At 65.1% G+C, this 56804-nt stretch carries 49 protein-coding genes and 1 pseudogene (2 of these 50 cut by a window edge); 22 read left to right on the plus strand and 28 right to left on the minus strand.

Features of this window, described 5'->3' with window-relative positions:
• Together KVP70_RS00225 and KVP70_RS00230 are read left to right on the plus strand one after the other, a co-directional pair.
• Positions 1-802 carry the 3' portion of an FAD:protein FMN transferase gene (locus tag KVP70_RS00225; protein WP_217940020.1) on the plus strand. It extends 23 nt beyond the left edge of the window, so only the last 802 of its 825 coding nucleotides appear in the window; the start codon falls outside the window, past its left edge; its stop codon occupies positions 800-802.
• 3 nt (positions 803-805) lie between these two features.
• Complete coding sequence (locus KVP70_RS00230) at positions 806-1270, plus strand: DUF4405 domain-containing protein (protein ID WP_217940021.1); 465 nt, start codon at positions 806-808, stop codon at positions 1268-1270.
• A gap of 8 nt (positions 1271-1278) precedes the next feature.
• Here KVP70_RS00230 and KVP70_RS00235 read toward each other — a convergent pair whose 3' ends face one another.
• From KVP70_RS00235 to KVP70_RS00245, 3 genes are all read right to left on the minus strand, one after another.
• Positions 1279-1683 carry a bacteriohemerythrin gene (locus KVP70_RS00235; RefSeq protein ID WP_217940022.1) on the minus strand — a complete coding sequence of 135 codons (405 nt, stop codon included), beginning with the start codon at positions 1681-1683 and terminating at the stop codon, positions 1279-1281.
• An 87-nt stretch (positions 1684-1770) separates the two neighbouring features.
• A complete protein-coding gene (locus KVP70_RS00240; RefSeq protein ID WP_229224491.1) occupies positions 1771-3990 on the minus strand; it encodes an EAL domain-containing protein in 2220 nt (739 codons plus the stop codon).
• Positions 3991-4171: 181 nt separating this feature from the next.
• Positions 4172-5095: a LysR family transcriptional regulator gene (locus KVP70_RS00245; RefSeq protein ID WP_217940023.1), complete on the minus strand. Its 924-nt coding sequence runs from the start codon at positions 5093-5095 to the stop codon at positions 4172-4174.
• A 158-nt stretch (positions 5096-5253) separates the two neighbouring features.
• On the opposite strand from KVP70_RS00245, the gene KVP70_RS00250 reads away from it, so the two are divergent.
• Together KVP70_RS00250 and KVP70_RS00255 are read left to right on the plus strand one after the other, a co-directional pair.
• Complete coding sequence (locus KVP70_RS00250; RefSeq protein WP_217940024.1) at positions 5254-5880, plus strand: YbhB/YbcL family Raf kinase inhibitor-like protein; 627 nt, start codon at positions 5254-5256, stop codon at positions 5878-5880.
• Complete coding sequence (locus tag KVP70_RS00255; RefSeq protein WP_217940025.1) at positions 5880-6710, plus strand: helix-turn-helix transcriptional regulator; 831 nt, start codon at positions 5880-5882, stop codon at positions 6708-6710. Before KVP70_RS00250 ends, KVP70_RS00255 begins: the two co-directional genes overlap by 1 nt.
• Positions 6711-6713: 3 nt before the next feature.
• Here KVP70_RS00255 and KVP70_RS00260 read toward each other — a convergent pair whose 3' ends face one another.
• The 9 genes from KVP70_RS00260 to KVP70_RS00300 all read right to left on the minus strand — a co-directional run bounded on the left by KVP70_RS00260 (position 6714) and on the right by KVP70_RS00300 (position 14060).
• Positions 6714-7100 (minus strand): VOC family protein, encoded by a 387-nt coding sequence (locus KVP70_RS00260; protein WP_217940026.1) that lies wholly within the window; start codon positions 7098-7100, stop codon positions 6714-6716.
• A 66-nt stretch (positions 7101-7166) separates the two neighbouring features.
• On the minus strand, positions 7167-7946 hold the full coding sequence (gene pcaD, locus KVP70_RS00265; protein ID WP_217940027.1) for a 3-oxoadipate enol-lactonase: 780 nt from the start codon (positions 7944-7946) through the stop codon (positions 7167-7169).
• Between the two features lie 14 nt (positions 7947-7960).
• Entirely contained in the window at positions 7961-8743 is a 783-nt protein-coding gene (benD, locus tag KVP70_RS00270) for a benzoate diol dehydrogenase BenD (RefSeq protein WP_217940028.1), read from the minus strand.
• Positions 8740-9777 (minus strand): benzoate 1,2-dioxygenase electron transfer component BenC, encoded by a 1038-nt coding sequence (gene benC, locus KVP70_RS00275; RefSeq protein ID WP_217940029.1) that lies wholly within the window; start codon positions 9775-9777, stop codon positions 8740-8742. The genes benD and benC overlap by 4 nt, the downstream gene beginning before the upstream one ends.
• Before the next feature lie 22 nt (positions 9778-9799).
• Complete coding sequence (gene benB / locus KVP70_RS00280; RefSeq protein ID WP_217940030.1) at positions 9800-10291, minus strand: benzoate 1,2-dioxygenase small subunit; 492 nt, start codon at positions 10289-10291, stop codon at positions 9800-9802.
• A complete protein-coding gene (benA, locus tag KVP70_RS00285; RefSeq protein WP_217940031.1) occupies positions 10288-11667 on the minus strand; it encodes a benzoate 1,2-dioxygenase large subunit in 1380 nt (459 codons plus the stop codon). Before benA ends, benB begins: the two co-directional genes overlap by 4 nt.
• A gap of 14 nt (positions 11668-11681) precedes the next feature.
• Complete coding sequence (gene catA, locus KVP70_RS00290) at positions 11682-12602, minus strand: catechol 1,2-dioxygenase (protein ID WP_217940032.1); 921 nt, start codon at positions 12600-12602, stop codon at positions 11682-11684.
• A 40-nt stretch (positions 12603-12642) separates the two neighbouring features.
• A complete protein-coding gene (gene catC, locus KVP70_RS00295; protein ID WP_217940033.1) occupies positions 12643-12933 on the minus strand; it encodes a muconolactone Delta-isomerase in 291 nt (96 codons plus the stop codon).
• Between the two features lie 17 nt (positions 12934-12950).
• The gene (locus KVP70_RS00300; RefSeq protein WP_217940034.1) at positions 12951-14060 is read right to left on the minus strand and encodes a muconate/chloromuconate family cycloisomerase; all 1110 of its coding nucleotides are present in this window, start codon (positions 14058-14060) and stop codon (positions 12951-12953) included.
• A gap of 100 nt (positions 14061-14160) precedes the next feature.
• Between KVP70_RS00300 and KVP70_RS00305 the strand changes: the two genes are divergently transcribed.
• Positions 14161-15075, plus strand: a complete 915-nt coding sequence (locus KVP70_RS00305) for a LysR family transcriptional regulator (RefSeq protein WP_217940035.1) — start codon at positions 14161-14163, stop codon at positions 15073-15075.
• Positions 15076-15077: 2 nt separating this feature from the next.
• On the opposite strand, the gene KVP70_RS00310 is transcribed toward KVP70_RS00305, so the two are convergent.
• From KVP70_RS00310 to KVP70_RS00320, 3 genes are all read right to left on the minus strand, one after another.
• Positions 15078-16427, minus strand: coding sequence for an MFS transporter (locus KVP70_RS00310; RefSeq protein WP_217940036.1), 1350 nt, complete (start codon positions 16425-16427; stop codon positions 15078-15080).
• Positions 16428-16477: 50 nt separating this feature from the next.
• Positions 16478-17644, minus strand: a complete 1167-nt coding sequence (locus KVP70_RS00315; RefSeq protein ID WP_229224492.1) for a benzoate/H(+) symporter BenE family transporter — start codon at positions 17642-17644, stop codon at positions 16478-16480.
• Between the two features lie 178 nt (positions 17645-17822).
• Complete coding sequence (locus KVP70_RS00320; RefSeq protein WP_217940038.1) at positions 17823-19283, minus strand: efflux transporter outer membrane subunit; 1461 nt, start codon at positions 19281-19283, stop codon at positions 17823-17825.
• 92 nt (positions 19284-19375) lie between these two features.
• Here KVP70_RS00320 and KVP70_RS00325 point away from each other — a divergent pair, with 92 nt between their 5' ends.
• The 8 genes from KVP70_RS00325 to KVP70_RS00360 all read left to right on the plus strand — a co-directional run bounded on the left by KVP70_RS00325 (position 19376) and on the right by KVP70_RS00360 (position 28034).
• A complete protein-coding gene (locus KVP70_RS00325) occupies positions 19376-19993 on the plus strand; it encodes a TetR/AcrR family transcriptional regulator (protein WP_217940039.1) in 618 nt (205 codons plus the stop codon).
• 84 nt (positions 19994-20077) lie between these two features.
• A complete protein-coding gene (locus KVP70_RS00330; RefSeq protein WP_217940040.1) occupies positions 20078-21187 on the plus strand; it encodes an efflux RND transporter periplasmic adaptor subunit in 1110 nt (369 codons plus the stop codon).
• Positions 21184-24285 (plus strand): efflux RND transporter permease subunit, encoded by a 3102-nt coding sequence (locus KVP70_RS00335; RefSeq protein WP_217940041.1) that lies wholly within the window; start codon positions 21184-21186, stop codon positions 24283-24285. Before KVP70_RS00330 ends, KVP70_RS00335 begins: the two co-directional genes overlap by 4 nt.
• 42 nt (positions 24286-24327) lie before the next feature.
• A complete protein-coding gene (locus tag KVP70_RS00340) occupies positions 24328-25134 on the plus strand; it encodes an oxidoreductase (protein WP_217940042.1) in 807 nt (268 codons plus the stop codon).
• An 84-nt stretch (positions 25135-25218) separates the two neighbouring features.
• On the plus strand, positions 25219-25956 hold the full coding sequence (locus KVP70_RS00345; protein ID WP_217940043.1) for a 4'-phosphopantetheinyl transferase family protein: 738 nt from the start codon (positions 25219-25221) through the stop codon (positions 25954-25956).
• A gap of 130 nt (positions 25957-26086) precedes the next feature.
• On the plus strand, positions 26087-26668 hold the full coding sequence (locus KVP70_RS00350) for an acyl-homoserine-lactone synthase (RefSeq protein WP_217940044.1): 582 nt from the start codon (positions 26087-26089) through the stop codon (positions 26666-26668).
• Positions 26669-26704: 36 nt separating this feature from the next.
• Entirely contained in the window at positions 26705-27031 is a 327-nt protein-coding gene (locus tag KVP70_RS34830) for a hypothetical protein (RefSeq protein ID WP_217940045.1), read from the plus strand.
• A 244-nt stretch (positions 27032-27275) separates the two neighbouring features.
• Positions 27276-28034 (plus strand): autoinducer binding domain-containing protein, encoded by a 759-nt coding sequence (locus tag KVP70_RS00360; RefSeq protein WP_217940046.1) that lies wholly within the window; start codon positions 27276-27278, stop codon positions 28032-28034.
• Between the two features lie 8 nt (positions 28035-28042).
• Here the strand turns inward: KVP70_RS00360 and KVP70_RS00365 are convergent, their stop codons facing one another.
• The 11 genes and pseudogenes from KVP70_RS00365 to KVP70_RS00410 form a co-directional block, all read right to left on the minus strand.
• Positions 28043-29020 carry a pseudouridine-5'-phosphate glycosidase gene (locus KVP70_RS00365; RefSeq protein ID WP_217940047.1) on the minus strand — a complete coding sequence of 326 codons (978 nt, stop codon included), beginning with the start codon at positions 29018-29020 and terminating at the stop codon, positions 28043-28045.
• Positions 29021-29050: 30 nt separating this feature from the next.
• Positions 29051-29275, minus strand: coding sequence for a tautomerase family protein (locus KVP70_RS00370; RefSeq protein WP_217940048.1), 225 nt, complete (start codon positions 29273-29275; stop codon positions 29051-29053).
• Positions 29276-29286: 11 nt separating this feature from the next.
• A complete protein-coding gene (locus KVP70_RS35615) occupies positions 29287-31752 on the minus strand; it encodes a thioesterase domain-containing protein (protein ID WP_439897407.1) in 2466 nt (821 codons plus the stop codon).
• A 141-nt stretch (positions 31753-31893) separates the two neighbouring features.
• Positions 31894-33198, minus strand: a pseudogene (locus tag KVP70_RS35620) (non-ribosomal peptide synthetase); the annotation flags it as partial.
• 413 nt (positions 33199-33611) lie between these two features.
• Entirely contained in the window at positions 33612-35057 is a 1446-nt protein-coding gene (locus KVP70_RS00380; RefSeq protein WP_217940050.1) for an efflux transporter outer membrane subunit, read from the minus strand.
• Positions 35054-38236, minus strand: a complete 3183-nt coding sequence (locus KVP70_RS00385; RefSeq protein ID WP_217940051.1) for an efflux RND transporter permease subunit — start codon at positions 38234-38236, stop codon at positions 35054-35056. The genes KVP70_RS00380 and KVP70_RS00385 overlap by 4 nt, the downstream gene beginning before the upstream one ends.
• Positions 38236-39453, minus strand: coding sequence for an efflux RND transporter periplasmic adaptor subunit (locus KVP70_RS00390; protein ID WP_217940052.1), 1218 nt, complete (start codon positions 39451-39453; stop codon positions 38236-38238). Before KVP70_RS00390 ends, KVP70_RS00385 begins: the two co-directional genes overlap by 1 nt.
• 115 nt (positions 39454-39568) lie before the next feature.
• Entirely contained in the window at positions 39569-40633 is a 1065-nt protein-coding gene (locus KVP70_RS00395; RefSeq protein WP_307730245.1) for an alkene reductase, read from the minus strand.
• Between the two features lie 87 nt (positions 40634-40720).
• Positions 40721-41629 carry an EamA family transporter gene (locus tag KVP70_RS00400; RefSeq protein ID WP_229224493.1) on the minus strand — a complete coding sequence of 303 codons (909 nt, stop codon included), beginning with the start codon at positions 41627-41629 and terminating at the stop codon, positions 40721-40723.
• Between the two features lie 9 nt (positions 41630-41638).
• Positions 41639-42289 (minus strand): uracil phosphoribosyltransferase, encoded by a 651-nt coding sequence (gene upp, locus KVP70_RS00405; RefSeq protein ID WP_229224494.1) that lies wholly within the window; start codon positions 42287-42289, stop codon positions 41639-41641.
• A gap of 24 nt (positions 42290-42313) precedes the next feature.
• A complete protein-coding gene (locus KVP70_RS00410) occupies positions 42314-42994 on the minus strand; it encodes a phosphoribosylanthranilate isomerase (protein ID WP_217940053.1) in 681 nt (226 codons plus the stop codon).
• 122 nt (positions 42995-43116) lie between these two features.
• On the opposite strand from KVP70_RS00410, the gene KVP70_RS00415 reads away from it, so the two are divergent.
• The 9 genes from KVP70_RS00415 (at position 43117) to KVP70_RS00455 (ending at position 54517) form a co-directional block, all read left to right on the plus strand.
• Positions 43117-43449, plus strand: a complete 333-nt coding sequence (locus tag KVP70_RS00415; protein ID WP_217940054.1) for a hypothetical protein — start codon at positions 43117-43119, stop codon at positions 43447-43449.
• Positions 43427-44155: a transporter substrate-binding domain-containing protein gene (locus tag KVP70_RS00420; RefSeq protein WP_217940055.1), complete on the plus strand. Its 729-nt coding sequence runs from the start codon at positions 43427-43429 to the stop codon at positions 44153-44155. Before KVP70_RS00415 ends, KVP70_RS00420 begins: the two co-directional genes overlap by 23 nt.
• A 68-nt stretch (positions 44156-44223) precedes the next feature.
• Positions 44224-45369 (plus strand): flagellin N-terminal helical domain-containing protein, encoded by a 1146-nt coding sequence (locus KVP70_RS00425; protein WP_217940056.1) that lies wholly within the window; start codon positions 44224-44226, stop codon positions 45367-45369.
• 140 nt (positions 45370-45509) lie between these two features.
• Positions 45510-45935 carry a YybH family protein gene (locus tag KVP70_RS00430; protein ID WP_217940057.1) on the plus strand — a complete coding sequence of 142 codons (426 nt, stop codon included), beginning with the start codon at positions 45510-45512 and terminating at the stop codon, positions 45933-45935.
• A gap of 134 nt (positions 45936-46069) precedes the next feature.
• Complete coding sequence (locus tag KVP70_RS00435; protein ID WP_217940058.1) at positions 46070-46480, plus strand: hypothetical protein; 411 nt, start codon at positions 46070-46072, stop codon at positions 46478-46480.
• A 162-nt stretch (positions 46481-46642) separates the two neighbouring features.
• Positions 46643-47914: a TolC family protein gene (locus tag KVP70_RS00440; RefSeq protein WP_217940059.1), complete on the plus strand. Its 1272-nt coding sequence runs from the start codon at positions 46643-46645 to the stop codon at positions 47912-47914.
• A complete protein-coding gene (locus tag KVP70_RS00445) occupies positions 47911-49197 on the plus strand; it encodes an efflux RND transporter periplasmic adaptor subunit (protein WP_217940060.1) in 1287 nt (428 codons plus the stop codon). Before KVP70_RS00440 ends, KVP70_RS00445 begins: the two co-directional genes overlap by 4 nt.
• A gap of 11 nt (positions 49198-49208) precedes the next feature.
• Positions 49209-52334 (plus strand): efflux RND transporter permease subunit, encoded by a 3126-nt coding sequence (locus KVP70_RS00450; RefSeq protein ID WP_217940061.1) that lies wholly within the window; start codon positions 49209-49211, stop codon positions 52332-52334.
• A gap of 62 nt (positions 52335-52396) precedes the next feature.
• Positions 52397-54517, plus strand: coding sequence for a copper-transporting P-type ATPase (locus KVP70_RS00455; RefSeq protein WP_229224495.1), 2121 nt, complete (start codon positions 52397-52399; stop codon positions 54515-54517).
• 16 nt (positions 54518-54533) lie between these two features.
• On the opposite strand, the gene KVP70_RS00460 is transcribed toward KVP70_RS00455, so the two are convergent.
• On the minus strand, positions 54534-56138 hold the full coding sequence (locus KVP70_RS00460; RefSeq protein WP_217940063.1) for a bifunctional aminoglycoside phosphotransferase/ATP-binding protein: 1605 nt from the start codon (positions 56136-56138) through the stop codon (positions 54534-54536).
• Positions 56139-56212: 74 nt separating this feature from the next.
• On the minus strand, positions 56213-56804 hold the 3' end of the coding sequence (locus KVP70_RS00465; protein ID WP_217940064.1) for an AMP-dependent synthetase/ligase. 1277 nt of this gene lie beyond the right edge of the window; only the last 592 of its 1869 coding nucleotides appear in the window; its start codon lies off the right edge, out of view — the gene reads right to left on this strand; its stop codon occupies positions 56213-56215.

Genomic DNA, 56804 nt, shown 5'->3' on the forward strand with positions numbered 1-56804 from the left:
GTTGGGCACCCTGGTCGAAATCACTGCCGACAGCGTTCAGCCGGCGCGGTCACCGGCGATCACGCAGGCGTTCGCCGAGGTCGCGCTGGTGCACCGGCTGATGAGTTTTCATGACGCCGCCAGCGATGTCTCGCGCCTCAACCGCGCCGCGCCGGGCGAGCTGCTGGAGGTACATCCGCACACCTGGCAGGTGCTGCGATTGGCGGCGCAGATGGCCGAACTGTCGCAAGGCTTGTTCAACATCGCCTGCGCTCCGCGCCTGGTGGACTGGCTCTGCCTGCCGCGCCCGGACAACGCCGAGAGCCCGGCGTACCAGCCGGCGCTGGCCGTCTACCGCTGCGAACCGGAGCCGCAGGTACGCAAGCTGGCGCATGGCTGGGTGGATGTGGGCGGCATCGCCAAAGGCTACGCGGTCGATCTGGCGGTGGCGGCCTTGCAGCGCGCCGGCGCCGGCAGCGGCTGCGTCAACGCCGGGGGCGACCTGCGCGGCTTCGGTCCGTTGGATTGGCCGGTCGCCGTGCGCGACCCGCTGGTGCCGGGGCGCGCTGGTGCGCGACTGTCGCTGCGCGATGAAGCGCTGGCCACATCGGCCGCCTATTTTTCGGCGCGCCGGCACGGCGGCCGCGAAATCAGCGCGCTGGTCGACGGCCGCAACGGCGAGCCGCTGCTGGCGTCCATCAGCGTGTCGGTGCGGGCGCCGCGCTGCGCCGTGGCCGATGCGCTGACCAAGGTGGTGCTGGCCAGCGGCGATGCGCAACACCCTGCGCTGGCCGCATCGCAAGCCTCAGCGTTTATAATCTGAGCGATGCATACTCACCGATCCCGTCCCCACGTCAACCTGCGCGTCGAGCGCTGGCACCGCCGCTGCATCTACGCCAGCTTCGCCGCTCTGCTGCTGAGCGGCGCCGCCTGGCTGCTGGCGCGCTATTTCTTCCGTCCCGTCGGCCAGTTCGGCGAAACCATCAACCCGCTCGAACCGTGGTCGATGAAGCTGCACGGCGCGGCCGCGATGGTGATGCTGTTCTTCCTCGGCAGCCTGATGAACGCGCATATCCGCCGCGCGCTCAAGGCCGCGCGCAATCTGCGCACCGGCTGGAGCATGATCGCCGCCATGCTGGCGCTGACCGCCAGCGGTTTCGGCCTGTACTACCTGGCCGGCGAAAGCGACCGGCCCGTATGGTCGTCGGTGCATTGGGTGGTCGGCCTGGCCGCCGCCGTGCTGTTCGTGCTGCACGTGCTGCTCGGCCGCCGGGCCGTGCGTCACCCGTAGACGCGGCGCTAGCCGACCTTGGCCGCCTCGGCCAGATCGAGTCCGCTCATTTGCAGCGCGATGGCCAGCGCCGTGTCGGCCGTGGCCAGGTGGGCGTGGAACCACGGCAGCACCAGCCCTACCGCCGCCCGTCCGCTTTTCGTCGCACCGTTTTCCTGTTGATGCAAGCTGGCCAGCACGCGGGCGTGCTGCTCGCGATGGCTGCGCAGGGCCGGGTAATCGATCGCCTCCATCAGCGCTTCCTCGTGGCGGAAATCATCCTCCAGGCATTCGATCAGTTGCGCCAGTCCGGCGCTGAAGTCCTCGTCCTTGCAATGTGTCAGCTGTTTGATCTGTTCCGCCAGCGCCTCGTGCGCCTCGTCGAACAGCGGTATGCCCAGCGCCATGTCCGGGGTCCAACCGGTATTATCCATAAAGTCCTCGTGGTCGATCGGGCAGGCGCACCATGCGCCGCCAGCAAGGACTATGGGCGCACGGTGCGACTAAATCCATGATCCAGATCAAATAATACCGAGCGGGGGATGGCGGGCGGCCACCCACCGCTGCAACTGCCTGGCGGGCACGGGTTGGCTGTACAAAAAGCCCTGGTAGCGGTGACAGCCGAGCTGCTCCAGCAACCGGCGCTGCTCAAGGTTCTCCACGCCTTCCGCGATCACATCCAGGCCCAGGCTGCGCGACATGGCGATGATGGTCGTCACGATGGCCTGATCGTTGCTATTGGCGGCCAGTTCATCGACAAAGGAGCGGTCGATCTTCAGCTGGCTCAGCGGTAGACGCCGCAGGTATTGCAGCGAAGAGTAGCCGGTGCCGAAATCGTCCAGCGAGAAGCAAACGCCAATCTTGCGCAGCTGCTCCATGGTGCCGATGATCTCCTCGATGTTTTCCAGCAGCAGGCCCTCGGTCAGCTCCAGCTTCAGGCGCGCGGGGTCGATGCCGTGACAGCAAATCAACTCATGCACCTGCTCGAAGAAGTCCCGCTGATGGATTTGCGCCGCGCTCACATTCACCGCCATCACCAGTTGCGCCATGTGCGGCAGGTCTTGCCATTGCCGCAGCTGGGCGCAGGCCGTTTCCATCACCCACTGGCCGATCGGCAGGATCAGGCTGGTCTCTTCCGCCAACGGAATGAAGCGCGCCGGCGACATGAAACTGCCGTCCGCCTGCTGCCAACGGATCAGCGCCTCCGCGCCGACCGCCCGTCCCTGCTGGTCGACCTGGGGCTGATAGTACAGTTCGAAGCGCTGTTCTACGATCGCATGCCGCAAGGCTTCCTCCAGCCGGGCCCGGATACTGATCTTGTCCTGCATTTTCTGGTCGAAGAAGCGCATGCCGTTGCGGCCCGCCTGCTTGGCCTGGTACATGGCGATGTCGGCCTGCATCAGCAATTCCTCCGGATGGGCCGGCCAGCCGTCATGGAACAGCGTCGCCCCCATGCTGGGCGTGCTGTGGCACAAGTGGCTGCCCAGCATGTACGGGCGATTCAGCTCGGCCAGGATCTTGTCGCCAAGGTGTTCAGCCTGGGCCGCCGCAGCCGGCTCCGTGCAGCCCAGGCCTTCCAATAACACGACGAATTCATCGCCGCCCAGACGGGCCACAGTGTCGCCTAGCCGCAGCGATGCCTGCAAGCGGTCGGCCACCTGTTGCAGCAGCAGGTCGCCGACGCTGTGGCCCAGCGTATCGTTGAGCGTTTTGAAATTGTCGAGGTCGATGAACATCAGCGCACCGTAGCGCTCGTGCAGCTTGCTGGCGTCGAGCACCTGGCGCAAGCGCTCCAGCAACATGCGCCGGTTGGGCAGACGGGTCAGCGGGTCATAGAACGCCAGGTTGCGGATCTCGTCGCTGGCCGCCTTGCTCAGTGTGACGTCGGTCAGCGCCGCGACGTAGTTGCAGATGCGGCCACTGTCGTCGCGCACCGAGGTGATGCTCAGGTGTTCCGGATAGACTTCGCCGTTCTTGCGGCGGTTCCAGATTTCGCCGGACCAGTTGCCATGTTCGCCGATTTCGGCCCACATCGCCCGGTAGAATTCGGCGTCATGGCGGCCGGAGCTGAGCATGCGCGGCGTGCGCCCCACCGCCTCGTCCATCGCATAGCCGGTGATGCGGGTGAAGGCCTGGTTGACCTTGAGGATGATTCCACGGCTGTCGGTGACCATCATGCCCTCGTTCGATTCAAAGGCGGTGGCGGCGATGCGCAGATTGGCTTCGGACAGATGGCGCTCGGTGATGTCTTCCTGCGCCACGGCCGCCCCGTGCCAGCCGAAGCTCATCGGCGACACCGTCATGCGAAACCAGCGTCGCGCCGCAGGCGTATGGCAAGGGTATTCCATCTGAAATAGATTGTTTTCCCCGGCCAACACCGCCTTGATGCCGGCCTCGGCCTCGGCTGCGCCTTCTGCTCCCTGTGCCGCCGCGTCATGGCACAGCTGAAGGTAATTGCAGCCGACCTCGGCGTACAGCATGGATTGCCCCGGCTGGTGGCGCGTTGCGGCGGCCTCGCGCCACGCGGGGTTGACCGTCAGGATGGCGCCGTCCGGCCCCAGCACCGCAAGCTGTTCACGCATGGCGTCGAGCACGGCGCAGGCGAAGTTGTGGCACAGCCCACCAATCACAGGCGGCAATGGCGACGCGGCGCCTGGCTGGACATCGGCTGCGGGACCGGAAAAATCGCACTCAGCGCTGCCGGCGCACGGCGCGAACTGAAGTGGCTGGTGATTGGTCATGGCCATGCCTCGCAGAGAGCTGTTTTCTACAAGGATACTGATTCAAATCAATAAAAAATTTGATTGAAATCAAGTTTTTGCCAGTGCGCAGCTTTTTGTTTCAGAGGATGCGTCCCTGCGCTGCGCCGGCCACGGCCAGCAGGCCTGCCAGTAAAAGTTGCCTCAATCTCATGGATGTACTCTACTCCTTGGGAAAATGGAGTTCCGCTTCCATCTGCGCAAAGCGCGCGGACAGAAAGTCCAGCAAGGCGCGCAGGCGCGGCGTCAGGTAGCGGTTGCGATGGTAGAGCGCATGCAGCGGCGCGTCGGGACAGCGCCAGTCCGGCAGCAGGATCGCCAGGCGTCCTGCCTGCACATCGGCCGCGATGTCCCACAGCGATTTCATGGTGATGCCTTGGCCGCGCAAAGCCCATGCGCGCGCGACCGCGCCATCGTTGGTTTCGCGCGCGGTGTCCGCCGGGACGACATAGGTCTGCTCGTCGGTCCCGCGGCGGAAACGCCATTCATAGATCGCTCCCGGCACCGTGCCGTGGACGATGCAGCGGAACTTTGCCAGCTCGCGCGGTTCCGCCGGCGTGCCGTGGCGGGCCACAAAATCGGGTGAAGCGCACAGCACGCGCTGGTTGCCGGCCAGCTTGCGGGCAACCAGGGAACTGTCCGGCGGCACGCCAAAGCGTATCACCAGGTCGATGTCGTCCTGCAGCATATTCGACAGTCCGTCGGACAACATCAAGGCGATGCTGACGTCCGGATACTCCGCATTGAATTCGTCCAGCCAGGTGCTGAGCAAATTTCGCCCCAGATCCGAGGGGGCCGAAATCCGCAACTTGCCCCGCACGATGTTGCCCCCTGACTGCAATGCCGCATGGGCATCGTCCAGCGATTGCAAGGCCAGGCGGCAATGTTCCAGGTACAAGCGGCCCTCCTCGGTCAGGCGCAGCTGGCGAGTGGTCCGTTCGAACAGGCGGGTCTTCAACCCTTCCTCAAGCTTAGCCAGGCGCGCGCTGGCCGCCGCAGGCGTCAGCGCCAGCTTGCGTCCGGCCGCAGACAGGCTCCCCAGACCGGCTGCTTCGACGAAGAGCCGGATATCTCCCAAATTGTCCATGCACTTACTTTTTTCTAGATTGCGACCTGTGCCAATTAGCACCAAAGCCGTCACATTGATCGGAATAGCGTAATATTTGACCGGATTGGTTACTCATGCATACGCGTTGACCTCTATAATTTCGTCACAGCCTTCCACTTTTATAGAAGATCCCCGCCATGAAACTGACCAGCACCAGCTTTGCCAACAACCAGCCCATTCCCGGCGAATTCGCCTTCGCGGTGATCGCCCCGGACACCCACATCAGCCTCTCCACCAATCGTAACCCGCAGCTGGCCTGGGACGACGTACCGGCCGGCACGCAGTCGTTCGCGCTAGTCTGCCATGATCCGGATGTGCCCAGCCGGGGCGACGACGTGAACCAGGAAGGCCGTGAAGTACCGGCCAGCCTGCCCCGCGTCGACTTCTTCCACTGGCTGCTGGTCGACATCCCGGCCGCCACGCGCGCCATCGCCGCCGGCAGCCACAGCGACGCCGTCACGCCGCGCGGCAAGGCCGGCCCCGAAGCGGCAGGCGGCATGAAGCATGGCATCAACGACTACAGCAACTGGTTCGCCGGCGATGCCCAGATGAGCGGCAACTACTACGGCTACGACGGCCCCTGCCCACCGTGGAACGACGCGCTGCTGCACCACTACGTCTTCACGCTGTACGCGCTCGACGTGGCTGCACTGCCGGCGGACCTGGCGCTGGACGGCCAGGCCATCCGCAACGCGATCGCCGGCCATGTGCTGGCCGAAGCCACCCTGACCGGCACCTACACGCTCAATCCCAAGCTGCGCTGATGATGGAGCACGGCCAGTGGACCCTGCCCTCCGGCATGCCGATCGCCCGGCGCGGCCTGTGCATGCTGGCGCAGCCGTGCCTGCGGCAGCCGCAGCGCGCCAGCCGCTTCCGCTTTCTGGAGGCGACCGTCCTGCTGGTCAAATCCGGTAGCCTCAGTCTCGACACCGGCGACACGCAGGCGTTGCTGGAAGCACCGTCCGGGTTGATGGCGGTGGCCCAAAACGTCTGCGCGGACCTGGTCAAGCTGCCGGGTGGCGAGGACCCAAGGTTTCGTTCGCTATTGCTGACCATCGCGCCGGAAGTGCTGCGCGAATTCTACAAGCGCTATGACCTGTCGGAGCTGCCCCACGCACCGATAAGCGCATGGCGCGAAACGGCCTTCGACGACGATCTGCGGGAAACCCTGGACCACTGCATCCGTGGCCTGGACGCCGCAGGCGTCAGTGAGCGGGTGCTGATGCATCGGCTGGTCGGACTGCTGCTGGCCCTGGCGGACCGCGGCATCGTGTTTGCCCGCCCCGCCAGCCAGAACATCGGCGATCTGCTCACCAGCCTGCTGAGCGATGCGCCCGGCCAGCCATGGACCGCAGCCAAGGCCGGCCGCGAGTTGGCGATGAGCGAGGCCACACTCAGGCGGCGCCTGGCGGCCCAGCATCTGCGCTTTGAGACCGTGCTGCTGGAGGTGCGCATGCACCATGCCATGGGCCTGCTACAGACCACAGGCTGGAGCATTCCGCTGGTCGCCGAAGCCTGCGGCTATCAGGCGCATGCACGCTTCTCGCTGCGCTTCCGCGAACGCTTTGGCTGCTCGCCCTCACACGTGCGCTGACGGTCATTTGCCCGGCGGCGGCTCCCACAATTCGACCTTGTTGCCATCGGGGTCGATGACCCAGCCGAACTTGCCGTACTCCGATTCATCGACCTTGTCTTCAACGCGGCAGCCCTCGGCACGCAAGGCGGCCAGCAGGCCATGCAGGTCGGCCACCCGATAGTTGATCATGAAACTGGCGGTGCTGGGAGCGAAGTAGTCGGTGTCGGCCTTGAACGGATTCCAGGCCGTGGTGCCCGTACCACTTGGGTTATCCGGGCCGGACCAACGGAACGCGACGCCACCCCACGCCGAGACTTCCAGGCCGAGATGGACCCGGTACCACTCGGCCAGCGCCTTGGGGTCGGGAGATTTAAAGAACACACCGCCTATGCCTGTGACACGCTTCATGCAGGACTCCTACGATAAATTAATCGGTCTTCGTCGTGTCATTTTAACGTATCTTACCGGCGCAATTCAGCGGTGCAGGAACTCCTTTAACGCCAGGTTGAAGCCCGCTTCGGCCTCGATGTTCGAAATGTGAGACGCCTCCAGCGTCACCATGGTGGCGCGCGGGATTTGCTCCAGTATGGCGGCGGCATCGGCAACTGTGGTCACTGGATCATGGGCACCGGCCACCAGCAGCGTCGGCGCCGCAATGGACTGCAAATGGCCGCGCAGGTCGGCGTCAGCCAGCGCATCGCAGCAACTCGCATAGCCTTCCGCGCTGCCGCCGCGCAGGAAGGCCACCAACGACGCCACCTGCTGCGGTTCGCGCTGGATATAGCCCGGCGTGAACCAGCGTCCGGCCGCGCCGTCGGCGACTGCATCGAGTCCCGCTGCCCTGACCTGCGCGGCGCGATCCTGCCAGCCCTGAGGCGTGCCGATGCGCGGAGCGGAATTAGCGATCACCAGCTTGTTCAACCGCTGCGGAGCGTGTATGCCCAGCCACTGCGCAATCGCGCCACCCATCGACAGGCCGCAGAAGTGGGTGCGCTCGACATCCAGCGCATCCAGCAGCGCCAGCACGTCCTGCCCCAGTTGCGCCAGACTGGCCGATCCCGGCACGGTGGAGGAACCGCCATGGCCCCGCGTGTCGTAGCGGATGATGCGGAAATCGCGGCGCAGGAATTCGGCCTGGGCGTCCCACATGTGCAGGTTGGTGCCTAGCGAATTGGAAAACATCAGGCAGGGCCGGCCCGCCTCGCCGTCGACCTGGAATGAGACCTCGTTGCCGTGCAGGCGTATGACTGACATGAATCTCTCCTCGCTTAGCCCTGATCGCCGCCACCAACCGGCAGCACCGTGCCGGTGATGTAAGACGATTCGCTCGACGCCAGGAACAGAATGGCGTTGACCTGTTCGTCGATGCTGCCGTAGCGGTGCATCAGGCTACTGGCGACGGTTTGGTCGACGATGCCCTGGTACCACTGCTGCTCCTGCGCGTTGAGCGGCTGGGCGTTGCGCGGTATGCGGCGCGGCGGCGCCTCGGTGCCGCCCGTGGCGACCGCGTTGACCCGGATGCCGTCCTGCGCATGCTCCATCGCCAGGCTGGCGGTCATCGCGTTGACGCCGCCCTTGGCCGCCGAATATGGAATCCGGTAGATGCCGCGCGTGGCGACCGACGACACATTGACAATCACACCCTGCTTGCGCGCCACCATCTGCGGCAGCACCGCGCGGCAGCACCACATGGTCGGGAACAGCGAGCGGCGGATTTCGGCCTCCACCTGTTCCGGCGTGTACTCCTGGTAGGGCTGGACCCAGATCGTGCCGCCGACGTTATTGACCAGCACATCGACCCGGCCATACGCCGCCACCGCGATCTCGTTCAGTTGCGCGGCGCCGGCCCAGGTTTCCAGGTCGCTGCGCGCGATCACCGCCATGGCCCCCAGCGCCTGCACTTCCGCCGCGACCTCCTCCACCAATGCGGCGCGGTCCGCCAGCACCAGCTGTGCGCCTTCGCGCGCCAACGCCAACGCCACGCCCCGCCCTATGCCCTGTGCCGCGCCGGTGACGATCACCGCCTGGCCTTCAAATCGGCGCGCGCTCATGCCGCCGCCTGTGCGGTGGCGTCGGTGCTGGCCGAGAACTTCTCAAAGTAGAAATTGGCCGGCGCGATCGCGCAGTCGGCCAGCCAGCGCCGCACCGCATCGACCATCGGCACCGGTCCGCAAAGATAGATATCGACATCGCCGCCGTTGAGCCAATCCGGCTCCACATGCTGCGTCACGTAGCCTTTGCGCGGATGCGCGCTGTCGGCCGAGACCACGCAGGTGCGGAAGCTGAACTCGGGATGCGCCGCGGCGATGCCCTGCAACTGCTCGATGGCGACCAGGTCGACATCATTGGTCACGCCGAACACCAGCCGCACCGGCTGGCGGAATCCGGCTGCCGCCATCACCTGCAGCATCGACAGGAACGGTGCGATGCCGGTGCCGCCCGCCAGCAGCAGCAAGGGCCGCCCCACGTCGCGCAGATAGAAGCTGCCGTAAGGACCGGAGAACGAAATCGCCTGTCCCACTTTGGCGTCTTGCGCCAGGAAGGTGCTCATGCGGCCATGCGGCACGTTGCGCACCACAAAGTCGTAGCGCGAGGCGCCCGGAGCGGAACTGAAGGAATAGGACCGGGTCAAGCCGGTGCCCGGAATCTCGACGTTGACGTACTGGCCGGACAGGAAGCCGACATCCGTATCCGGCGCCAGCTCGATCGAGAAGCCCAGCGTGGTGGCGGACAACTGCCGCACCTGCGCCAGGCTACCGTCGTAGCGCGCCACGCCGGTCTTGCAGGCCGCCGATGTGGCGGGGATGCGCACCACGCAGTCCGAGGTCGGCTTCATCTGGCAGGCCAGCACCTGACGCTGGGCCGCCTCCTCCGGCGTCAGCGCATCCTCGATATAGCTCGATGCCGGCATGTCGTAGCTGCCCGATTCGCACAGGCCGCGGCAGGTGCCGCAAGCGCCGTCGCGGCAATCGAGCGGAATGTTGACTTTCTGCCGGTAGGCCGCATCGGCCAGCTTTTCGTTCTCGTTGCATGAAATGAAGCGGGTGACCCCGTCCTCGAACTGCAGTGCGATGTGGTAGCTCATCGTCGCTCTCCTGGTTGCGGTGCTACAGGTGGTAAATATCGATCACCTGATGGATGTAGTCGTTCTTCAGCACGATGTACTTGTTGGTGATCAGCGGACGCGCGCCAGAGAAGTCGATCTCGTAGCGCATCATCCCGAAGTGGCTGAAATCGGTCTTGTAGCGGTGGCTCAGCGTGTGCCAGTTGAAGCGCACCGTCACCCGCGCGCCGTCCTGCCGCTCGATCTCCACGTTGGAGATATTGTGGCTGGTGCGCGTGTCCGGCATGGTGGCGCTGGAGCGCTCGGTCTTGATGCGGAACACGCGGTCTTCCAGTCCCTGGCGGGTTGGATAGAAGATCAGCGAAATTTCGCGCTGCGGATCGCCGATCAGCTGGTCGTCGTCGTCCCACGACGGCATCCAGTACTGGACCTCCGGGTGGTAGCAGTCCAGCCACTCGTCCCACTGCTGATCGTCGAGCAAACGGCTTTCGCGGTAGATGAAGGCGCAGATTTGGTCCAGGGTGGGTGCGCTCATTTCGCACCGCCTTCCTGCTTGACGGCGCGCTGCATCACGTCCAGCCAGTAGCGGTGCTGGATCGTGTACAGGCCTTCGTCCTCGGTTTTGACGCCGCTCATCACCGGCGACAGGCCGATTTCACGCGCCGCCGCATCGGGGCCGTTGATCCAGTGGCTGGCGCCACGGCACATGTCGTTCCATTCCAGCGCGCTGCCCGTGTAGCCTTGCTGGCAGGCGCGGAATTCTTCCAGGTCGTCCGGCGTGGCCATGCCGCTGACGTTGAAGAAGTCCTCGTACTGGCGGATGCGGCGCGCGCGCGCGTCATCCGGCTCGCCCTTGGGCGCGATGCAGTAGATCGTCACCTCGGTCTTGTCGACCGAGATAGGCCGCAGCAGGCGGATCTGCGATCCGAATTGATCCATCAGGTACACGTTCGGATACAGGCACAGATTGCGCGAACGGCCTATCATCCAGTCCGCCGTGGCGCCGCCGAACTGCTGCGCGTACTCCTCGCGGCGCGGGAAGTTGGGCCGGTCCTGCGGATTGGCCCACTGAGTCCACAGCAGCACATGGCCATGCTCGAAGGCGTAGAAACCGCCGCCCTGCTTGCCCCACTTGCCGGCGTCCATGGCACGGATCTTGTCTTCGCGGGCTTCGCCCTGCTCCTTGCGGCGGCTGGTGGTGGCAGCGTAGTTCCAGTGCACCGCCGAGACGTGATAGCCGTCGGCGCCGTTTTCGGCCTGCAGCTTCCAGTTGCCGTCGAAGGTGTAGGTCGACGCGCCGCGCAGCACTTCCAGCCCGTCCGGCGACTGGTTGACGATCATGTCGATGATCTTGCCGGCTTCGCCCAGGAACTCCGCCAGCGGCAACACGTCCGGATTCAGGCTGCCGAACAAGAAGCCCTTGTAGCTTTCAAAGCGCGCCACCTTTTTCAGGTCGTGCGAGCCTTCCTTGTTGAAGCAATCCGGATAGCCAGCGTCCTCGGGGTCCTTCACCTTCAACAGCTTGCCGCTGTTGTTGAAGGTCCAGCCGTGGAACGGGCATGTGTAGGTCGCCTTGTTGCCGCGCTTGTGGCGGCACAGCTGCGCGCCGCGATGGGTGCAGGCGTTGATGAAGGCGTTCAGCTCCCCTCCACGGTTGCGGGCGATGAACACCGGCTGGCGGCCGATGTGGGCGCTGTAGTAGTCGTTGTTGTTTGGCACCTGGCTTTCGTGCGCCAGGTAGATCCAGTTGCCTTCGAAGATGTGCTTCATCTCCAGTTCAAACAGGGCCGGATCGGTGAAGGCGCTGCGGTGCAGGCGATAGTCGCCGCGCTCGTGGTCCTCCACCAGGAAGCCATCCAGGCTGGCCGGCCGGGCGCTGTTCGCCGAGGCGACGGGAATGATCGGGATCATGGTGCCTCTCCTAATCAGGCCGCGGCGCGTGTGCGTTCCACCACGGCTTCCGGCGCCACCGGCGTTTCGGCGTGCAGCTGGAAGTCGAAGTCGATTTCGGCATACGGCGACTGCAGGCCCTTGGCGGCGATCTGCTGCGGCGACGTCACGCGGCGCACCGGCGGCACCAGTCCCTCGCGGCTGGCGAAGGCGAAATCGTCCCACAGGTATTCGTCGCCATCGATGTTGATCTGGGTGGTGAGCTTGCGCTGGCCGGCGGCGCTGACGAAGAAGTGGATGTGGGCCGGACGGTGTCCATGGCGGCCCAGCTGGTCCAGCAGGCGCTGGGTGGTGCCGTCCGGCGGGCAGGAATAGCCGACCGGCAGGATGCTGCGCAGCTGGTAGCGGCCTTCGCCGTCGGCGATGATGGTGCGACGCAGGTTGAAGTGCGACTGCGACTTGTCAAAGAAGGAGTAATTGCCCAGCAGGTTGCAGTGCCAGACCTCGACCTTGGCGCCCGGCAGCGGCAGGCCGTCCTGGCCGCGCACGGTGCCCTGCATGAACAGCACTTCGGCCTTGTCGCTTTCGGTGCCGTCGTCGAGGCGCGCATAGCCCTGGCTTTCCGGCGCGCCGGCCACGTACAGTGGGCCTTCGATGGTGCGCGGGGTGCCGCCGGTCAGGCCGGCCTTCGCCTCCGCCTCGTCGGCGCGGATGTCGAGGAAGCGCTCCAGGCCCAGGCCAGGCGCCAGCAGGCCCAGCTCATTGCGGGCGCCCGCCTCGCTCATGTATTCCAGGCCTTTCCAGAATTCGCTCGGCTGGATGTCCAGGTCCGCGATCGCCTTGCACAGATCGCCGACCAGGCGCACCACCACTTGCTGCACCCGCGCGTTGACCGGGCCTTCGGCCTTGTCGATGATCCAGCCTTTTACCAGGGTGTCGATTTCATTGTGTGTCATGTCAGTCTCCTTCGTTTTGGTTTAGTGGGATAAATTAAGTTCAGGCGTCACCGTCGCGCACCGACGACGGGTGGCGGCACAAGGGCATCACCTGGATCTGCATGTACGGGAACAGCGGCAAGGATGTCAGCAGCGCGTGCAGCTCTTCGACGTCGCCGACGTCGAACACGCTGACGTTGGCGTACTGGCCGGCGACGCGCCACAGGTGGCGCCACTTGCCGCTGCGCTGCAGGCTGTGCGCCAGTTCGCGCTCGGTTTTCTTCAATTCGTCGGCCTGCGCGGCCGGCATGTGCGGCGGCAGCTGCACATCCATACGTACGTGGAACAGCATGAGGATCTCCTTTGAAATTAACGGCGGCGCAGTTCGCGCAGCTTGTCCATGTCGGGTTCGACGCCCAGGCCCGGACCATCCGGCACCTGCAGCATGAAGTCGCGGTACACCAGCGGCTCGCGCAGCACTTCGCGCGTCAGCAGCAAGGGGCCGAACAGTTCGGTGCCGAATTCCAGTTCGCCGAAGGTCGAGAACAGCTGGGCCGACGCCGCGGTGCCGATGCCGCCTTCGAGCATCGTGCCGCCATACAGGCTGATGCCGGACAACTGGGCCACCGCCGCCACCTGCGCCGCCGGCAGCAGGCCGCCGGACTGCGCGATCTTCACCGCGAACACGTCGGCGCCGCCGGCCTGCGCGATGGCCAGCGCGTCCTGCGGGCCTTGCAGCGCTTCATCGGCCATCAAGGCCACCGCGAAGCGATGCGCCAACCGCGCCATGCCGCCTTGACTTGTGGCGCGGGTCGGCTGCTCGATCAGGTCGATGCCGCCCGCTTCCAGCGCCGCGATGCCGCGCATCGCTTCCAGCTCGCTCCAGGCCTGGTTGACGTCGACCCGCACGCTGACCGAGTCACCGAGCGCCTTCTTGATCGCCAGTACGTGCGCCACGTCCTCGGCCACCGGCCGCGCACCGATCTTCAGCTTGAAGATGCGGTGGCGGCGCAGTTCCAGCATCTGCTCCGCTTCCGCGATGTCGCGCGCGGTGTCGCCGCTGGCCAGGGTCCAGGCCACCGGCAGCGCATCGCGCACCCGGCCGCCCAGCAGTTCGCTCAACGGCACGCCCAGCCGGCGCGCCTGCGCATCCAGCAAGGCGGTCTCGATGGCGCACTTGGCGAAGCGGTTGCCCTGGATGACCTTGCGCACCTTGGCCATCGCCTTCGCCACCTGGCGCGCTTCCATGCCGACCAGCAGCGGCGCGATGTGGGTGTCGATATTGACCTTGACGCTCTCCGGGCTCTCCTCCCCGTAATTCAGGCCGCCGATGGTGGTGGCCTCGCCCCAGCCTTCCACGCCGTCGGCGCACAGCACCCGCACCAACACCAGTGTTTGCGATTGCATGGTGGCCACCGACAGCTTGTGCGGCCGGATGGTCGGGACGTCTGCAAGGATGACTTCTATGTTCGTGATCATATTTATTTCGTATAATGAGTTCGATAGATACACAATATTCCACGTGGATCGTCAGGTCCAACACCGAGTTAGTATGTTTTTCATACCCGAAAGGTATGCAATGGAATTACGCCACCTGCGCTACTTCGTCGCCGTCGCCGACGAGAAGAACTACACCCGCGCCGCCGAGCGCCTGCACATCGCCCAGCCACCCTTGAGCCGCCAGATCCAGCAGCTGGAAGAGGAACTGGGCGTGGAGTTGATCGAGAAAGGCACGCGGCCGGTCAAGCTGACCGAGGCCGGCGCCTTCTTCCACGCGCACGCGCAGGAGTTGCTGGCCAAGGCCGCCGAACTGAAAACCATGACCCAGCGCGTGGGCAAGATCGACCGCACGCTGTCGATGGGCTTTGTGGCGTCGACCTTGTACGGCCTGCTGCCGCGCATCGTGCGGCGCTACCGCATGCAATATCCCAAGGTCGAGGTGACGTTCCATGAGTTGACCACCATGCAGCAGATCCAGGCGCTAAAGGACGGCGTGATCGACGTCGGCTTCGGCCGCGTCAAGAGCGAAGACCCCAACATCCGCCGCATCGTGCTGCGCGAGGAACGCCTGATCGTGGCACTGCCGGCCGGCCACCCGCGCGCGGCGTCGACCGATCCGATCCAGCTGGTCGACCTGCAGACGGAGTGCCTGCTGGTCTACCCCAAGACGCCGCGCCCCAGCTTCGCCGACCAGGTGTTGTCGGTGCTGTCGGAGCGCGCCATCGCGCCGCAGAAGATCGTCGAAGTGAGGGAGCTGCAGATCGCCATCGGCCTGGTGGCGGCCGGCCAGGGCGTGGCCATCGTGCCGGACAGCGTGCAAGGCATGCGGCGCGACGACGTGGTGTTCCGCGCCATCGCCGACCGCCATGCGGTGTCGCCGGTGATGTTCAGCGTGCGCAAACTGGATCGCTCCGAGGAACTGCAGCAGATGCTGGCCGTGATCTATGAAGTCTACGACGCGGCCGGCATCGACTACATCCGCGAAACGCTCTAACCTTACGCGGTCGCCGTGGCGCCGGCTGCCGGCTTGGCGGCGGCAGCGGAGGCCGAGCGACCATGGCGGATCAACGACACCGCAATCACCGCGATGACGGCCGGGATGGCGATCGCCACGAAGTTCTGCTGCAGCGGCAACGCCATGCCGACCAGCGTGCCGATCACGATGGGCGCGAGGATGGCGCCGCTGCGGCCCACGCCCGATGCCCAGCCGATGCCGGTCGAGCGCACGGCGGCGGGATAGAACTGGCCGGCGTAGGCGTAGGTGACGATCTGGGTGCCGATGGTCGAAGCGCCCGCGAGGCCGACCAGCAGGTACAGCACTTCGGTCGGCACTTTATAGCCCAGCAGCGTGATCGACACAGCGGCCAGCGAGTACATGCCGATCAGGACGTGCTTGATATGGAAGCGGTCCGCCAGCCAGCCGCCGCCGATCGCGCCGATCACCGCGCCGAAGTTCAGCACCAGCACGAAGGTCAGCGCGGAGCCAAGGCTGTAGCCGGCGCCGGCCATCAGCTTGGCCAGCCAGGAGCTGAGCGCATACACCATGAACAGGCACATGAAGAATGCGATCCAGAACATCGCCGTGCTGAAGCCGCGCCCATCCTGGAACAGCTTGCGGATCGGCGCACCCTCTGCGCGGTCATGGGCTGGCACGGTGTAGTGGTCGTCCGCGTGGGCGCGGTAGCCGGGCTCCATGCGCACCAGGATGGACTTCAGCTCGGCCAGGCGGCCCTGGCGTATCAGGAACGGCATCGATTCCGGCAAGGACTTCAGGATGAACGGAATCAGCACCACCGGCGCCCCGGCCGCCAGGAACACGGACGACCAGCCATACGCCTCGATCATGCCCTTGCCCAGCAAGGCGGCCAGCATGCCGCCCACCGCATAGCCGCTGAACATCAGCGTCACCATGGTGGAGCGGATTTTGCGGGGCGAGTACTCGGTCATCTGGGCGACGACGTTCGGCATCACGCCGCCGATCCCCAGGCCGGCCAGGAAGCGCATCGCGCTGAAGGCATACGGATCATGCGTCAGCCCGGCCGCCGCGGTGAACACGCTGAACAGCGCCAGGCAGATGCCGATGGCGCGCGGACGGCCGATGCGGTCGGCCACCGTGCCGAGGAAGATCGCGCCGAACATCATGCCGAACAGCGCGGAGCTGACCATGAAGCCGGCGTTCTGCGCCGTCACGCCCATGCTCTTCATGATCGATGGCAGCGCGATGCCGGCGACGGCCAGGTCGTAGCCATCGCAGATGATGATGACCGCGCACCACGCCAGGACGCCGGCGTGGAAGCGGTTGAAGCGGGCCTGGTCCGCCAATTTATGGATGTCGATTTGCTGCATGGTGTTGATCCCCTTGTTGTAGTTGTGTTGGTGCTGCGGTGTGATGAAATTTATGCTGCAGTGGCCGGGCGCAGCACGCGATGCGCCACCATGCCGATCAAGATGCCCCAGAATGCCGAGCCCAGACCGAGGAAGGTCATGCCGGAGGCCGTGGCGAGGAAGGTCAGCACGGCCGCTTCGCGCTCCGGCGCGGTGACGATCTGCGTCAGGTTGACGGTGATGGGACCGAGCAGCGCCAGCCCGGCCAGCGCGACGATCAATTCCCTGGGCAAGGCGGCGAACAGCATGACCACCGAGCCGCCGCACAAGCCGGCCAGCAAATAGAAGGCGCCGTTGGCGATGCCGGCGACATAGCGCCTGGCTGGATCTTCGTGCGCGTCGCGGCCGGTGCACATGGCGGCGGTAATGGCGGCGATCGCGATGGTGATGCCGCCGGTGAAAGCTGTCACCAGCGAAGCCAGGCTGTTGACCACCACGATGCGGCGCACCGGCACGTCATAGCCGGCGCTCTTGAGGATGGCCATGCCGGGCAGGTATTGTCCGCTCAGCGTGGTCAACACCAGCGGCAGCGCGAGGCTGAAGGTGCTGGCCCAGCTCCAGGCGGGCGTGATGAATTGCGGCCGCACCATCTGCAGGTGCACGCCGTCGAAGTGCGTCTGACCGGTCAGCATCGCGATGGCGATGCCCGCCACCAGCAACAGCACCACGCTGTAGCGCGGCCAGCAGCGCTTGCACAGCAGGTAGGCGATCAGCATGCCGCCCACCAGCAACGGCAGCGCGCCCATGCCCTTGAAGGCATTCAGCCCAAACGGCAGCAGGATGCCCGCCATCATGCCGCTGGCGACACCCTTGGGGACGTGCGACATCAGCCGTTCGAAGCCACCGGACAGGCCGATCGCCAGCAACAGCAAGGCGGCTGTCAGGTAGGCGCCCACCGCCTCATGGATGGACAGCGCGGGAAATAGCGGTATCAGCAAGGCCGTGCCGGGGGCCGACCAGGCGGTGATGACGGGTGCTTTCAGGCTCCAGCTGAGGAAAATGCCGGCCACCGCCGCGCCCAGCGAGATGCCCCATACCCAGGAGGCGAACATCTCGTTGGACATCTGCCCGGCCTGCGCCGCCTGGTAAAAGATCGCCAGCGGCCCGGCCAGCGACACCAGCACCGCCAGGAAGCCGGCGGCAATCGCGGAGACCGAACTGTCGGCCCAGCGTGACATGGCGGCCGGGCGCCTGCCCCGTGGTGAAGAGGAAAAAGGATGCATCGAGTCTCCCGGCATCGTTGTCTTTGTTGTATGACCGTGTACTGCAGGGTCAGAGTAGACAAGTTCCGGGAGGTGGTCCAACACCGATTGGGTATGTCTTTGATACCCGCCGAGTATGCGCGGAAGCGGCGGCTTAACGCAACGCCACCGCGTCGGCTTCCTGAAGCTGCCAGCCACCGCCGAGCGCCTTGAAGGCCGCCACCGCCGCACGCGCGGATTCGGTTTGGGCTTGCGCCCGCATGTCGGAGGCGCGCAGCAAGCTGTCGTCGGCCTGCAGGACTTCGATCAGGCTGACAACGCCTTTCTGGTAAGCGGCGAACGATGCCTTCCTTGCCAGGCCCAGGGAATCAACGCCCTGCCCCAGTATCGCGGCCTGCGCCTCGCGCTTGACCAGGTCCGACAACGCGTTCTCCACGTCGGCGGTGGCCCGCAGCGCCGCCAGACGGTAAGCGGACAGCGCCTCGGCCTCCTGCCCCTTGGCCTGATCAATTTGCGCATTGATGCGGCCGAAGTCAAACAGACGCCAGCGCAGCCCCAGCACGCCGGAGCCTTGGCTGGCGCCGCCGGTGAACAGATTGCCGCCAGAGTCCGACGTCGCGCTGCCGATCATCCCACCAAAGGACAGCTTCGGGTAAAACTCGGCGATGGCCATGCCGATGCGCGCGTTCGACGCGGCGAGACGGCGTTCGGCCACGATCAGGTCTGGCCGGCGGCGCAGCAAATCTCCAGGCGAACCGGCGGCTGCGATCTGCGGGGCGGCCGGGATCGCGCGCGCCATCGCCAGCTCATCCCGATACGCTCCCGGCGCGGCGCCCAGCATCACGTCGAGCGCATTCATGGCCGTTTCCAATCCAGCCTCCAGCACCGGCACCGCCGCCCTCACCTGCGCCAGCGCGCCTTCGACCTGTCGTACCTGAAGTTCCGGGACCAGCCCCTTGCCATACAACAAATTGAGCGTCGCCAGCAGCTCTTGCTGTGTCCTGACCTGGTTGCGCGCGACGTCGATGCGGGTTTGCAGCCCGCGTATGCTGATGTAGATGTCGGCGGTCTGCGCTGCCACCGCCAGGCGCGTCGCCGCCACTCCGGCAGCCGACGCCTGGTACTCGGCAAGCATCGCCTCGCGCCCGCGACGCAAGCCGCCGAACAGGTCCAGCTCCCAACCGACGCCGAGATTGGCTTCATAGGCGTTTCCGTAGCGATCAAAATTTTGCTGGATGCTCAGCATTTTCCCCTGCGGCGTTTCCACCGACTGGTAGGCGCGCGCAGCCTGGGCGCTGACAGTGCCCGATGGCAGCAGCGCCGCATTGGCTGCTCCCAGCCCGGCGCGTGCCTGCGTGACCCGGGCGGACGCCTGTGCGAGATCTAGGTTCTGTTCCAGTGCCAGCGTGACGAAGCGGCTAAGTTGCGGGTCGCCAAAGCCGCCCCACCACGTGGTCAAATCGGCGGCGACGCCGGCGTGTCTTTGCTCGACGGCGGCCAGTCCAAGGTAGCGATCCGGCAAGCGCACGTCTGGCCGGACGTAGTCAGGTCCGATGGCACAACCGGTGGCAATACAAGCGACGGCGAACGAAATGAGGGTACGTTTGAGTAGCATGGGATTTTTCGCATGGTGGATAAGTTGAAGTGACTATATCACGATTTAGTCACTTGTTGTGCAACTCCGCGACTCGCGTTAAGCTGTCGGACATGAATAAACCCACCATCAATCCAGGCCCCGTCCGAGGCCCCGCCGATCACGAAGTACGCGATCAAATCGTTTCCGCCGCTACCGAACACTTCCGTCTGTACGGCTATGAAAAGACCACCGTCTCCGACCTCGCCAAAGCCATCGGTTTTTCCAAGGCTTATATCTACAAGTTTTTCGAGTCCAAACAGGCGATCGGAGAACTCATCTGCGCAAACTGCCTGCGCCAAATCGAGACCGACATCAGGGCGGCCGTTGACAGCGCGGACCATGCGCCAGAGAAGCTGCGCCGCATGTTCAAGGCGATCGTTGAGTCCAGCATGCAATTATTCTCTGAAGACCGGCGGCTGTACGACATCGCGGCGTCCGCCGCCACCGGGCAGTGGCAAGCCGTGCGGGACTACGAATTGCGTATCCAACAATTGCTGCAGGAGGTGTTGCGCCTGGGTCGCGAAGCCGACGATTTCGAGCGCAAGACACCATTGGACGAAACCGCGAATGCCATTTACCTGGTCATGCGCCCTTACCTCAACCCGCTGCTGCTGCAATACAGCCTAGGCGCCACCGACGACGCGCCGGCTCAACTGTCGAGCCTGGTGCTGCGAAGCTTATCAAGATGATCATGCGAAGTTGAAAGTGACTATTGACATAATTAGTCACTAGTCCCAGAATGAACTTCTGTTTTGTTCATTTACGGGATCTCCATGCTTCGCCGCCGCCTCGTTTTCTCCGCCGTCATATCCGTTTTGCCGCTGATGCTGGTCGCCTGCGGCGAAAAAAAACAATCCGACCCGCGTACCGATGCCCCGCTGGTACGCGCCGCCATCATCAAGGATGCGGCGCTTGCCACACGGGCATTCACCGGCACCGTCGCCGCCAGGGTGCAAAGCGACCTGGGCTTTCGAGTCTCCGGCAAAGTGCTGGCGCGCCTGGTGGATACCGGCCAGACCGTACAGCGCGGCCAGGCACTGATGCGCATCGACCCGGCCGATCTGCGACTCGCTGTCCTGGCCCAACAGGAAGCGGTCGCGGCCGCCCGCGCCCGCGCGCAGCAAACCGCGCAGGACGAAGCGCGCTACCGCGACCTGCGCGGCACCGGCGCAATTTCGGCCTCCGCTTATGACCAGGTCGCGGCCGCCGCCGACGCCGCGAAAGCCCAGCTGAACGCAGCCGAAGCCCAAGCCGAGGTGGCGCGCAACGCCAGCCGCTATACCGAACTGGTGGCCGATGCCGATGGCGTCGTCATGGAGACGCTGGTCGAACCCGGCCAGGTCGTCGGCGCCGGCCAGGCGGTCATCCGTATCGCCCATGCAGGCCGCCGCGAAGCCATCATCCAGCTCCCGGAAACGTTGCGGCCGGCGATAGGCTCGGCGGGGCTGGCCTCGCTTTTTGGCAAGGATGGCGCAGCCGCCCCGACCAAACTAAGGCAGCTTTCGGATACGGCAGACCACCTCACGCGCACATTCGAGGCGCGCTATGTGCTGGAGGGCGAACTGGCCAACGCCCCGCTCGGCGCCACCGTGACGATCCAGATTCCGGATGGGCAGTCCGCTCCGCCGAGCGCGTGGTCGGTGCCGCTGGGCGCCCTGTTTGACGCTGGCAAGGGGCCGGGCGTCTGGGTGATCCAGGGCCAACCGGCCAAGGTCAACTGGCGTCCGGTGACGGTCCAGCGTCTGGGCGACGACACAGCGCTCATTACCGCTCAGCTCAAGCAAGGCGAACGGATCGTGGCGCTTGGCGCGCACCTGCTGCGCGAAGGCTCACAGGTGCGTATCGTCGACCAGGCCGCCGCCGGCGCGGGAGCGCAACCATGAGCGCAGCTCGCTTCAACCTGTCCGCGCTCGCCGTGCGCGAGCGCGCCGTCACCTTGTTCCTGATTTTCCTGATTTCCGTGGCTGGCGTCGTCTCGTTCTTTAAATTGGGACGCGCGGAAGATCCGGCTTTCACGGTCAAGGTCATGACGGTGGTCACTGCCTGGCCAGGCGCAAGCGCGCAAGAGATGCAGGACCAAGTCGCCGAAAAGATCGAGAAGCGGCTGCAGGAATTGCGCTGGTACGAGCGTAGCGAAACCTACACCCGGCCGGGGCTGGCATTCACAACCGTGACCTTGATGGACAGCACGCCACCGGCGGAAGTGCAGGAGCAGTTCTACCAGGCGCGCAAGAAAGTCGGCGATGAAGCCGGCAACCTGCCAAGCGGCGTTATCGGCCCCATGGTCAACGACGAATATGCGGACGTCACTTTTGCACTGTTCGCGCTGAAGGCCAAGGGCGAGCCACAGCGCCTGCTGGTGCGGGATGCAGAGACGCTACGCCAACGTCTGCTGCATGTGCCTGGCGTTAAAAAAGTCAACATCGTTGGCGAACAACCCGAGCGTATCTTTGTCGAGTTCTCGCATGAGCGCCTGGCGACTTTGGGCGTCAGCCCGCAGCAGGTGTTCGCCGCGCTGAACAATCAGAACGTCCTGACGCCGGCCGGTTCGGTGGAAACCAAGGGGCCGCAGGTATTCATACGCCTGGACGGCGCTTTCGATGAATTGCAAAAGATCCGCGACACGCCTGTCGTTGCCCAGGGTCGCACCTTGAAGCTGTCGGACATCGCCACGATCAAGCGCGGCTATGAAGACCCGGCGACCTTCATGCTGCGCAACGGCGGCGAACCCGCACTACTGCTCGGCATCGTCATGCGCGATGGCTGGAACGGACTCGACCTCGGCAAGGCGCTCGATAAGGAAGTCGGCGCGGTCAATGCCGAACTGCCGCTCGGCATGGGACTGACCAAGGTCACCGATCAGGCCGTGAACATCAGTTCGGCGGTCGATGAATTCATGGTCAAGTTCTTCGTCGCGCTGGTGGTGGTGATGGTGGTGTGCTTTGTCAGCATGGGCTGGCGCGTTGGCATCGTGGTTGCCGCCGCCGTGCCGCTGACGCTGGCGGTGGTCTTCATCGTGATGGCCGCCACCGGCAAGAACTTTGACCGCATCACGCTGGGCTCATTGATTCTAGGCTTGGGCCTGCTGGTGGACGACGCCATCATCGCCATCGAAATGATGGTGGTGAAGATGGAGGAAGGCGCCAGCCGCATCGCCGCGTCTGCCTACGCCTGGAGCCATACCGCCGCGCCCATGCTGTCGGGCACGCTGGTCACGGCGGTGGGCTTCATGCCGAACGGCTTTGCCCGCTCCACCGCAGGCGAGTACACCAGCAATATGTTCTGGATCGTGGGCATCGCACTGATTGCCTCGTGGGTCGTCGCCGTGGTTTTCACCCCCTACCTCGGCGTCAAACTGCTGCCCGAACTCAAACCGGTCGAGGGCGGCCACGAGGCGCTCTACAACACGCCGCGCTATAACCGCTTCCGTCAGTTACTGAAGCGCGTCATCACCCGCAAGTGGCCGGTGGCAGGCGCGGTGGTAGGCCTGTTCGTGCTGGCGATACTGGGCATGGCCGTGGTCAAGAAACAGTTCTTCCCGATCTCGGACCGTCCCGAAGTCCTGGTCGAGGTGCAGATGCCATTCGGTACGTCGATCGTGCAAACCAGCGCGGCCGCGGCGAAGGTGGAGGCATGGCTGTCCAAACAGGCGGAAGCGAAGATCGTCACCGCCTACGTAGGCCAAGGGGCTCCGCGCTTCTACCTGGCCATGGGCCCTGAACTGCCTGACCCGTCCTTTGCAAAGATCGTGATCCGCACCGATAACCAGAATGAGCGCGACGCCTTGAAGGAGCGCTTGCGCATTGCCGTTGCCGCCGGTCTCGCGCCAGAAGCGCGCGTACGTGTCACCCAACTCGTGTTTGGGCCGTACTCCCCCTACCCGGTCGCCTACCGGGTCAGCGGACCGGATACGGGCAAGCTACGCGCCATCGCTGCAGAGGTGCAGCAAGTCATGGACGCCAGTCCGATGATGCGCACCGTGAATAACGACTGGGGCACACGCACGCCGACGCTACATTTCACCCTGCAGCAAGACCGCTTGCAGGCGGTCGGCCTGACCTCCAGTGCAGTCGCGCAGCAACTGCAATTCCTGTTGAGTGGCGTGCCTCTGACCAGTGTGCGTGAAGATATCCGCACCGTGCAAGTCGTGGCCCGGTCTGCCGGCAGCAACCGCCTCGACCCAGCCAAGCTTGCCGACTTCACACTGACCGGCGCGGGAGGGCAACACCTCCCGCTGTCGCAGGTAGGCCAAGTCGACGTGCGGGCGGAGGAGCCTATCATCCGTCGCCGCGACCGTATGCCGACCATGACCGTGCGCGGCGACATCGCCGATGGCTTGCAGCCGCCGGACGCATCGGCCGCCATCACCGCGCAATTGCAGCCCATCATGGACAAGCTGCCAGGGGGCTACCGTATCGAAGAGGCCGGTTCGATCGAGGAATCTGGCAAGGCGACGAAAGCGATGCTGCCGCTGTTCCCGATCATGCTGGCAATTACCCTGCTGATCATCATCTTCCAGGTGCGCTCGATCTCGGCGATGGTCATGGTTTTCCTGACTAGTCCGTTGGGATTGATCGGCGTGGTGCCGACCTTGATCCTGTTCCAGCAGCCATTCGGTATCAACGCGCTGGTCGGCTTGATCGCACTGTCGGGCATCCTGATGCGCAACACACTGATCCTGATCGGCCAGATCCACCACAACGAACTGGCGGGGCTCGACCCATTCCAGGCGGTGGTCGAAGCCACTGTGCAGCGCTCCCGGCCCGTGATCCTGACTGCATTGGCGGCGATCCTGGCCTTCATCCCGCTGACCCATTCGGTGTTCTGGGGCACGCTGGCCTACACGCTGATCGGCGGGACCTTCGCCGGGACGGTGCTGACGCTGGTGTTTCTGCCGGCTATGTATTCCATCTGGTTCAGGATCAGTCCGCGCACCGAAGCGGCAGCGCAGCGCAGCCTGCACGCCGTGTCGTCGCACTGACGCGCGCAGCCCGACCATTCAATCAAATCGAAAGGATTTTCCATGTCGAAATCTACTGTTGTCGTTATCACCGGCGTGTCATCGGGTATCGGACGTGCCGCCGCAGAAGAATTCACCAGGCAGGGATGCCAGGTGTTCGGCACCGTGCGCAGTATCGCCAACACCCAGCCGCTGCCTGGCGTCACGCTCATCGCGATGGATGTGCGCGACGAAGCGTCTGTTCAACGTGGAATCCAGTTGGTCGTCGGCCAGGCTGGCCGCATCGACGTCCTGGTCAATAACGCGGGCATGAACCTGATCGGCGCGGTGGAGGAAACCTCCACCAGCGAGGCCGCCTCACTGTTCGACACCAATGTATTGAGCATCTTGCGCACGACCCAAGCCGTGCTGCCGCACATGCGAACACAGCGCCAGGGAAGAATCATCAACGTCAGCTCGGTGCTCGGTTTTCTGCCGGCGCCGTACATGGGCTTGTATTCGGCCTCCAAGCACGCGGTGGAGGGCCTGTCCGAAAGCCTGGACCATGAGGTGCGCCAGTTCGGCATCCGCGTCACGCTGGTCGCGCCGTCCTTTACCAAGACCAATCTGGACGCCAACTCACCCCAGGCCAGTTCCAGAATCCCGGCCTATGGTCGCGAACGCGATCTGGCCGCGCGCACTGTCGCCCGGACCGTCAGCAGCGCACCCGACCCTTCCGGGGTGGCCAATACGATAGTGAAGGCGGCGCTGGGTCCCTGGCGTATGCGCCGCACGCCGGCCGGAGAGGCGTCGCTGTTGAGTAAATTGCGCCGCTTTATGCCTGCCGGACCGGTCGACTCCAACCTGAGAAAGACATTTGGGCTGGCTTGAACCTGCGCTGCACCGTGCTTGTGAAAACAGTGCAATTCGCATAACATTGATCCAAATCAACAAATGCCCACCTTTCGCCATCACATGTTTATCGAATACGAAGATCTCGACTCCAGCCTTATCCTGCCGGGAATGGAACTTTACCGTTGCCGCTATCAGGCCGACCGCTACACGCCGGACCTGTTCGCGCATTTCCGGCTCGCCCAGCCGCCCGGCCTGCAGGGCTGGGTGGTCAAGCGCCAGGCGGAGTTCCTGGCCGGACGCTATTGCGCCGCCCGCGCCCTGGCCCGCGCCGGCCAGACGGGACACCAGGTCGCGGTGGGGCCGAACCGGGAGCCACTCTGGCCGCCAGGCTGGCGTGGCGCGATCACGCATACCCGGCAACAGGCCATCGCCGTGGTGGCCTCGTCGGTAGACGGGGTGGGCATCGATCTGGAAGCGATCATGGACGCCCGCCAGGCCGCCGAATTCGCCCCCATGATCATCAACGAAACGGAACTGGCGCTGGGCCGCGCCGCCGGGCTGGACTTGCCCACCTTGGTATCGCTTTGCTTTTCGCTCAAGGAAAGTATTTTCAAAGCCCTGTATCCGCAGGTAGGCCGCTATTTCGGCTTCGAGGCCGCCGAACTGGTCAGCCTGGAGCCAGCTGCCGGCAGCTGGAGCGCGCGCCTGACTGCGCCGCTGACGGCGCGCTTGGCGGCAGGCTTTCCACTGTCGGGCCACATGCACTTGGACGCGACCAACGTCCTCACCGGAATCGTACTGGCAGCACACAATTCCCCCTCCCCACCGGCCCGCTCCGCGCAGTCACTATCCTTCTAAAACCTAGCAACTACCTAGCAGTTCCCAAGCCATTTCCTATCTTGTTTACTAGTTCCTCGGCCTAGTCCCTTCGCATAAAGTAAGCACATCGCATAACCCTTTTAACCGATAGACGACTCAGGAGATAGACATGGCTTCAATGATACAAATAGGTGCACGTGACAGCTTCAAAACCATCGACCTGCGCAGCATCTACCAGTTGCGCGCCAAGGTGTTCCAGGGCCGGCTGGGCTGGGAAGTGGCGGTGCTGGGCGGCATGGAAGTCGACGGCTACGACGCCCTCGATCCCTACTACATGATGATACGCGACGACACCCAACGTTTCTGCGGCTGCTGGCGTTTGCTGCCGACCACCGGCCCCTACATGCTCAAGGATACCTTCCCGGAACTGCTGCATGGCAAACAGGCGCCCGAGGACGAACAGGTATGGGAACTGAGCCGCTTCGCCATCGAGAGTGGCCGCGACAGCAGCTTCGGCTTCGCCGAACATGCGATGAACGCGATGCGCGAAGTGGTGCGTTTCGCCGATGAAAACGGCATCGCGAAATACGTGACGGTGACCACCACCGCGATCGAACGCCTGCTGCGCCATGCCGGCATCGAGATGACGCGCTTCGGTCCACCGATCCGGGTCGGCGTCGAGGACGCGGTGGCGCTGGAAATCCACCTGGGCCAGAAGACCCATACCGCGCTGTTCGATACTTTCCACTAAGCGGTCGCCAGTACCGTCACACCGGAGGGAGAGAGTATGAGCATATTGCCATTTTACAAAAACGCGGTGTTCCGCATCACGCCGCGCGATACGGCGCTGATCCGCGACCTGCGCTACATCCTGGGCGAAAACCAGACCCAGTTCTGGCAGCGCTTCGGCGTCAGCCAGTCCTGCGGCAGCCGCTTCGAGCGCGGCGGCACGATACCGTTTCCGGTATTGATGCTGACCCGCCTGCATCTGCTGGAAATCATCAACGACGATGATCTGGAGCGCGTCAATTCGCCCAACTTTGAAAACGAGGTCGATGTGACGCAGGCGCCGCAGGAACGGTCCGGACCGCCCCGGCTACCGCTGCCGCGCTAGCATCAATCTGTCGAGTGTGCAAGCCCCTCCGCCACCGGCCCACCGGTGGCGGAGGCGTGCTCGGCAGCAGAATGCTAAAACTTCAATTATAATTTCTTAACAATTTATGCCATGGGCATAAGTTGGCAACAACTCATCACCATTTCAACGCCATGCATGCCCAGCCATGAACACGGCGCCCTAAGCCTTAGCACGCAGCGGACGCTCACAGCCAGCAATGCCAAACACGCTCATTAAGGAATTTATGGACGATAACTTGTCAAGCAGCGGCGAAAGCGTCACCAAGGGGCTGGCCAACTTTGGGCCGATCATGGAGGCCAGCTCCAGCGCGGAGGCGATGTCCCATGTTGAACAGGCCGTGCGGGACCTGGGATTCGAACGCCTGCTGTTCGCCGTCACCGCCCAGACCAGCAATGGCAGCAAGGATCTGTATTTGCACAGCACCTACCCGCAAGCCTGGCGCGAGCACTACGAAAAAAACAACCTGCGGGCCAACGATCCGACCGTGGTGCACTGCTTCAAGTCGATGTCGCCGTTCGTCTGGAAACCTGAATCGTTCCACAGCGCGGCCCAGCAAGGCATGCTGGAGGAAGCCACCTCATTCGGCCTGCATTCCGGCGTGACCCTGCCGATCCATGGCCTGAACGGCGAGGTCGGCATGCTCACCTGCGTGCGCGACGACAGCTCCGCCCACGCCTTCCAGCGCGACCTGGGCCAGACGCTGGGCCAACTGAGCTTGCTGCGCGATGTCGCGGTCGACGCCATCATCGCCCACATCGCGCCCAAGGTCGAGGAAGAGGCGCCGGTGCTGACGGTGCGCGAACTCGACTGTCTGCGCTGGATCGCGGCCGGCAAGACCACCTGGGAGATCGGCCGCATCCTGAGCATCTCCGAGGCCGGCGTCAACTTCCACATCTGCAACCTGCGCACCAAGTTCGGTGTCAACCGCCGCAGCGACGTCGTCATCAAGGCGATCCGGCTGGGCCTGATCGCCTTGCCATGAGACGCCGCTCAGGCCAGGGCCTGGGCGCGCAGCGCGGCGTGGGCCGCGGCGATCCGTCCGGCCACCTCGGCCGTGTTGATCAGCACCGCCATATTGGCCTTGGCCGAGCGCCCGTCCGTGACCCGGTCCACCGCGCGCATCAGATGCTTGGTCAGCGCGTTGCCGCGGATGCCGTCCTGCTCGGCGGCGAGCACGGCGCGAGCGATCACCGCCTCGATCACCTCGCTGTCGATGGCGTCCTCCTCCCGCGTGGGGCTGGTGATCAGCAGCGAGCTGTGATTGCCCAGCGCCCAATGCAGCTCGACGGCGCGGGCGATATCCCGCGGCGCATCCAGGCGGTGCGGGCTGGCGTGGCCGCTGGAGCGGCAATAGAAGGCAGGGAAATCATCGAACTGGTAGGACACCACCGGCACGCAATGGGTTTCCAGGAATTCCAGCGTCAGCCCCAGGTCGAGAATATTCTTGGCGCCGGCGCACACCACCGCCACCTTGGAGCGGGTGAACTGGATCAGGTCGGACGAGATGTCCATGCTTTTCTCGGCCCCGCGGTGCACGCCGCCGATGCCGGCCGAGGCGAAGTAGGCGATGCCGGCCAGCTCCGCCGCCACCAGCGACGAGGCCACCGTGGTGGCGCCCATGCCGCCCTGGGCCAGCACAAAGGGCAGATCGCGGCTGCTCACCTTGGGGATGCCCTGGGTTTGCGCGAAGCGGTCGATGCTGGCCTCGCTCATGCCGATCAGGATGCGGCCGTCCTCGATGCCGATGGTGGCCGGCACCGCGCCGCCGCGCCGCACCGCCGCCTCCACCAGGCGCGAGGTGGCCACGTTGTCCGGATAATCGAGGCCGTGGGTGATCACATTCGATTCCAGCGCCACCACCGCCTTGCCGGTGGCCAGGGCTTCGGCCACCTCGTCGGCGAACACCAGTTCGATGCCATGCGGCGCGCCGCTCGATGGTGCGTGGATAGTCGTGTTTGCTGCGTTCATAATCTTCCTTGTGTAGTTTGGGTTGGGTATTCAGTAATTCGGGATCTTGCACAACAATTCCTTGCGCAGCTCCAGTTCCGGGTGATACACCCGCTGGCGCCACTCCTCCGGCGCGACCGGCTCCAGTGCAATGGAGATGGCGCCGTCCGGACAAGCAAACGTCTGTTGCACGATGCTGCTCAGCGCCTGGACCAGTTCCGTTTTCTGGGCCGCGCTCAACTCGACCTGGAAGTGCTTGATGTTGATGTGCGGCATGGTTGCGCTCCTTAGCTGGCGGCCAGTTCCGAGGCGTCCTCGGCCACTTTGCGTCCCGGCGCGACACCCAGTCGGGCATGGATCACGGACACCAGTTCCTCGATGCCGGGCAGCTTGAGCATGCTGTAGTGATCGGCCTCCAGGTTGATCACGTCCGGTTCCACTTCCGAGAAGCCGGCGCTGTTCTCGATGAAGGAATAGTCGTCGCCGTCGGCCTTGAAGATGGTCAGCGGCGCGCGTATCCGGCGCTCGGCCAGCTCGTGGAAGGTGTACTTGAACTCGTAGGTCTGGCAGACGATGTCGATGATGCGTTCCACCAGGTCCTGGTCCAGGCTGCGTATCCGCGCGCAGATGAAGGCGGCGAAGCTGTGCTTGTCCTTGGCCACCTTCAGGCATTCGGCCAGGCCCGGTCCGCTGATGCTGTGGGTGAACACCGAGTACAGGATGGTGACGAAGGCCGGATTGTCGTAGCTCGGCGCGTTGCCATGCACGGCCGCGTCCTGGGCGCGCAGCTTGGGCGAACCCGGCGCGATCAGGTACAGGTCATCGATCACCTCGCCGCCCTGCTCCAGCTGGTAGGCCACCTCGAACGCCACCCGCGCGCCGAAGGAATAGCCCCATAAGGTGTAGGGCCCGTGCGGCTGCACCCGCTTGATGGCCTGGATATCCTCCGCCGCCATCCGGGCGATGGTGGCGTAGGCCACCTCGTCGCGGTTGATGCCATGCGCTTGCACGCCGTAGAACGGATGGTCGCTGTCGACCTGCTGCGCCAGCAGTCGCAAATTCATCGGGTAGCCCCCCAGGCCCGGCCAGCAATAGATGGCCTTGCGGTTGCCGCCCTTGGCCAGCAGCACCAGTCGCGACAGCTGATTGCCCTGCCCCTCGTCGACCTTGGCGGCCAGCTTCTCGATGGTGGTGGCCTCGAACAGCAGCTGCAGCGGCAGCGACGAGCCGAAGGCCTTGTTGATGTGGTTGATCAAGCGCACCGCGATCAGCGAATTGCCGCCCGATTCAAAGAAGTCGTCATGCACCGAGACCGCGTCCCACTTCATGGCCTTTCTCCAGATCTCGCCGATGCGCAGCTCGGTCGGCGTGCGCGGCGCCACGAAGGGCTTGTCGCTCGCCTCGGCGTTGGCCTGCTCGGACGCCGCCAGCGCCTTGTGGTCGATCTTGCCGTTGGCCGTCTGCGGCAGCCGGTCCATCACGATGATCTTGTTGGGCATCATGTAGTTCGGCAGCAGGTTCAACAGGTCCTCCTTGATGATCTCGGCCGGCCCCTGCATGTGGATGGCGTCCTCCTTCATGCCCTCGCTGGCGATCTGCTCTTCGCTGATGCGCCCGCCCAGGGCGAAGTAGAACTGTCCCTGGATTCCGCCGCGATGCGCCAGGATGGCGGCAACGCGCTTGGCCGACGGCAGGTCGTTGCCGGTTTTCGAGCTGTAGCCGGACGCCATGAAGCCCAGCTGGCAGCCATTCATCTGCAAGTGCTGCAGCTTGCGGCCCAGCGCGATGAACTGCATCCAGTCGCGCTCGTCGCGGCTGATCAGCGACACGCCGAAGCTGGCGCGCTCGTACACCTGCTGGTTGATCGCGATCACATGCTTCTTCTCGATCAGCTGGTCGGACACAGCTTCGAAGCCGCCGTCGTGGTAGCGGTATAGTCCGCCTGGCAGTCCGGCCACCTTGTCGCCATGTGCCTGGACGTAGATATCCATGCCCTGCTTCGGCCGCGCGTCCTGCTGCGCCGCCGACACCAGTTCAAAGCTGCCGAGGTAGTAATCCTCGTCCGCGCACGCCAGCTGCGCCTTCACCTCGGGCTGGAACGTGCCGCCATCGATGGCCAGCTGGTGCGCCGGCAGGATCTGGTCGAACAGCCCCAGCATGTGGCCGGTTTCCATCTCCAGCACTTCCTGGATGTTGTTCTTGTAGACCGGTTCGATCGCGCTCTTCTTGCCGATGAAGTGCAGCTTGATGCGGCCGCCGGATTCGCCAGGCAGTTCACTGATCAGCGCCAGCTGGTGGTGCACCGGATGGTAGTAGTACAGACCGTGGCGCAGGCCGCCGATTCCGCCCAGCTCGAAATACATCTGGGTCGCGTACAGCGCGCCGGGCGAGGCATAGCCGTATTTGGGCAGCAGGCGTTCGTCGCTGGCGAACTGGCCGAAGTTGCGCACGATCTCGCCGAATTCGGCGAAGCCCAGGCTGTCCAGGCTGCGCGCTGCGGCGGGCGCCTGTGGGCCGGCCAGCAGTTGCACCAGGTCGTCGCGGTTGACCGGGCCGCCCTCGAAGTAGCGATAGGTCTTGCGGGCGAACACGCGCCGGCGCTGCGCCGCGCTGGCCTGCTTGCCGGGCAGCTCGACGGTGACGCGCGCGGCCAGGTCGGCGGCGTCGCGGCAGCCGACGTTGGACAGCTGGGCCTTGACCTGCAGCTTGCTCTTCTTGGACTGGTGGTGCGCACCATGCTTGCCCTGGTCCATCAAGGCCGCCTCGCGCGGATTGAGTTCGATGCAGGCGATCAGGTTCTGGAAGCCGGTGCGGCTGTCGTTCCGGATCAGCAAGGCCGCGTTCTTGACCCAGTCATGGTCCTCGATCGCCAGCCGGATCTCGTCCAGTTCGACGCGGAAGCCGCGCAGCTTGACCTGGTTGTCGGCGCGGCCGGAGAACTGCACCGTGCCGTCGGCATTCCAGACGCCCAGGTCGCCGGTGCGGTACAGCCGGTCGCCGCGGCCGGCCGGCGCCAGTGGATTGTCGACGAAGCGCTCGGCCGTCAGGTCGGGCCGGTGCAGATAGCCGCGCGCCAGCTGCACGCCGCCGATATACAACTCACCGATCTCGCCCGGTTTGACCAGCTCCATCTTGCTGTCCAGGATGTAGTACTGGGTGTCGCGCACCGGTGCGCCGATCGAGATCGCGTTCGGGCCGGCGGCCACCGTGTTGCGCAGCACCTGGTAGGACGAGGAATTGATGGTGCACTCGGTTGGGCCGTACAGGTTGATCAGTTCGCAATTGGCCATGGTCTCCAGGCATTGCTGCGCCAGATGCTTGGACAGGATTTCGCCGCCGCTGAAGATCTGCGTCAGCGACTGGCAGTCCTGGAAGCGATCGCTGTCGAGCAGCGCTTGCAGCAGGGTCGGCACGCACTGCAGGGTGGTGACCTTCTGTGCCAGGATGGTGTCGACCAGCGCCTCGGGATCGCGGTAGATGCCGGGCGCGCCCACCACCACCGTACTGCCGCAGGCCGGCGCCAGGATTTCCCACTGGGCCGCGTCAAAGCTCATCGGGGTTTTTTGCAGCACCACGCGCTGATGGTCCAGCTGGTAGGCGTCCTGCAGCCAGCCCATCTGGCTGACGATGCTGTGATGCTCGATCATCACCCCTTTCGGTTTGCCGGTGCTGCCCGAGGTGTAGATGATGTAGGCCAGGTTGTGCGGACGCACAGGCTCATGTTGTTGCTGCGCGGCGTGCGCCACCGTGCGGCCACGGGCCACGTGGTGGGCCAGCGCGTCTTCCATGGTGACGATGCGGGTTCCCTCCGGCGCCAGGCGGGCCAGGCGTCCCTTCAACTCTTCCTGGGCGAACACGACGTCGACGCGGGCATCCTCGACCATGTAGCGCAGACGCTCCTCCGGATATTCCGGCGACAACGGCAGGTAGGCGCCGCCGGCCAGCAGGATACCCCATACGCCGGTCATCAGTTCCAGCGAAGGTTCGACGAAGATGCCGATGCAGGCGTCGCCAACCACGCCCAGATGGCGCAGATAGGCCGCCAGGATGGCGCTGTTCTGCGCCAGTTCACGGAAGCTCAGGCGTTGTTGACCGCATATTACCGCGGCTTGATCCGGACGCGTGCGCACCTGTTCCCACAGCAGATCGGGCAGGCACTTGCCTTGGTCCAGTTTATTCACATTAGTAATGGTATTCATATTCACCTTTAGCCAGTAGCTTGTTATCAATCGTTAAATCTTAAAACCAAATAGCCGTCAGCCCAACGCTGCACCGGCGTGCCAAAAATATGGTAGTTCCTTTGCAAATCAATATCTTGCGCCCATCGAGATAAATACTTCCGGTCTCGTTGATTAATGTCTGATTAGCGGAATCCATTAAATCAAAAAATAACAATCTGCATCACTATCAATACAGTCAGGTAGAGCAAATAAACATTGTGCATAATTTATTCAATATAAATAATTAAATTAAGACGCATAAATACCAAGCCGAAATAATGTTTTAACGGGGATGAATTAACAGGAGGTTCGACAGCGACGACCAGGGCGAACGCCCGAGGTGTATGGGAGATGAGGCGCGGCGTCCGGGCGGACGCCGCGCCGATACAAACTTATTGCACGGTCCAACCGCCACCCAGCGAGCGGATCAGGGCCACCGTCGACACATAGCGGCTACCGCGCAGCTGCACGGCGTTGCGTTCCACGCTGGCGAGGTTGCGCTGCGCGTCGAGCAAGTCCAGATAGCTGGAACGGCCGGCCTGGTAGAGCTTTTGCGCCAGCTCGGCGGAGCGCCGCGCCGACAGCACGGCGGCGTCCAGCTGCTCGCCCTGCCCGGCCAGGATGCGCAGGCCGGCCAGGTTGTCCTCCACCTCGGCGAACGCCACCAGCACGCTCTGCCGATAACTGGCCACCGACTCGTCCAGCGCCGCCTCGCTGCGGGCGATGTTGGCCTTGTTGCGGCCGCCGTCGATCAGCGGCATCGACATCAGCGCCCCCACCACCCAGCTGCGGGCGTCCCACTTGAACAGACCGGACAAGGTGTCGGACTCGCCGCCCCCGGCGCCGGTCAGCGCCAACGCCGGGAACATGGCCGACCGGGCCAGGCCGATGCGGGCGTTGGCCGCCACCATCGCCCGCTGGGCGGCGGTGATGTCGGGCCGGCGCTCCAGCAGCGCCGAGGGCAGGCCCGCCGGTATCGCCGGCACCGCGCCGCCTTCCGCCAGGGGCTGCACCGCGAAGGCGAAACTGGCGGCCGGCTTGCCCAGCAAGACCGCCAGCGCGTGTTCATCGCCGACGCGCTGGCGCAGCAAGCCGATCGCCTCGGCGCGCGAGGTCGCCAGCTCGGTCTTGGCGCGGGCCAGGTCGAACTCTCCCAGCTCGCCCAGGTCGAAGCGGCGCTGGTTGACCTGCACGTTTTGCTCGCGCAGGCGCACCGTCTGATCCAGCGTCGCCAGCTCAGCGTCCGTCGCGCGCAGCCTGAAATAGGTCTGCGCCACGTCCGCCTGCAAGGCCAGCAGCACCGAGCGATAGGTCGCCTCGCTGGCCGCCGCGTCGGCCTGGGCCGCGCTGACGCTGGAGGCGACCCGACCGAACAGGTCGAGCTCGTAGCTGGCGGCCAGCTTGGCCTGCCAGGTGTTGCCGACGCCGACGGGCGCGCCGGACGGCAGGCCCAGCGCATGGTTGGCGGCCCGGCCGCGCTGCGCGCCCAGCTGGGCGTCCAGCTGCACGCCACGGTCCGCCTCGGCCACGCCGGCCAAGGCGCGCGCCTGCCTGACCCTGGCCGCAGCCACCGCCAGATTTGCGTTGGCGGTGGTGGCGTCGTCGATCAGGCCGTTGAGCACCCGGTCGTTAAAGGCCAGCCACCACAATCCACGGGCCTGGGTCTCGGCCGGGCGGGCCGCTTGCCAGCGGCTGCCGTCGGCGGCGCGCTGCGGCGTCGCCGCTTCCTTGAAGCCGGCCGGCACGTCCAGCACGGGCGCGCTCAGTTGCGGCGCGGCGCAGGCGCTCAGCAGCACGGCCGCCAGCAGAGGTACACTTTGTTGTATGCGGCGCTTCATTGCACGCTCCCTTCCAGTTTCGCCGCCACCAGGGTCGCGGCACTCGACTTTTCAAACCGCCGGGCGAAGCTGCGCAGCAGGACGTAGAACACCGGCGTCAGGAACAGGCCGAAGAAGGTCACCCCCAGCATGCCGCCAAACACCGCCACCCCCATCGCATGGCGCATCTCGGAGCCGGCGCCGTGCGAGAACACCAGGGGCAGCACGCCCATGATGAAGGCGATCGACGTCATCAGGATCGGACGCAGGCGCAAGCGGCACGATTCCAGCGCGGCCTGCACGATGCTGCGGCCGTGGTGCTCCAGCTCGCGGGCGAATTCCACGATCAGGATCGCGTTCTTCGACGCCAGCCCCACCAGCACGAACAGCGCGATCTGGGTGAAGATGTTGTTGTCGCCCCCGCTCAGCTTGACGCCGATCAGCGCGCACAGGATGGACATCGGCACGATCAGGATCACCGCCAGCGGCAGGGTCCAGCTTTCGTACTGCGCGGCCAGCACCAGGAACACCAGCAGCACGCACAGTGGGAAGACCAGCACCATGGTGTTACCGGCCAGGATCTCCTGGTAGGTCAGGTCAGTCCATTCGAAGGTCACGCCCTTGGGCAGCGTTTCGGCGGCAATCTTCTCCAGCGCGGCGCGGGCCTGGCCGGACGACACGCCCGGCGCCGGGGCGCCGTTGATGTCGGCCGCGACATAGGCGTTGTAGCGCTGCACCTGGCCCGGACCGTAGCTGTCCCTGACCCGCATCAGCGACGACAGCGGGATCATCTCCCCCTTGTCGTTGCGCACCTTCAGGTGGGCGATGTCCTGGGCGTGCGAACGGAACGGCGCGTCGGCCTGCACCCGCACCTGGTAGGTACGGCCAAACTGGTTGAAGTCGTTCACATACAGCGAACCCAGGTTGATCTGCAGGGTCTGGTAGATCGTCTGCAGCGGCACGCCCAGCTGCTTGGCCTTGCTGCGGTCGACGTCGGCGAACAGCTGCGGCACGTTGATCTGGAAGTTGGTGAACACGCCGGACAACTCCTTCGACTGCCAGGCCTTGTTCTGCAAGGCCTGCACCGCCTTGTGCAGTTCGTCGTAGCCGACGTTGCCGCGGTCCTCCACCATCAGCTTGAAGCCGCCGATGGTGCCCAGGCCGCTGACCGGCGGCGGCGGGAATACCATCACAAAGGCGTCCTGCACGGCGCCCATGCGCTTGTTGATCTCCTGGGCGATGGCGCCGCCGGACAAGTCGGCGCTGGTGCGCTGCTCGAACGGTTTGAGCGGGAAGAACACGATGCCGGCGTTGGAGGCGTTGGTGAAGCCGTTGATCGACAGGCCGGGAAAGGCATTGGTCGACTCGACGCCAGGCACGGTCAGCGCGATGTCGGACATGCGGTTCAGCACGGCGTCGGTGCGGTCCAGCGAGGCGCCGTCCGGCAGCTGGGCGAAGCCCACCAGGTATTGCTTGTCCTGCGAGGGCACGAAGCCGCTGGGCACCGACTTGAACACGAACACGGCGCACACGGTCAACAGCGCGTAGACCGCCACGGCCAGGGTCTTGCGGCCCAACACGCCCTTGACGCCGCCCTCGTACCTGATCGAGGCGCGGCCGAAGAAGCGGTTGAAGCCGGCGAAGAAGCGGCCGAACAGCTGGTCCATGGCGCGGGTCAGCGCGTCCTTGGGCGCGTCGTGCGGTTTCAGCAGCGTGGCCGCCAGCGCCGGCGACAGGGTCAGCGAACTGATGGCCGAGATCACGGTGGAGATCGCGATGGTCAGCGCGAACTGGCGGTAGAACTGGCCGGACAGGCCGGACACGAAGGCGATCGGCACGAACACCGCGCACAGCACCAGGGCGATGGCGATGATCGGTCCGCTAACCTCACGCATCGCCTGCACGGTGGCGTCGCGCGGCGTCAGGCCGGCGCCGATGTTGCGCTCGACGTTCTCCACCACCACGATGGCGTCATCGACCACGATGCCGATCGCCAGCACCAGTCCGAACAGCGACAGCGTGTTGATCGAAAAGCCCAGGCCCAGCATCACGGCGAAGGTGCCGATGATAGAGACCGGCACCGCCAGCAGCGGGATGATGGAGGCGCGCCAGGTTTGCAGGAACACGATCACCACCACCACCACCAGCGCCACCGCCTCCAGCAGGGTGTGGATCACGGCCTTGATCGACTCGCGCACGAACTGGGTCGGGTCGTACACCACGCTGTACTCCACGCCTTCCGGGAAGTCCTTTTTCAGCTCCGCCATTTTGGCGCGCACATTGGCCGACAGTTCCAGCGCGTTGGCGCCGGGGGCCTCGAAGATGGCGATCGCCACCGCCGACTTATTGTCCAGCAGCGAGCGCAGCGCGTAGGAGTTGGAACCCAGTTCGACCCGCGCCACGTCCTTGAGCAGGGTCAGCGCGCCGTCGGCGCCGGTGCGCACGATGATGTTGCCGAACTCCTCCACCGTCTGCAAGCGGCCCTGGGTGTTCACGGTCAGCTGGAACTCCGAGCCCTTCGACGGCGAGGCGCCGATCACGCCGGCCGCCACCTGCACGTTCTGTTCGCGGATCGCGCCGACCACGTCGCCGGCCGTCATGCCGCGCGCCGCCACCTTCTGCGGATCGAGCCAGACCCGCATGGCGTAGTCGCCGGCGCCCAGCAGCACGGTTTCGCCCATGCCGGCGATGCGGGCCAGCTGGTCCTTGATGTTGAGCACCGCGTAGTTGCGCAGGTAGACATCGTCGTAGCGGCCGTTGGGCGACGACAGGTGCACCACCATGGTCATGTTCGGCGAACTCTTGACGGTGGTGACGCCGATCTGGCGCACCTCCTCCGGCAGGCGCGGCAAGGCGCGCTGGACCCGGTTCTGCACCTGGGTCTCGGCCTGCTCGACGTTGGTACCGACCTTGAAGGTGACGGTCAGCGCCAGCGCGCCGTCGGCGGTCGCCTGCGAGGACATGTACAGCATGTTCTCGACGCCGTTGACCTGTTCCTCCAGCGGCGCGGCCACGGTTTCGGCGATCACCTTGGGGTTGGCGCCGGGGTACTGGGCCCGCACCACCACCGACGGCGGCACCACGTCCGGATATTCGGAGACGGGCAGCTTGAAGATGGCCAGCAGTCCAGCCACGAAGATCATGATCGACAGCACGGCCGCGAAAATCGGCCGGTCGATGAAGAAGCGTGAGATGTTCATTATTGTTCCTTGGTTGAGGCGGCCGCAGGGGCTGCGGCTGCGGCGACCTTGCCGGCGGCCGCTGCCCGGCCGGCGTCCATCGCCACCAGCGTGGCCGAGACCGGCGCGCCCGGACGCACCCGCTGCAAGCCGTTGACGACGATTTTTTCGCCCGCCTTCAGGCCCTGGCGCACCACGCGCAAGCCATCGACCGGGCGGCCCAGCAGGACCTGGCGGTATTCGGCCTTGCCGTCGGCGCCCACCACGAAGACGTACTTGCGGTCCTGGTCGGTGCCGATGGCGCGCTCGTCGATCAGCGCCACCTTGGACGGCGCCGACTCGTCGCCGCCCAGCTGCACCCGCGCGAACAGGCCGGGCGCCAGGCTGTGGTCGGCGTTGGCGAAGGTGGCGCGCATGCGCACGCTGCCGGTGCCGGTATCGAGCCGGTTGTCGACGAACTCGAGCTTGCCCTCGTGCGGGAAGCCGGTCTCGTTGGCCAGCCCGACCCGCACCGCCACCGCGCCGCCGCGCTGGGCCAGGCGGCCGACGCGCAGATAGGTGTCCTCGTCGCCATCGAAGCTGGCGTAGATCGAACTGGTCGAGACCACCGAGGTCAGCACCGCGCTGCTGTCGACCAGGTTGCCGACGGTGATCTCCGCCTTCGACACGCGGCCGCTGATCGGCGCGACCACCTGGCTATAGTTCAGGTTCAAGCGCGCGGCCTCGGAGCTGGCCTGGGCGGCGCGCGCGTCGGCGTCCAGTTCCTTCACGCCCGAGGCCTTCTCGTCGAGTTCGCGCTGCGGGATGGCCTTGTCGGCCAGCAGCAGCTCGGCGCGCGCCAGTTCCAGCTTGGCCAGCGCGGCCTTGGCGCGGGCCGAATTGGCGGCCGCCTCGGCGCGATTGGCCTCGGCCTGGAACGGCCGTGGGTCGATCACGAACAGCACGTCGCCTTTGCGTACCTCGCTGCCCGGTTTGAAGTTGACGGCCGTGATGAAGCCGCCCACGCGGGGACGGATCTCGACCCGCTCCACCGCCTCCAGGCGGCCGGAGAATTCCTGGGTGTCGGCCACCGCGCGTTCCAGCACGGCCGCGGCCGTGATGGGCGGCGCGCCGGCTTCGCTTTCCTGTGGCTTGCCCACCGCCTTGTCGCAGCCAGACAGGCCCAGGACCGCCATACCGGCCAGCGCCAGGGCGGCCACCAGCGGACGCGCCAGCGTGTTCACAGTAGTTGGTTTCATACGAGTTCCTTTGTAGTATTGAAAACGGGTGGAAGGGACGGCGCCGGCCTGTCGGGCAAAAAATCGTGCGCGCCGCCCGCTTCCGCTTGAGACGAATGCCTTGCGGCGGCAGCGCCTACAGCGACGGATAGTCGGTGTAGCCGCGCTGGTCGCCGCCGTACAGGGTGGCTTGATCCACCACGTTGAACGGGCCGCCGGCCAGGATGCGGGCCGGCAGGTCCGGGTTGGCCAGGAACAGCGCGCCGAACACCACGGCGTCGGCCAGGTCCTCGTCCACCACCGCGTCGGCGACCGCGCCGGACACGGCGCCGTCGTCGGCGCTGGCGTGCGGGTTGAGGATCAGCGCGCCGCGCCAGTTCTCGCGCACCGCCAGGGTCTGCTCGCGGCAATAGGCTTCCATGACGTGCAGGAAGGCCAGGTCCGGCAGGCGCGACACCAGTTCGCGGTACAGCGCCAGCGAATCACCCTCGGCGATGTCGTTGTAGGGGTTGGACGGCGAGATGCGCATGCCGGTGCGGCCGGCGCCGATGGCGGCGGTCACCGCCTGCGCCACTTCGACCGCAAGCCTGACGCGCGCGGCCAGGCTGCCGCCGTAGTCGTCGCCGCGTTGATTGGTGTTGGCCGCCATGAACTGGTGCAGCAGGAAGCCGTTGCCGCCATGGATCTCGACGCCGTCGAAGCCGGCCGCGATGGCGTTGAGCGCCGCGGTGGCGAAGTCGTCGACGGTGCGGGCGATCTCGCTCTTGGTCAGCGCGATCGGCGTGGGGTAGTCCAGCATGCCGTCGCGGGTGTAGGTCTTGCCCTCGGCGGCAATGGCCGACGGCGCCACCGGCAGGTGCGCGCTGGGATACAGCGCCGGATGGCCGATGCGGCCGGCATGCATCAACTGGGCGACGATGCGCCCGCCGGCCTGGTGCACGGCGCCGGTGACCATCTTCCAGGATTCGACTTGTTCAGGGGTATGCAGTCCGGGCGTGCCGCTGAAGCCCTGGCCCACCTGGCTCGGCTGTATGCCTTCCGAGATGATCAGGCCGGCGCTGGCGCGCTGCGCATAGTAGGTCGCCATCAATTCGGTGGCCAGGCCGGCTTCGGTGGCGCGGTTGCGCGTCATCGGGGCCATGACAAACCGGTTTGCCAGGGCGATATCACCTAAGGAAATGGGCTCAAACATTTTTTTCATGATTCTTCCCTGCGTAGATTGGTAAGTAAAGAAGGAAGGCGCGGCGCATGGCGCCGGCCCGCCTCCGGTTGGTGCGGCTGGGACCGTTTATTTAGCCGGCGCCCTGGCCAGGCCAGCGACCCGCGCGGCGGGCGCCGCCGGCCGGCGCGGTTGCACGATCACCACGGCGGCGATCACCGCGGCCGCGCCCAGCATTTGCGTCAGACTGAAGCTTTGGCCGAGGAAAACGTATCCCAGCAAAGCGGCCATCAAAGGGCTGGCGAAGGACAGGAAGGACACCGTCAAGGCTGGCAAACGCTGAATGCCGCGGAACCAGACCATGTAGGCGAACAGCGCGCCGACGATGCCCAGGTAGGCGAAACCCAGCCAGTTGGCGCCGGTCAGCGCGGGCGGCATGCCCTCGGTGAACGCGGCGACCGGCACCAGCACGGCGCCGCCCACCACCAGTTGCCAGCCGGTGAAGTTGAGCACGCTCACCCCCTCCGGACGGCCCCAGCGCTTGGTCAGCACGATGCCGGCCGCCATGCAGGTGGCGCCGGCCAGCCCGGCCACGATGCCGATGCCGTCCAGCCTGGCGGCCGGTTTCAGCACCAGCAGCGCGATCCCGAGCGCGCCCACCACGCAGGCCAGCACCTGGGCCGGACGTATCCGCTCGCCCAACAGGCCCAGCCCCAGCAGCAGCACGATCATCGGCTGGATCGACATCACCAGCGCCGCCACCCCGCCCGGCAGGTGGTAGGCGGCGACGAACAGGCAGTAAAAGAACGCACCGATGTTCAGCACGCCCAGTACCAACGCCCTCCACCACCACGCGCCCGCCGGCAGCTTGCGACCGATCGCAAGCAAAATCAGGCCGGCGGGCAATGCTCGCAGCACCGCGGCCAGCAGTGGCCTACCCGGTGGCAGCAGTTCGGTTGTGATCAGATACGTGCTGCCCCAGATGGCCGGAGCGAGCGCGGTCAGCAGCGAATCGAACATCAATGTGTGCTTTTTCATCATCTTCTCCTAGCGCGCGGTGCCGAAATAGCGGTCGCCGAAGTCGCCGATGCCGGGGATCATGTAGGCCTGCTCGGTCAGTTCCTGCTCGACCGAGGCGGTGACCACGCGCAGTTTGGGGTGGGCTTCGAGCAGGCGCCGCAGGCCGACCGGCGCCGCCAGCAGGTTGACGAAGATGATGTGCTGCTCCGGCACCCCGGCTTTCAGCAAGACATCGATCGCCGCCAGGGCCGAACCGCCGGTGGCCAGCATCGGCTCCAGCAGCAGCACATGACGTTCGCCGATATCCGGCGGCAGATGCGAGTACAGCAGGTCGGGCAGCTTGGTTTCCTTGTCGCGCTGGATCAGGATCTTGCCCATGCGCAAGCCCGGATACATGGCCCGCAATTCCGGCTCCATGCTTTCCCCGGCCCGTATCACCGAGACGCCGCACAGCTTGACGGCCAGTTGCAGGCCGTCGTAGCTGGCGCCGATCGGCGTGGTCACCTGGCGCGGTTGGAAAGGCAGCAGGTTCATGCCGGTTTCCAGCAATTGCCGGATGATCCGGTTCGAATAGAACACGAAGTCCTCCTGGCTGGCGCTCTTGTCGCGGATGATGGAATGCAGCGCGCGCAACTGGTTGGTTTGCGGCAAAACGTGAACGGCAGATGCATTGAACATGACTGGCCCTCCTTTCCGCGCCGCTTACGCGGCCTCGATGTCGTTGAACGCGCGGCGGGCCTCGGCCACGAAGCGGCGGGTCTTCTCCAGGTCCTTGCGGCCGTTCGGGCCTTCCAGACCGGTGTGGGCGTCGACGGCGGCCGGACGCACCTGGCGGATGGCGGCGGCGACGTTGTCCGGGGTCAGGCCGCCGGCCAGCATCAGCGGCTTGGGCGAGCGGCGCACCAGCTCGGCGCTGACCGACCAGTCATGGGTCAGGCCGGTCGCGCCCTTGGCGCCGGTGGCCGGGTTGTAGGTGTCGGTGATGAACATGTCGACCGCGTCGGCGCACTGGTCGACCAGCGCCAGCAGTTCCTCGGCGTTGTCCTCGCGCACAACCAGGCTCTTCAGCACATACAGGTCGGGACGCTTGGCCTTCAGCTTGCGCAGCTGTTCGACCTCGACGTCGCCGTGCAGCTGCACCGCCGTCACGCCCAGTTCGGTGCAGAAGGCGCTGACTTCGTCGGCGTCGGTCAGGTAGCTGATCAGCACGCCCGCTTGTGGGGTGTTCAGGGTGGAAATGATCTTGATCGCGGCCGACTCGGAGATGTCGTCCTTGCCCGATGGCAGACGCAGCGGGAAGCCCAGCCAGTCCACGCCCTCGGCGGACAACAGTTTGGCTTCTTCAGCATCGATGATACCGGCGACTTGAACTAGGTTTTTCATGGTGGTTCGTCTTTCTTGGTGGGTGGGGAAAATGATTGAATACGCTCTATGCGCGCTGTCGCCGCCTCGCCGTTTATCGGTCTCGAAGTGCGTCGCGTTGGGAAGCATTAAATCAAAAATAGGTGTTTGATATCACTAGCAAAGCTGTTAGGTTGACACCGGAAAGGGCCGGTTTCGGCGGTGGCGGCGAGCGCCGCCTGCCGTTGAAATTTTCCAAAATTGCCCTTGGCATATTGATCGGCATTAAAAATCGGAGTAAAAGTAAACATTCACGCAGGCATGATTTCATCCCGGGACTCAAGCAATTGACGGAGACCGGCCGCTTCGACGCGATCTATCGCAAATACTTGGGCGATGCCAAGGGGGCCAGGCTTGAGGCATGCAATCACAGCACGGGTGAGCCGGGTGCTGACCTCCCTGTTGGCGGTCGCCATGACCGGCGCCGCCGCGGCTGACGTTGCGCCGCTCAAAAGCTACACGATCGGGGTTGAGGACCTGCAGTACTACCCCCTGCATACGACCAGCAATGGCAATGCCTTCGGCGGCTTCGCGCGCGAAGTACTGGACATGTTCGCCAAGGAAAAGGGCTATGCCTTCCGTTATGTAGCCTTGCCGGTCAACCGCCTGTATGTCGCCTTCCTGAACGAGCGCACGCTGGACTTCAAATACCCCGACAATCCCAAATGGCGGGAGGACCTGCGCGGCGCGGCCAGGATTCGTTACAGCGCGACGCTGGTCACCTCGGAAGAGGGGGCGATGGTCCTGCCCCAGAACAAGGGGCGGGCGCTGCGCCAGATCAAGTCGCTCGGCACGGTGCTGGGATTCACCCCCTGGCCCTATCTGCCGGCGATCGACAGCAAGGCCATCGCGCTCAGCACCAGCAGCGGCTTCGAGGGCTTGCTCAGGCATGCGCTGGCCAACCATCTCGACGCCGTGTACATCAATGTCGATGTCGCCAACTATCTGCTGGCGGAGGAGCTGAAGACGCCGGGTGGCCTGGTGTTCGATCCGGGCCTGCCGCACGCGCGCAGCGACTTCAGCCTGTCGACCCTGCGCCACGTCGAGGTATTGACCGAATTCGACGCTTTTTTGCGGCGCGAGCGCCCGCAGTTGCAGGCGCTCAAGCTCAAATACGGGATAGAGGAACGCGGCGGCCCCTGAGCCGGCGCGCCCGCTTTCCCCTCGTCCCGATGGCACAGGGACTGGCCTGACACCGCAACAATCGCCGCATGCTGAGCCTACACACCAACACCGCCTCGCTGTCCGCGCAAACCACCCTGCTCCACGTCGAGAGCAGGATGGCGGTCGCCATGACGCGGCTGGGCAGCGGCTACCGCGTCAACTCGGCGCGCGACGACGCGGCAGGTTTGCAGATCGCCACCCGGCTGGCCTCGCAAACCCATGGCATGGCGGTGGCGCGGAATAATATCCAGAAGGCCATTTCCATCCTGCAAACGGCCGACGGCGCGCTCGACGAGAGCAGCGCCATCCTGATCCGCATGAAGGATTTGGCCATACAGGCCGCCGACGGCTCGGTCACCAGCGGCGACCGCGTCGCGATGCAGGCCGAATACACCGCGCTCAGCCATGAGTTGAGTAATATTTCCAGCGCGACCACCTTCGGCGGCAGCAAGCTGTTGCTGGGCGACACGACGGCGGAGCGGGCGAACGTGGTGGCGGCGTCCGCCAACGCGGTCGCCAACGCCGCCAATGCGGCCGCCGCGCACGCCGCCGCCGTGGGCGCCTACAACGCCGCCGTCGCCGCCAACGCCGCCGGACCGACGCCGGCCACGCTGGCGACCGTCGCCAGCACCTTGGGCGTGGCCGCCACGGCGGCAGATGCCGCCAGCGTCGCCGCGATCGCCGCCACCGACGCCCAGGACTACGCCGCCGCCGTGGCGACGGCGCTGGCGGTCGACGGCAAGTTTTCCCGCGCGGTCTCGTTCCAGATCGGCGCCTCCGCCAGCGAGGTGCTGGCCTATAACCTGACCCCCTTGCTGAGCAATATGCATACCGCCCTGCACGCGGCCTCGACCACTTACGACACTTTCGGCGTTCTGGTCAAAGGCAGCGGCACCGACCTCGTCATCGCTTCGGCGGCCTCCGCCTCCATCGAAAAACTGGACCAGGCGCTGGACGCGGTCGCCACGGTGCGCTCCAGCCTGGGCGCCACGAGCAATCGCCTGAGCCATTCGGACAGCAATCTGGCCAATATGAGCACCAATACCGTCCAGGCGACCGGCCGCATCATGGACGCCGATTTCGCGCAGGAAAGCGCCGACATGCTCAGCAATCAATTGCTGATGAAGGCCGGCAGCGCCATGCTACGGGGGAGCAACAGCATCTCGTCCCTGCTGATGTCGCTGCTCAAATAGGGCGGCGCGGGCCGCGCGAACCGCCTGGGTGTGGCCCATGTCGATGAACTCCCTGTTCATCCGCGCTTGCCACCAGGCCAGTAGGCGGATTACAGTGCCCTCCTGTCACTCTAATTTCGTCACATTTCCCGGAGACTTGCATGCGTCTGACGTCGTTTATCGCCCTGTCCATCACCTGCCTGCCATTATTTGCGGCAACACCGACTGAAACCGTTGCGGCATTTCATACGGCGCTCGCGGCCGGCCAGGCCGAGCGGGTCGCGGAGTTGATGAGTCCGGGGATTCAGATCTATGAATCCGGCTACGTCGAGCGCTCCCGCGATGAATATACGGGCCACCACCTGGCCGCCGACATCGCATTTGCCAAAGCCACCTCCATCAAGGTGCTCAAGCAGAATGAGCGGATAGGCGGCGACCTGGCGGTCGTCATGCAGGAGACCGAAACCACCGGCAAATACAAGGGTAAGAATATCCAGCTCCTGGGGACCGAGACGGCGCTGCTGGAAAAACAGGGGGACAAGTGGCTGATCACGCATATTCACTGGTCGTCGCGCAAGCCCAAGTAAGCGAACTGCGAAGGCACTCGGGATCTAAATGGCTGGGAACTTGAAAAGTTTTGATTTGGATCAAACTTTCTGCGCGAGCCGATCGCGTAGTATGCTAGCTGTATATCATCCAGACAGCCTTTAGCCGAAGCGCCATGCGGATTTCCCGTTCATTCAAGACCTATGCGGCACTGTTCGTGCTGGTCAGCATACTGTTCATGCAGTTTGCTGTCGCTGCCTACGCATGTTCGGGGGGGCCGGCGAAAGCTGAGGTGCAACAGGGGAAATTTGCGGACTCTGCTGGAGATCATCAACACATGGCGGGCTGCCGCGATCGGGCCGCAGCACCATCGCCCCTGTGCCATGCGCACTGCCAACCGGACGGCCAATCGCTGGATCGTCCGATCCATCCCGATGTCGTCCCGTTCGTGGCGACACAACTCGTCGCATCCCTGGTCCATCACGCCGTCCACTACCGAACCATCGCCCTGGTCGACAACGACGGCTCCTTGCTGCGCACCACCGCGCCGCCTGCGACCGTTCGAAACTGCTGTTTCAGAATCTGACACGCCCACCTGGGCGATGACATCGCCACCGCGGAATCACACGGGCATCCACCCTTTCAGGTCGATGCATGCCGTTGCGGCGTCGCGTTGCGGGAATGACCACGCAACCCGACAGTAAGCGCCCCTGCCGCATCCATCGATCCCCGCAATACAGGAGAGTATATGCAATATGCAATGAGCGCCCTTCCCGGCGCCCTTGGGCTAGTCATCGCCCTGGCCGCTGGCGCCGCCGTGGCGCAGACCATGCCAGGCGCCACCGTTGACAGCCTGTTGGACTTGGCCAGGGCGAATAATCCCGATTACGCAGCACAGCGCCATGACGCCGCCGCCGCCGCCGAACGCATCGGCCCGGCCGGCGCCCTGGCCGACCCCAGGCTGCGCATCGAGCTGCAGGACGTCACGATGGGGGGCGAGCAGAACCCGTCGCTCTCGCCCAGCCGGGCCGGCAGCACGCGCTACCAGATCATGCAAGACTTGCCCTGGTTCGGCAAACGCGACCTGAAACGCTCGATCGCGACACAGAATGCCGACGCCGCCAAGGCTGGCGCCGCAAGCGCCTGGCAAGACATCGCCGCGCGGATCAAAGGTGCGTACGCGCAGTCCTACTACCTGTTCCAGAACGAGCGCTTGACACAGGAAATCCTCGATCTGATGAGCAGCCTGGAAAAGGTTGCCCAGGCGCGCTATGCCAGCGGCCTCGCGGCCCAGCAGGATGTGATCCGGGCCCAGGTGGAACTGACCACGCTGAGCAACGAATTGATCAGCCTTGAGAGCGACATCCGCATGAACCGGGTCCAGCTCAACATGCTGTTGGCGCGGCCGGCCTACGCGCCGTTGGCGCCGCCGATGCAGACGCTGCCCCAGCCGGTATCGGCGCGCCTCGATTATGCGTTGCTGGAACAGCGGCTGCGCGCCGGCAATCCGCAACTGTTCGCCGCCAACGCCAAGCTGCAAGCGGCAGAACTGGGGCGCGACCTGACGCTCAGGAACCGGTATCCCGACTTCACGGTGGGGATCGCACCCGTGCAATCGGGGCGCTCGGTCAAGAATTGGGAGTTGATGGTGGAACTTAACATCCCACTGCAACAATCGTCGCGCAGGTCGCAGGAGCGTGAGGCGCAGTCCATGCTCGCCGCCGCCCGCTCCCGCAAGGAGGCGACGGCCAATCAATTGCTGGCCGAACTGGCGGGAGACTTGTCGGGGCTGGAAGCGGCGCGGCGCGTCGAGCACCGCGTCGCCGACAGCCTGATACCGCAGGCACAACTCACCTTCAACGCCGCGTTGGCCGGGTATGAAAACGGCAAGGTCGACTTTGCGACCGTACTCGACGCACAACGCCAGATCCGGATGGCCAGGCAGAGCCGCTTCAAGGCGCAGCTCGATGCGGCAGCACGGCTGGTGGAGATTGAACGCTTGCTGGGAGAAACATTATGAATCGGGGAACCCTCGCACTACTGGCCCTGGCGGCTGCCGGCGCCATCGCCGCCGGCGGCTACTGGATGGGCCAGCGCAGCAACGCGGGCGCTACGGCACCACACGGCGCTGCGGCCACCGCCGCGAGCGCGACAGCGCCGCGCAAACTGCTCTACTACCGCAATCCGATGGGATTGCCGGACACCTCTGCCACCCCGAAGACAGACCCGATGGGCATGGCCTATGTGCCGGTATATGAAGGACAGGATGACGGAGGAAACGCGCCGACGAATCGCGTCACGCTCAACACCGACAAGGTCCAGAAGCTGGGCGTGAGGACCGAGGCCGCCGGTGTCAAGGCGCTGGACAAGGTCGTGCGCGCGGTCGGACGAATCGAGCCTGACGAGCGGCGCACCTATACCATTGCGCCGAAATTCGAGGGTTATGTCGAGCGCCTGCACGTCAACGCCACCGGCCAGGCCATCGGCAAGGGCCAGGCGCTGTTCGAAGTCTACAGTCCGGATTTGGTGACCGCGCAGCGCGAGTACGTGATCGCGCAGCAAGGCGTGCAGTCGCTGGAGGCCGGCGGCAGCGATGCCCAGTCGGGCATGAAGCAGTTGGCCGCGGCCGGCCTGCAGCGCCTGAAGAACTGGGACATCTCCGATGAGCAGTTGCGCTTGCTGGAGCACGGCGGCGCGCCCCGCCGCACCTTGACGTTCCGCTCGCCGGTGTCCGGCATCGTCACCGAGAAGAAGGCGGTGCAAGGCATGCGTTTCATGCCCGGCGATATGCTGTACCAGATCACCGACCTGTCGACGGTATGGGTATTGGCCGACGTCTTTGAGCAAGATATCGGCGCCGTCCGGCTGCACGCCAAGGCCACCGTCACGCTGGACGCCTATCCTGGCCGCGCGTTTGATGGGGATATCAGCTATATCTATCCAACCCTCAAGGCCGAGACGCGCACCGCCACCGTCCGGGTGGAACTGTCCAATGCCGGCCAGCTGCTCAAGCCTGGCATGTTTGCCAGGGTCGAGCTGGCCGTGCCGGCCGCCAGCCGGGCCGTGACCATTCCCCTGTCTGCGGTGATCGATAGCGGCACGCGCCGCATGGTGCTGGTCCAGATCAAGGCGGGGCAATTCGAGCCGCGCGAGGTGCGCCTCGGGATGCGCAGCGACACCTATGTCGAAGTGCTCGATGGCGTGCGGGAGGGTGAGCTGGTGGTGGTGGCCGCCAATTTCCTGATCGATGCCGAAAGCAATCTCAAGGCTGCCGTGAGCGGCTTCGGGCACGCGGGCCAATAACGGAAAACACCATGCTCAATAAAATCATCGACTGGTCGGGCAGGAACATCTTCATCGTCCTTCTGGCCACACTGTTCATCATCATTGGCGGCATCTATGCGGTGGCCAAGACGCCGATCGATGCGCTGCCCGATCTGTCCGACGTCCAAGTCATCGTCTACACGGAATTCCCCGGCCAGGCGCCGCAGGTGGTCGAGGACCAGGTGACCTATCCATTGACGACGGCCATGCTGTCCGTGCCGAAATCGAAGGTGGTGCGCGGCTTCTCCTTCTTCGGCGCCTCGTTCGTCTACGTCATCTTCGAGGACGGCACCGACATCTACTGGGCCCGCTCCCGGGTGCTGGAATACCTGAACTTCGCCTCCGGGCGCATGCCCAAGGGCGTGACGCCCCAGATCGGGCCGGACGCCACCGGCGTCGGCTGGGTCTATCAATATGTGCTGCTGGCCAAGGACCGGACGCTGGCCGAACTGCGCACCCTGCAAGACTGGTACGTGCGCTACCAGCTGGCCAAGGCGCACGGCGTGGCCGAAGTGGCGTCGATCGGCGGCTTCGTTCAAACCTATCAGGTCACGGTCGATCCGCTGCGCTTGCGCGCCTATGGCATCGCCTTGTCCAAGGTGAGCCAGGTGATCCGCGATTCGAACCGCGATGTCGGCGGCCGCGTTGTGGAAATGGCGGAAACCGAGTACATGGTGCGCGGTCGCGGCTACCTGCGCGGGCGCGGCGACCTGGAGAATCTCGTGGTCAAGAGCGACAAGGGAACGCCGGTCCTGATCCGCGACATCGCCCGGGTGGAACTGGCCCCCGACGAGCGCCGCGGCCTGACCGAGCTCAACGGCGAAGGCGAGGTGGTCTCCGGCATCGCCATGTCGCGCTACGGGCAAAACGCGCTGGAAGTGATCCGCAACCTGAAGGAGAAGATCAAGGAAATCAGCGCCGGCCTGCCGGATGGCGTGTCGATCGAAGCGGTGTACGACCGCTCGGAACTGATACACCGCGCCATCGATACGCTGAAAGGCACGCTGGTCGAGGAAAGCGTCATTGTCGCCATCGTCTGCGTGGTCTTCCTGCTGCATGTACGCAGCGCCCTGGTGGCGATCGTGATGCTGCCGGTCGGCGTGCTGATGGCATTTATCGTCATGCATCTGCTGGGCATGAGTTCCAATCTCATGAGCCTGGGCGGGATCGCCATCGCGATCGGGGCCATGGTCGACGCGGCGATTGTGATGATCGAGAACGCCCACAAACACATCGAGCGCATGCGGGACGGCGATACACGCGCGGAGGCCATCATCTGCGCCTGCAAGGAAGTGGGACCTTCGCTGTTCTTCTCCCTGCTGATCATCACCGTGTCCTTCCTGCCAGTGTTCACGCTCGAATCCCAGGAAGGACGCCTGTTCTCGCCGCTGGCCTACACCAAGACCTTCGCCATGGCAGGCGCGGCCATCCTGTCGGTCTCGCTGGTCCCGGTGCTCATGCTGTTGTTTGTCCGTGGCAGGATACTTCCCGAAGCGAAAAACCCGGTGAACCGCTTGCTGATCTGGCTCTACCGGCCGATCATCCAGGCCGTGCTGCAGTGGCGAAAAGCGACGGTCATCGTCGCCGCGCTCGTCGTGCTGCTCTCCTACTACCCCGCCTCCCGCCTGGGCAGCGAGTTCATGCCCGCGCTGAACGAAGGAACGCTGCTGTACATGCCCGCCAGCCTGCCCGGCATGACGATCACCAAGGCCGCCGAGCTGTTGCAGACACAGAACAAGATCATCAAGGGCTTTGCGGAGGTCGCCTCGGTCTATGGCAAAGCCGGCCGCGCCAATACGGCGACCGATCCGGCGCCCACCGAGATGTTCGAGACCGTCATCAACCTCAAGCCGGAATCGGCCTGGCGGCGCGGCATGACGATCGACAAGCTGATCGCGGAAATGGACCAGGCGCTGCAGATACCGGGCGTTGCCAACGCGTGGACCATGCCCATCAAGGCACGCATCGACATGCTCTCGACCGGCATCCGCACGCCGATCGGCATCAAGGTATTCGGCAAGGATCTCGAGCAGATGGAGCAGCTGGCCAAGCAGATCGAAGCGGTCGTCAAGCAGGTGCCCGGCACCACCTCGGCCTTCGCCGAACGGATCACCGGCGGCTACTACCTGAATATCGAGCCGGACCGCGCACAGCTGGCCCGCTATGGTCTATCCGTGGGCGAGGTGCAGGATGTGATCGGCACCGCGCTGGGCGGCGAGATGGTGACCACGACCGTGGAGGGCCGCGAGCGCTTTGGCGTCACCGTGCGCTACCCGCGTGAACTGCGCGGCGACCCGCAGCAGATCGGCGCCGAAGTGCTGGTGCCCGTGACGGACGGCGGCATGATTCCGCTCGGGCAGCTGGCCCACACCGAACTGGCGAAAGGTGCGCCGGGCATCCGCACGGAGAACGCCCTGCTGTCGGCCTACATCTTCGTCGACATCCGCGACCGCGATATCGGCGGCTACGTGGCCGACGCGCGCAAGGCCGTCAACGCCCAGGTCAAATTCCCGCCGGGCTATTACGCCACCTGGAGCGGACAGTTCGAATACATGGAGCGCGCCATCGAGAAGATGAAGCTGGTGGTGCCGGTCACGCTGCTGATCATCTTCCTGCTGCTGTATCTGAACTTCCGCCGCTTGACGGAGACGCTGATCGTCATGCTGTCGGTGCCGTTCGCCCTGGTGGGCGGGGTATGGCTGATGTGGCTGCTCAATTACAAGCTGTCGGTGGCGGTCGCGGTCGGGTTCATCGCGCTGGCCGGGGTCGCGGCCGAGACGGGCGTCGTCATGCTGATCTATCTCGACCATGCATGGGAAGCGGCCAAGGCGCGCTGCAAGCTGTCGGGCACGCAACCGAACGCCGCGGATCTGTACGCGGCGGTCATGGAGGGCGCGGTCGAGCGTGTGCGGCCCAAGATGATGACCGTGGTGGCCATCATGGCCGGGCTGTTGCCCATATTGTGGAGCAAGGGCACGGGGTCTGAAGTCATGAGCCGGATCGCCGCGCCCATGGTGGGCGGCATGATTTCCTCCACCATCCTGACGCTGGCCGTGATTCCCGCGCTGTATGCGCTGGTCAAGCAATGGCGCATCGGCAAGGGGTGGGAAACGTAATGGCAAGGCCGGCTATCGGCAGCAGCATCGCCCTTCGGGGCGCCAACCAGGAGAACAAGATCATGAACAAACCAGAGGGAATAGAGATGCAAGCCGGGGTACTCTACACCTGCCCGATGCACCCGGAGATCAGGCTGGACCATCCCGGCAGCTGCCCGAAATGCGGGATGACGCTGGAGCCGGTGATGCCGGAGCTTGGCGACGATGACAACCCCGAACTGAAGGATTTCACCAGGCGTTTCTGGTGGACGCTGCCATTGACGGTGATCGTGACCACGTTGGCGATGTTTGGGCACCAGCTTGGCCTGTTGCCGGTCGCGACCCAAACCCTGGTCGAGTTTGCCCTGGCGACGATTATCGTCCTGTGGGCCGGCTGGCCATTTTTCGTGCGGGGAGCGCGGTCGATCATCAACCGCAGCCCGAATATGTGGACCTTGATCGGACTGGGTACGGGGGCGGCCTATCTGTATAGCGTGGCGGCGACCTTCGCGCCACAATGGTTTCCACGGTCGTTCATGTCGATGGGACGCATCGGCGTGTACTACGAGGCGGCCGCCGTCATCATCTCGCTGACACTGCTGGGACAGATGCTGGAATTGAAGGCCCGCTCGCAAACCTCGGCCGCCATCAAGTCGCTGCTGGGCCTGGCGCCAAAGACGGCGCGCCGCATCAACGCCGACGGCACCGAGCAAGACGTGCCCATCACCCATGTGCATGTCGGCGACTCGCTGCGCATCCGGCCGGGGGAAAAGGTGCCGGTCGACGGCGTCGTGCTGGAAGGGAGCAGCGCCGTCGATGAATCCATGCTGACCGGCGAACCGATACCCGTGAGCAAACGGGTCGGAGACAAGGTGATCGGCGCCACGCTCAATGCCAGCGGCGCGATGGTGATGCGTTCGGAGCGCGTCGGTTCGCAAACGATGCTGGCGCAGATCGTGCAGATGGTGGCCGCCGCGCAGCGCTCCAAGGCGCCGATGCAGCGCATGGCCGACGTGGTGGCCGGCTATTTCGTGATCGGCGTGGTGTCGATCGCGGTCCTGACATTCTTCGTCTGGGGCCTGCTGGGCCCCGAGCCCAGCTGGGTCTTCGGCTTGATCAACGCGGTCTCGGTGCTGATCATTGCCTGTCCGTGCGCCCTGGGGCTGGCCACACCCATGTCGATCATGGTGGCCACGGGCAAGGCGGCGACCCATGGCGTGTTGTTCCGCGATGCGGCGGCGATCGAAAAGCTGCGCGAGGTCGATACCCTCATTGTCGACAAGACCGGCACCCTGACCGAAGGCAAGCCGGCGTTCGAGCAAGCCATCGCGGCGGCCGGCTTTTCTGAGGAAGAAGTGTTGCGGCTGGCGGCCAGTCTCGATCAAGGCAGCGAGCATCCGCTGGCCGACGCCATCGTGCGCGCCGCGCGCGAGCGCAAACTGACGCTCGACACGCCTGCTGCGTTCGAGTCGGCAAGCGGCATCGGCGTGCGCGGCACGGTGGGCGGCAAGGCCGTGGCGCTGGGCAATACCGCCCTGATGGATCAGCTTGGCATTGACGTGCAAGCGCTGCGCTCCAACGCCGAGGCGCTGCGCACCGAGGGCGCGAGCGTGATGCACCTGGCCATCGATGGCGCGTTCGCCGGCTTGCTGGCCGTTTCCGATCCGATCAAGGCCAGCACCCGCGAAGCGCTCGACACGCTGACGACGGCTGGCATACGGGTGGTGATGGCCACCGGCGACGGTGTCACGACAGCCAGGTCGGTGGCCCGCCGGCTGGGCATTAACGAGGTGTATGGCGAGGTCAAGCCCGCCGACAAACTCGCGCTGGTCGAGAAGCTGCAAGGCGAGCATCGGGTCGTGGCCATGGCCGGCGACGGCATCAATGACGCGCCGGCGCTGGCGAAGGCCGATGTCGGCGTCGCGATGGGCACGGGCACCGACGTGGCCATGAACAGCGCCCAGATAACGCTGGTCAAGGGCGATCTGCGCGGCATTGCGACGGCGCGCCTGATCTCCGTCTCAACGGTGCGCAACATGAAACAGAATCTGCTGTTTGCCCTCGTCTACAACGCGCTGGGCATCCCGATTGCCGCCGGCGTGCTCTACCCGCTGACCGGATGGCTGCTGTCGCCTTTGATCGCGGCGCTGGCCATGAGCCTGAGTTCGGCATCCGTCATCGGCAACGCGCTACGACTTAAATAAAGGCCTGTGCAATGCATCAGCGCTTGCCAGCACGGATAGTCGCGACCAGTGCCGCGATGCGTGGCGCCAGATCGTCCGCGCCGCTGTCGAGCGGCAGCGCATGGCCCAGTTCATCGGGTGTCAGCGGCTCCAGCGCGGCTTGCTGATAGGCCAGCAGCTCCGGTCCGGCGTCGGACGCATCGGCCCCGCCCGCCGCACGCTGTGCCAGGCGCTCGCGCAGCAGCGGTGCGGCGGCGTGCAGGTCGACGATGAAAAAGGGGATCGCCAGTTCGCGCGCCAGCTGCTGGAATGGCTGCCGTTGCCGGTACAGCAGATGTGCGGCATCGACGATCACCGTGAGTCCGGATGCGGCGACGGCGCGCGCCAGCGCGAGCAGGCGCGCATAAGTCGCCTCGCCGCTGGCCTCGTCATAGATGCCCTGGCCGGCCGGCGCGGCCATGCACGTCGCCGCCGTCAGCCCGTGCAAGCGCTTGCGCTCGACATCGGAGCGGAGGCAGATCGCGCCCAACGGTCCGCTGAGCAGCGCCGCGCACACCGACTTGCCGCTGCCGGAGCAACCATGCATCAGCACCAGCGCCCCCCGCTGCGTCAAGCCGCGCACCGCCTGCGCCAAGTAGCGGCGGGCTGACGCCCTCGCCTTCCTCGCCGTCGCCGGCGCCGCGCCGTTCGCTGCCCACAAACACACTTTGCAGCGCACCAGCGCCCGCATGGCCAGGTAGTAGCCCAGCACCGCCAGTCCCTGGTAATCGTCGCTGGCCGCAAGATAGCCTTGCAACAGGCGCGCGGCCAGATCGTCGCGGCGGTGGTGGCGCAGATCCATGACGATGAAGGCAACGTCGCTAATGACGTCGATCCAGCGCAGTCCATCGTTGAACTCGATAGCGTCGAAGACTTCCACCCTGCCCTCCCAGCTGAGGATGTTGCCGCCATGCAGATCGCCATGGCATTCGCGGATGTGGCCCGCCATGCGGCGCTGCTCAAAAGCGTGCGGCGCCGCCATCTGCGCGGCGTGCCAGCGCGCCAGCGCGGCAAGCAAGCCGCGAGCGCGCCGGCCGCGCAACAGGCCGGACACGGTCGCCAGGTCGCCGCGCCCCAGCCGATCGAGGGCGCCGGCGCTGCCCCACGGCGCATCGGGCGCGGCGCCGGCGGCGCCGGCGTGGAACCGCGCCAGCTGGAGCGCCAGCGCATCGACCTCGCCGGCCTGCAGCTGGCCGGCGTCCAAGCGCGCGCTCCACAATGCCTGCTGCGGAAAGGCGCGCATGCGCACGGCAAATTCAAGCGCGGCGCCGCCGCCGTCAAGTTCGGGTTGCTCAGCGCTGCCGGTGACCGCGCTCACGCCCAGATACAAACCTGGCGCCAGACGCCGGTTCAGGCGCAGTTCTTCGAGGCAGCAATGATGGCGCGCCGCCAGCGTGGTGTAGTCGAGCACGTCCAAGCGCAACGCTTTTTTGAACTTGTAGGCCAGCTGATCCAAAACATAGACCCACGAAATATGGGTCTCAAAGCGCTGGAAGCGGCAGCCACCGCGTTCCCAGGCGGCCTCCAGAAGCTGCAACAGCGCCCGCTGGCGCTCCAGCGCGCCGGTGACGTCTGCGCCGGACGGCGGCGGAGAGCATGCCATCACGCCCACCTTTTCATTGAAGCAGGACGCATTGCCACCGCGCCTCTTCGACGCGTCGCGCACATGGCGGCCATTCAATGCACCAGGTCGGGCGATGGCTGATTGCTGCGCGCCGCATACATCGCCGCGATCTGGACGGCGTAGCGCGCCATCAAGCCTTCACGCTTGAGCTTGAGGGTTGGCGTGAGCAGGCTGTTTTCCACCGTCCACGGTTCGATCATCGCCCACGCTGCGCGCGGCGCGGCATGGCGCGGCAGCTGCGCGCACGCCTCGCGCACACGCTTGAGCAACAGCGCCTGGGTGGCCGGCGCGGCCAGGCTGTCCGGCTGGGCGGGATCGAGCGCCAGCCGCAGCGCCAGCGCGCGCCAGGCCGCGGCATCGAGCACCAACAGCGCGCTCAGGTAGGGGCGGTTGTCGCCTATCACCATCGCCTGGGCGAACAGCGGATCGCCCAGGATCGCCTGCTCGACCGTGGCCGCGGCGATCTTCTCGCCGTTCGACGTCACCAGGATATCCTTGATCCGGCCGACGATGCGGATGCGTCCCTGCTCGACGACCGCCTGGTCGCCGGTGCTGAGCCAGCCGTCGGCGCCCACCACGCGCGCGCTGTCCTCGGGACGGCCCCAGTAACCGAGCATGACGCTGGCCGAACGCACCTGCAGCTCA

The organism is Duganella violaceipulchra (assembly GCF_019166075.1).
Classification (GTDB): Bacteria; Pseudomonadota; Gammaproteobacteria; order Burkholderiales; family Burkholderiaceae_D; genus Rugamonas; species Rugamonas violaceipulchra.

What these genes read in the sequence shown, in the direction of transcription:
- KVP70_RS00315 (WP_229224492.1), bottom strand. Translation starts at nt 17,644, where the DNA reads ATGTCACGCTGGGCCGACAGTTCGGTCTCCGCGATTGCCGCCGGCTTC.
- KVP70_RS00335 (WP_217940041.1), top strand. Translation starts at nt 21,184, where the DNA reads ATGAGCGCAGCTCGCTTCAACCTGTCCGCGCTCGCCGTGCGCGAGCGC.
- KVP70_RS00230 (WP_217940021.1), top strand. Translation starts at nt 806, where the DNA reads ATGCATACTCACCGATCCCGTCCCCACGTCAACCTGCGCGTCGAGCGC.
- KVP70_RS00395 (WP_307730245.1), bottom strand. Translation starts at nt 40,633, where the DNA reads ATGAAAAAAATGTTTGAGCCCATTTCCTTAGGTGATATCGCCCTGGCA.
- KVP70_RS00425 (WP_217940056.1), top strand. Translation starts at nt 44,224, where the DNA reads ATGCTGAGCCTACACACCAACACCGCCTCGCTGTCCGCGCAAACCACC.
- KVP70_RS00255 (WP_217940025.1), top strand. Translation starts at nt 5,880, where the DNA reads ATGATGGAGCACGGCCAGTGGACCCTGCCCTCCGGCATGCCGATCGCC.
- KVP70_RS00365 (WP_217940047.1), bottom strand. Translation starts at nt 29,020, where the DNA reads ATGAACGCAGCAAACACGACTATCCACGCACCATCGAGCGGCGCGCCG.
- KVP70_RS00390 (WP_217940052.1), bottom strand. Translation starts at nt 39,453, where the DNA reads ATGAAACCAACTACTGTGAACACGCTGGCGCGTCCGCTGGTGGCCGCC.
- KVP70_RS00250 (WP_217940024.1), top strand. Translation starts at nt 5,254, where the DNA reads ATGAAACTGACCAGCACCAGCTTTGCCAACAACCAGCCCATTCCCGGC.
- catC (WP_217940033.1), bottom strand. Translation starts at nt 12,933, where the DNA reads ATGCTGTTCCACGTACGTATGGATGTGCAGCTGCCGCCGCACATGCCG.
- benA (WP_217940031.1), bottom strand. Translation starts at nt 11,667, where the DNA reads ATGATCCCGATCATTCCCGTCGCCTCGGCGAACAGCGCCCGGCCGGCC.
- KVP70_RS00380 (WP_217940050.1), bottom strand. Translation starts at nt 35,057, where the DNA reads ATGAAGCGCCGCATACAACAAAGTGTACCTCTGCTGGCGGCCGTGCTG.
- KVP70_RS00300 (WP_217940034.1), bottom strand. Translation starts at nt 14,060, where the DNA reads ATGATCACGAACATAGAAGTCATCCTTGCAGACGTCCCGACCATCCGG.
- KVP70_RS00430 (WP_217940057.1), top strand. Translation starts at nt 45,510, where the DNA reads ATGCGTCTGACGTCGTTTATCGCCCTGTCCATCACCTGCCTGCCATTA.
- KVP70_RS00455 (WP_229224495.1), top strand. Translation starts at nt 52,397, where the DNA reads ATGAACAAACCAGAGGGAATAGAGATGCAAGCCGGGGTACTCTACACC.
- KVP70_RS00420 (WP_217940055.1), top strand. Translation starts at nt 43,427, where the DNA reads ATGACCGGCGCCGCCGCGGCTGACGTTGCGCCGCTCAAAAGCTACACG.
- KVP70_RS00410 (WP_217940053.1), bottom strand. Translation starts at nt 42,994, where the DNA reads ATGAAAAACCTAGTTCAAGTCGCCGGTATCATCGATGCTGAAGAAGCC.
- KVP70_RS00400 (WP_229224493.1), bottom strand. Translation starts at nt 41,629, where the DNA reads ATGAAAAAGCACACATTGATGTTCGATTCGCTGCTGACCGCGCTCGCT.
- KVP70_RS00325 (WP_217940039.1), top strand. Translation starts at nt 19,376, where the DNA reads ATGAATAAACCCACCATCAATCCAGGCCCCGTCCGAGGCCCCGCCGAT.
- benD (WP_217940028.1), bottom strand. Translation starts at nt 8,743, where the DNA reads ATGAGCGCGCGCCGATTTGAAGGCCAGGCGGTGATCGTCACCGGCGCG.
- catA (WP_217940032.1), bottom strand. Translation starts at nt 12,602, where the DNA reads ATGACACACAATGAAATCGACACCCTGGTAAAAGGCTGGATCATCGAC.
- KVP70_RS00350 (WP_217940044.1), top strand. Translation starts at nt 26,087, where the DNA reads ATGGCTTCAATGATACAAATAGGTGCACGTGACAGCTTCAAAACCATC.
- KVP70_RS00450 (WP_217940061.1), top strand. Translation starts at nt 49,209, where the DNA reads ATGCTCAATAAAATCATCGACTGGTCGGGCAGGAACATCTTCATCGTC.
- KVP70_RS00385 (WP_217940051.1), bottom strand. Translation starts at nt 38,236, where the DNA reads ATGAACATCTCACGCTTCTTCATCGACCGGCCGATTTTCGCGGCCGTG.
- KVP70_RS00360 (WP_217940046.1), top strand. Translation starts at nt 27,276, where the DNA reads ATGGACGATAACTTGTCAAGCAGCGGCGAAAGCGTCACCAAGGGGCTG.
- KVP70_RS00305 (WP_217940035.1), top strand. Translation starts at nt 14,161, where the DNA reads ATGGAATTACGCCACCTGCGCTACTTCGTCGCCGTCGCCGACGAGAAG.
- KVP70_RS00235 (WP_217940022.1), bottom strand. Translation starts at nt 1,683, where the DNA reads ATGGATAATACCGGTTGGACCCCGGACATGGCGCTGGGCATACCGCTG.
- KVP70_RS00340 (WP_217940042.1), top strand. Translation starts at nt 24,328, where the DNA reads ATGTCGAAATCTACTGTTGTCGTTATCACCGGCGTGTCATCGGGTATC.
- KVP70_RS00370 (WP_217940048.1), bottom strand. Translation starts at nt 29,275, where the DNA reads ATGCCGCACATCAACATCAAGCACTTCCAGGTCGAGTTGAGCGCGGCC.
- KVP70_RS35615 (WP_439897407.1), bottom strand. Translation starts at nt 31,752, where the DNA reads ATGGACCAGGGCAAGCATGGTGCGCACCACCAGTCCAAGAAGAGCAAG.
- benC (WP_217940029.1), bottom strand. Translation starts at nt 9,777, where the DNA reads ATGAGCTACCACATCGCACTGCAGTTCGAGGACGGGGTCACCCGCTTC.
- KVP70_RS00245 (WP_217940023.1), bottom strand. Translation starts at nt 5,095, where the DNA reads ATGGACAATTTGGGAGATATCCGGCTCTTCGTCGAAGCAGCCGGTCTG.
- KVP70_RS00460 (WP_217940063.1), bottom strand. Translation starts at nt 56,138, where the DNA reads ATGGCATGCTCTCCGCCGCCGTCCGGCGCAGACGTCACCGGCGCGCTG.
- KVP70_RS00440 (WP_217940059.1), top strand. Translation starts at nt 46,643, where the DNA reads ATGCAATATGCAATGAGCGCCCTTCCCGGCGCCCTTGGGCTAGTCATC.
- KVP70_RS00330 (WP_217940040.1), top strand. Translation starts at nt 20,078, where the DNA reads ATGCTTCGCCGCCGCCTCGTTTTCTCCGCCGTCATATCCGTTTTGCCG.
- upp (WP_229224494.1), bottom strand. Translation starts at nt 42,289, where the DNA reads ATGTTCAATGCATCTGCCGTTCACGTTTTGCCGCAAACCAACCAGTTG.
- KVP70_RS00345 (WP_217940043.1), top strand. Translation starts at nt 25,219, where the DNA reads ATGTTTATCGAATACGAAGATCTCGACTCCAGCCTTATCCTGCCGGGA.
- benB (WP_217940030.1), bottom strand. Translation starts at nt 10,291, where the DNA reads ATGAGCGCACCCACCCTGGACCAAATCTGCGCCTTCATCTACCGCGAA.
- KVP70_RS00320 (WP_217940038.1), bottom strand. Translation starts at nt 19,283, where the DNA reads ATGCTACTCAAACGTACCCTCATTTCGTTCGCCGTCGCTTGTATTGCC.
- KVP70_RS00240 (WP_229224491.1), bottom strand. Translation starts at nt 3,990, where the DNA reads ATGACCAATCACCAGCCACTTCAGTTCGCGCCGTGCGCCGGCAGCGCT.
- KVP70_RS34830 (WP_217940045.1), top strand. Translation starts at nt 26,705, where the DNA reads ATGAGCATATTGCCATTTTACAAAAACGCGGTGTTCCGCATCACGCCG.
- KVP70_RS00260 (WP_217940026.1), bottom strand. Translation starts at nt 7,100, where the DNA reads ATGAAGCGTGTCACAGGCATAGGCGGTGTGTTCTTTAAATCTCCCGAC.
- KVP70_RS00435 (WP_217940058.1), top strand. Translation starts at nt 46,070, where the DNA reads ATGCGGATTTCCCGTTCATTCAAGACCTATGCGGCACTGTTCGTGCTG.
- KVP70_RS00310 (WP_217940036.1), bottom strand. Translation starts at nt 16,427, where the DNA reads ATGCAGCAAATCGACATCCATAAATTGGCGGACCAGGCCCGCTTCAAC.
- pcaD (WP_217940027.1), bottom strand. Translation starts at nt 7,946, where the DNA reads ATGTCAGTCATACGCCTGCACGGCAACGAGGTCTCATTCCAGGTCGAC.
- KVP70_RS00445 (WP_217940060.1), top strand. Translation starts at nt 47,911, where the DNA reads ATGAATCGGGGAACCCTCGCACTACTGGCCCTGGCGGCTGCCGGCGCC.